This is a genomic window from Bacillus cereus group sp. BfR-BA-01330, assembly GCF_022663885.1.
GTDB classification, from domain to species: Bacteria; Bacillota; Bacilli; order Bacillales; family Bacillaceae_G; genus Bacillus_A; species Bacillus_A cereus.
The window spans coordinates 576,316-633,986 of record NZ_JAKUGK010000001.1 but is presented as its reverse complement, the minus strand read 5'-3'; the positions used below and the strand labels follow the sequence as shown (position 1 = coordinate 633,986).

The window sequence follows — 57,671 nt, the reverse complement described above, 5'->3', positions numbered from 1 at the left end:
GTTGTATTACGTAGCGGTTACGTGGACTTACACGACATTCATGAGAACATGCACGTAAATATTTCGCTTCGTTTTCTTCAGAACATAAAATTTTCTTATTACATTCTGGATTTGAACAGTTTACATAGCGCTCACAAGGTTCACCTGTAAAGTGGTCTTTACCAACGATAACATGTTCTTTTTGGTTTACTGGTACAGCAATACGCTCATCGAACACGTAACATTGTCCATCCCAAAGCTCACCTTGTACCTCTGGGTCTTTTCCGTACGTTACAATTCCGCCGTGAAGCTGACTTACATCTTCATAGCCTTCACGAACTAACCAACCAGAAAACTTCTCACAACGAATTCCGCCTGTACAATAAGTTAAAATCTTTTTACCTTCAAGTACTTCTTTATTTTCACGAATCCAATCTGGTAATTCACGGAATGATTCGATATCAGGTTTAATCGCACCTTTGAAGTGACCTAAATCAAACTCATAATCATTTCGTGCATCAATGATAACTGTATCTTCTTGTTTCATTGCTTCATAAAAATCTTTTGGCTCTAAATACTTCCCAGTTATTTCGTGTGGGTTAATGTCATCTTCTAGACGAAGTGTAACTAACTCTGGACGAGGACGCACGTGCATTTTCTTGAATGCATGACCATCAGCTTCATCTATTTTAAATACGATACCGTCAAAACGTGGATCATTGTTCATTGCTTCCATGTATTTCTCTGTTTGTTCTACAGTTCCAGAACAAGTTCCGTTAATACCTTCTTTCGCTACAAGAATTCTTCCTTTTAATTCAAGTGAATTACAAAATTCTAAATGCTCTGCCGCGAATTCTTCTGGGTTTTCAATTGTTGTGTACATGTAATATAGTAATACTCTGTATGGTTTTGTAGTTGCCAATGTATTTCTACCACCTATCTAATTTTTAAAATCATGTATAAGTTAACGTTCATATCAAAACATATATAATAAGAAAATGAATCCCATTTTCTTTTCTTTATACTATTTTCTATCAGTTAACAAAAATAAAAAACAAGATTACACATCAAAACACTATGGTTATGTTGTAATCCCAATATATTATATATCATACAAATGCAATTCCATCAATTAATATGCTGGATTATCGGCTTTATGTTCACATAAATTTCAAAATTGACCCTTTAATTTATTATGTTTCCCCACGTCATCACACCATAAACTCCCAATTTATTTTACGTTATCACACCATCCATTGCATAAAGGCATATAATTTGCATTAAGGAAACTTTCGTGTTCAAATGAAATTATCATATAACATATCTAAATGTATTGAAATAATGAGTAAGAATAAATACAATAATTTCATCAAGTTAACATTTTAAAGGGGAAAACTACTATGAATAAAGATATAACAAAAGATGAACATCTCCCTTCTGAAAGTACAACCGTACAATCAGCTCACTTAGCTTTAAGTGGAGAAACAAAAGGCTGGAAAAGACTGTTACCATTTTTAGGACCCGCTTTTATAGCGTCCGTTGCTTATATTGATCCTGGCAACTTTGCTACAAATATCGCAGCTGGTTCACAATATGGATATTTACTATTATGGGTTATACTCGCCTCTAACTTAATGGCTGTATTAATCCAAACTTTATCAGCTAAATTAGGAATTGCTACAGGAAACAATTTACCCGAAATAGCTCGTGAAAACTTTCCAAAGCCTGTGTCTATCGGTTTATGGATACAAGGTGAACTAGTTATTATGGCTACAGATTTAGCGGAATTTATTGGAGCTGCATTGGGGCTTTACTTACTATTTGGAATCCCGATGCTACCTGCCGCTTTAATTACAGCAGCCGGATCATTTATTATCCTTGAATTTCAACGTAGAGGATTTCGTCCACTAGAAGCTATTATTACAGGAATGATTTTCATTGTAGTAATTGCTTTTGGGATTCAAGTTTTTTATGCAAAACCAGAATTAAGTCCCCTTCTTTCAGGACTATTTATTCCAAAATTCCAAGGTGTAGACAGTATATTACTTGCAGCAGGGATTTTAGGTGCGACAGTTATGCCGCATGCAATATACTTGCATTCTGCATTAACACAACGCCGTGTGGTCGGAACAACTGACGAACAAAAGAAAAAGATTTTTCGTTTCGAATTTATCGATATTATTATTGCAATGGTTATTGCTGGAGCAATTAATGCAAGTATGTTAATTGTTGCTGCTGCACTATTCTTTAAAAACGGCTTGCACGTTGAAGATTTAGATGTTGCTTACACTCAATTTACCAACTTAGTAGGTCCTGTATCAGCTGCTTTGTTTGGAATTGGGCTCTTATCAGCAGGACTATCTAGCTCTTCTGTCGGTACAATGTCGGGTGATATTATTATGCAAGGTTTCATTCGCATGCATATTCCGTTATACTTACGCCGATTTATTACAATGATTCCACCATTAGTTATTATCGCTTTAGGTGTAAATCCAACTTACGCTCTAGTCATGAGCCAAGTCGTCTTATCATTCGGTATTGCATTTGCACTAGTGCCACTTATTATGTTTACAAGTAACAAAAAGATTATGGGTGCACTCGTTAACCACCGTATAACAACATTTATCGCTTGGATAATTGCAGCACTCGTTATCGTTTTAAATATCTTCTTACTGTATCAAACATTTGTAGGGTAATGAAAAAAGGGTATTCCAATTTTAATTTGGAGTACCCTTTTTGGATGAAATGATTTTCTTCTAGTTACCACTTATGTATGTCCCTCTTTCCGGCATCATGACACCATTTTCAGTTCGAAAGTAAAGTGGCAATCCTTCCGCAAAAAACATACTTACCTTGGACGGATCTTGCCTTTGATGATGAATATGTAAATGCGGCTCACTTGAACTTCCTGAGTTACCGACTTGAGCAAGAAATTCTCCTTCATTTACATGTTGTCCTTCTCTCACATTAATTGATCCTTTCTTTAAATGGGCAAGAATTAAAAATGTGCCCGTTTCATCTAGTCGTAAATAAATATGATTCCCAGCCATTGACTGAAAATTATCCGATCCCGGAACTAAATCTTGTTCATTATTATTAATTGATACAACCGTCCCAGAAGCTGGTGCCATTACTTTCGCTCCATATATTCCGTAATCCTCTAACTTACTACTTTTCACTTCAGCAGGTGGAATGAGAATATCATATGCCCACCTTTCATTTGGTTTTATAACGTGATAGTTCATTTCTAACCGATCACCACCCCAACCTATTAATGCTCGCTCATTCAAAGGAAAACGAACTACTGCTTTAGGACTCATAGATTGTATATCTGCTGGATAAGCAATTCTACCTATATTAGCAAACCAACCGACAGGCCAAGCTCCAATGATAGAAAACAGAATGATTAAAAATAGCGTTCTATCTATCCGCTTTCTAAAAATGCCTTTCCAAAAAAATATTATTACTGATCCTACCAAGAGGAAAACTGAAATAAAACTAAAAGCCTGTATACTCCACCAAACAAAAACTGATGTAACACCATTAGCTACATAAACTAAGATCCAACTTATAATTAAAAAAGAAACTATAATTACTAATAAAAATGCCTTCCACATGTCGCGTCCCTACTCTCATATCCTTTTTCTCAATGATACAAAGTAAAAATTACGACATATAAAAGAAATACTTACGACTTTCTTACTTTTTTATACTGCGGTAATTTCACAGTAAAAACTGTTTCTTTATCGTTACTACGTACAGTGATATCCCCTTGATGGAGATCGGCTATACTTTTTGAAATTGCAAGTCCTATTCCTTTCCCGCCCGTATGAGAACTACGTGATTTTTCACTACGATAAAATTTCTCAAAAACGTAAGGAAGGTCCTCTTTCGGAATGCATTGTCCAAAATTTTTAATTTCTACTTCAACATTCATTGTTTTATTGGAAATTTCAATTGCAATTTCCTTTCCATCTTTTCCATACATAATACTATTACCTATTACATTTTCAAATAGTCTCACTATAAGTGCTACATCAACTTCTACATGCAGCACTTCATCACTTTTAATATAAAAGCTCATATTAGCATCATCTAATTGTGGTACAAAGTCAATCATGATTTGTTCAATTAATGCTTTCATATCTACTTCATCTTTATGTAATTCAATCTCTCTATAATTTATTTGACAGTATTCTAATAAATCATCTATTTGATGTTTTAATTCATAACTTTTTCGCTTTAATATACTTACATACTGTTCACATTCCTCTCCATTCGAATGAAGTTTATTTCCTAACAGGTCCGCATAACCGATTAAAGATGTTACTGGCGTTCGTAAATCATGAGAAATATTACTAATCATTTCATTTTTCATTTCCTGTGATTTTTTTTCATTCTCGATAGACTCTTTTAAGCTTTTCGCCATTCTATTAACATTTGCCGCTAGTTCACCAATCTCGTCATTTTTCAAAATAGGTATATGTATTTCAAAATTACCGTCACTTATTTCCTTCAGGTTCTTGTTAATTTGAGACAACCTTTTCATCAGTGTTTTTGTCATACATGCAAAGTATGTTGTAGTAAAAATCAAAAAAACTATAAAATATAAAAATGAATATTTTTCCTCTAAAACATTAACCTGACTATATATATTTCCAACTAAAATTTGAAACACTATTATACTTACAGTCGCTAACAAGATGCTACATATGAATGCGATAAAAAACTTAGCTCTAATGCCTTGTAATGATTTAATCTTCAATTTTATATCCGACTCCCCAAACATTTTGAATAAACTTCGGTTCTTTTGGATTCTCTTCAATTTTATTTCTCAATCTTGCAATATGAACCATTACTGTATTATTACTTTCATAGGCTCTTTCGTTCCAAACGCTCTCATATATTTCTTCAATTGTGAACACACGATTCCTTGCAGCTGCCATTAAGTGTAAAATATCATATTCAGTTTTCGTAAGATTGATTCTTTCTCCATATAACATTACTGTTCTCGACACTTCATCTATTTCTAAACCTCTAATATTTATTTTCTTTTCCATTACTTGGGGAGCATTTTGATTGAAATATGTATACCTTCTTAATTGAGCTTTCACTCTTGCGATAAATTCAATTGTACTGAACGGCTTCACAATATAATCATCTGCCCCAGTACTAAATCCAATTACCTTATCTACATCCGATGATTTCGCGCTTAAAAACATAATTGGTAAACTATGTTTCTCTCTAATCCTTCTACAAAGTTCTATACCATCCATTTGAGGCATCATAATATCCAAAATAGCAAGTTGAATACTGTTATTATTTATTATTTCTAAAGCCTCTTCTCCGTTATGAGCACTAAAAACTTTAAAACCTTCTTGTTTTAAATTCACATTAATAAATTGAATAATATCTTTATCGTCATCTACAATTAATATCGAATTTTTTTCCATTTCCAAACCTCTTTTTTGAAATATATTCCACATCTAAGTTTATCATAAATCAAATCTACCCTTACACCTTGAATAATCTTTATTTTCAGATTAAATTATATAATAACAAATACATTCTATTTTCATGTGAAAAGGAGCGAAAATATGTTTCCTTTATTAAAAACTGAAAGACTCATTTTAAGAGAACTTACCGAAAAAGATGCACCACGTATACTACAATGCTTTTCTAATACTAATGTACTGCGCTATTATGGCCAAAAACCGTTACAAGATGTTGATCAAGTGAAACAAATCATTCATAATTTTAAGTTGAGCTACAATGCAAGAAGCGGTATAAAATGGGGAATCGAATTAAAAGACAAGAAAGAACTCATCGGTACCATTGGTTTTCACGATTGGTCTTCTGAGCATAAACGAGCCAATATAAGTTATGCCTTTTTGCCTGAACACTGGGGAAAAGGATATGCGACTGAAGCTGTTTCTGAGGTTATATCATACGGTTTCCATACGATTCATTTAAAGCGGATCGGGGCAATTGTATTTCTTGAAAATGAAGCTTCTAATAAAGTACTATTAAAATTAGGCTTTGAAAAAGAAGGTGTTCTAAAAAATTATATGTATCAAGATGATATCCCATATGATACGAATTTTTACGCTTTATTAAAATCAGTTTAATAGAATTTATGTGTAAAAAACCTTACTTTTAAAAAGTAAGGTTTTTTGTATTTATTCATTAGCAATATAAGCATTCTTATAAGTATAAATACCACCAAATTGATGTTTTTCAATTCCTTTTACATAATCCTTTTGTACATATGCTGAGCCAATATGATAAAGCGGTGCCACAGCTGCATCTTCTAATAATACCTGCTCGGCTTCTCGCAACGCTTTCCATCGATTTTCCGTATCTAGTACAAAATCCGTTTTCGCTTTCTTTATTAATTCATCGTAACGAACATTAGAATAATTCATTTTATTATTCGGATTCCCTGTCGTAAATAACTCTAAATAACTAATTGGGTCTTTATAGTCAGGTCCCCAATTTGCCATAGTTATATCGTAATCACCTATTTGTTCTAACTGTAATTTTTGCTTAAATGGCTGTTGTTTAATTTGTATCGTTAACCCTTGCAAATTCTTCTCTAAATCACCTTTTATATATTCTGCCATACGTATTGCATTATCTTGTTCGAACGTTAAGAACTCTAGGTTTACTTGTTCTACCCCAAGCTCTTTTTTCGCTTCTTCCCAAAGTTTTTTTGCATTTTGCAAATCATATGAGGAAATATCTCCATTTTCTTTTCTAAAATCTTTACCAGTCACTTCATTTACATGACCAACTGGTACAAGTCCACTTGCAGGTTTTGCTCCGTTATTAATAAAGTGAGCAACGAAATCATCTTTATTTAACGCTAATGAAATAGATTGACGCACCTTTTTATTTGCTAACGCGGTATTTTTTTCATTAAAACGAAGCATAGCAATTCCAGGATCACTCGACATATGTAATTCCTTATTCCCTTTATACTTGTCTACAACTTGCGAATTAATAGGTACTCGATCTAAATCTCCAGCTTCATATAAATTTACAGCTGTCATTGTATCCTTTACGATATGAAAGTTTATTTCGTCTAATTTCACTTTCTTTCGATCCCAATATGTAGCATTCTTCTTTAATTGAAACTCTTGTTCATGCTTCCATTTTTCTAATACAAATGGACCGTTATATATGAGATTACTAGGTTCCAATGCATAATTGTTTCCTTGTTCTTTCAAAAATGATTCATGCTGTGGTAAGTATATAGGTAGTGCTAACAACTGTAAAAAATACGGAACTGGCTGTTCGAGTTCAACTTCTAACGTATAATTATTTATTGCTTTAACCCCAAGTGCATCAAGAGGCATTGTTCCCTTATTAATCTCTTTCGCATTTTTAACATAAAAGAGCATGTATGCATATTGAGATGCCGTTTCAGGATTAATTGCACGTTTCCATGCAAATATAAAATCATTTGCTGTCACACTGTCTCCATTTGACCATTTTGCATCTTTACGCAAATCAAATGTATATTTCTTACCATCTTCACTTCTTTTAAACGATCTTGCTACTGCTGGAATAGGCTGATCTTGATCATTTAATACATATAACCCCTCAAATATATTCTGCATAACGTGGGCTGATGTACCATCCATTGTTTTCGCAGTGTCCAGAGAAGGAATTTCTTCTGATACTGTTACATTTAACACTTGTTTTTTAACCTCTGTATCACTTTTATTCGCTTTATTATTACAAGCTGTTAATAATAAAGATGTAACAAGTGCCATTACCATTAAATGGCTCTTTTTTCGCTTCATGAGTTGTTCTCCTTAAATATAAAATATTATAAAGCGTAATATATTATAGCAGAAATACTAACAGAAAGATGCGACATTCTTTTGAATATTTATTCGTTCAAGAAAAAAGCTATCCTTTTAAAAGGATAGCTTTTTCAACTGCCACATAATTATCTATCTTTGCAAACCTCGTTTATAACGACTTGCTTCAAATATAATACGCTCTTCATCTAACGTTTTACATTCACCATTCCAAACGACACGTTTTCCGTTAATAATTACATCGCTTATATCTTTACCACTCGCAGCATATACAAGGTGTGATAACACTTCATCCGCTGGTTGTAAATGCGGCTTATTAGACGGGTCAATCGTAATAAAATCAGCACACTTACCAGCTTCTAGTGACCCTGTTTGTTTCATCCCGATTACTTCAGCAGCCCCTTTAGTCGCAAGTGTAAGAGCTGTTTCAACTGGTAATGCTGTTGCATCTTGGTGAATACCTTTTTGTAGTAAAGTCGCTATGCGCATTTCTTCAAACATGTCTAAATTATTGTTAGACGCAACACTATCTGTTGCAATTCCTACTTTTATTCCTGCTTCTAGCATCGCTTTTACATTCGCTATACCAGAACCTAGTTTTAAATTACTATTCGGATTATGAGCTACTCGAACGTCATGTTCTGCTAAAAATGCACGCTCATCGTCATTTAATACTACACCGTGTGCAATAACTGTTGGGCGTTTAAACAATCCGCAGCTCGCTGCATATTCTACTGGACGTTTTCCATATTGTGCTTCAATATCACGTACTTCACGCTCTGTTTCAGAAAGATGGATATGAACCATCGTTTGATTCTCTACTGCAATCCGTGCGCACTCTTCTAACAATTCTGTACTACATGTATATGGACTATGTGGTGCAACCATCGTAGTTAACATGTCACTTTCGTTATAGTAACGCTTCACATATTTCTCAGCTTCTTCAATCGCTTTCTTTTCATCGTCTTTCGTTCCGAAGCTAAATAAAGTCCTTGAAACAGCAGCTCGCATTCCACTCCTTGATACCGTTTCCATAATTGCGTCTTGATCTACTCCAATTGGATTAAACATGTCAGAGAATGATGTTGTACCACTTTTCACCATCTCAAGTAATCCTAATTCCGTACTAGCGACCGCAATTTGGGGAGTAAATTGACTTTCCAGTGGCCAAATTCTCGTCTCAAGCCATGGCTGTAATAACATATCATCTCCAATACCTCTTAGGAGACTCATTACAACGTGTGTATGTGTATTTACAAGCCCTGGTAAAACCCACTTTCCTTTCATGTCAATTACTTCATCTACTTCAAATTCATTAGCGAATTCTCCGCTCTTTACATCTATAATTTGATCATTTTCTACAATGATATATCCATTTTCTATCACTTCGTTTTGTTCATTCATCGTTACAATTGTAGCGTTTACATAAGTTGTTTTCAAAAGTATTTCCCCTTTCAACTCTATGAAGTTCCCTTTAATAAGTTACCACCATTATAGTAACTTATTAAAGATTAAGAGTCAAAAGATAATTTTAATTCTTTCGTTATTTTTCCCTTCAAAATGCTATATTGTTTTTCATTTGTATCTGCAAATGCTTCTTCCCAATTTGACTTTTCATCCATATAATTCAAATTCCCATTGAATTGAGTCTCTGTAAAATCAAATCTCTGCCCATCTATAAAGTTATAAAAATGCCACACGCACCCTATTTTTGTCTTTTTAATTTTCCCTCCACATATATCTTGAACGACTAGAGCCGTTACACCACACTGTCCCTTTGCTGGATTTTCAATTGTCCACTTTGAACTTGTTTCTATTGACCAAGATCTTATTAACGCCTCATATATTTGCTTTTTCTTTACATCATCCATTCTAATCTTCCCCTACTATTAATAGTTTTACACATCATATTTCAAAAGAGGCAGTAAACGACCCTTAAAGACAGTTGATGGTGTCTCTCCTATTAACTGTGCTCCCATTTTCAAGTAATATCCTTTTGCATTCGGATCACTATCAATTGTAAAACTTTTTAATCCTAGTTCATTGGCTTTTTCTATTACATACTCCCAAAGTATTTTCCCGTAACCTTTTCCTTTGTAATGAGGATGAATGTACAAGAAATCGAGAGCTTTATCATTACGTAAAAATGAGAAAAAACCAATCTTCGCATTATCGTTTACTAAAACATATACAAAATTATTTTTTATGTACTCTTCCGTAATTGTTAAATCTTCCTTACAAGCAAGTATGAATTCTTCACTATAATTCCACGTTGCTTTTGAATGTAGTGCGAGTTCACTTAATTCATTTGCTTCACTTAATAATACTTCTCTTATCTTCATGATTCTTTTTCCTCACTTTCAATATGTACACTACTAAATTGATTCGGAAAGCACTTCAAAAAAACCTTTAATTTCCATAAATTAGAAATTAATTTTATAAATCTTTATTATAATCAGTACGATTTTCAACAATTTTTTTAAAGAAAAAGAACGCCATCCCTAAAAGTTGGCGTTCTCTTTTTCTAAAATTTAATCTTCAAGCTCACTCATTCGTTTTACTATTTCGTACGATACAAACCTATACAGTTTCTACTACCGCTTCAAGCATTGTTCCATTTTTAGCATAGTTCGTATGCCAAGAAAAAGCTTTTTCTAAAATATGAGGAGTTTGTCCACCTCTTGTTTTTGCTTCTTCGTAATAAGCACGTAGTTGATCACGATACATTGGATGTGCGCAATTCTCAATAATAAGTTCCACTCTTTCTCTTGGCGCAAGTCCCCTTAAGTCGGCATACCCTTGTTCAGTGACGATAACATCTACATCATGTTCAGTATGGTCTACATGAGAAACGAAAGGAACGATACTTGAAATGTTACCACCTTTCGCAATCGATTTAGTAACAAAGATAGCTAGGCGAGCATTTCTTGCAAAATCGCCAGACCCACCAATACCATTCATCATTTTTGTACCTAAAACGTGAGTAGAGTTAACATTTCCGTATATATCTAATTCTAATGCAGTATTAATTGAGATTAATCCAAGGCGACGAATAATTTCAGGATGATTGGAAATCTCTTGTGGACGCATCATTAATTTGTCACGATATTTTTCAAAGTTAGAAAATACTTGTTGCATTTTCTCTTCAGAAAGCGTGATAGAACAACAAGAAGCAAAATTGACTTTTCCAGCATCCATAAGATCAAAAACTGCATCTTGTAAAACCTCGGAATATACTTCTAAATCTTCAAATTCTGAATCTAACATTCCATGCAATACGGCGTTAGCCACTGAACCAATTCCTGATTGTAACGGCGCTAAACGATTTGTTAATCGGCCTACTTTGACTTCTTCTCGAAGGAATTCTATTAAATGCTGTGCCATAATAACAGTTTCTTCATCCGGAGGAACAATTGTCGATGGCGAATCCAATTGATTCGTAAACACAATTCCCTTTACTTTTTCAGGATCAATTGGAATACCGATTGTTCCAATTCGGTCATCTGTTTTCACAAGCGGAATTGGAAGCCTCTCCCCTTGTTTACCTGGTTCATATAGATCATGTAGCCCCTCTAATTGCGCGGATTGAGCCATATTCATTTCAATAATAATAGACTTAGCATTTAAGGAAAACGCTAAGGAATTTCCAATTGAAGTGGTTGGAATAATCATTCCGTCCTCTGTAATCGCAACCGCTTCCAAAATAGCGAAATCTATATCCAGAACGTCAGCACGGAGTAACTCTGCTGTATGAGACAAGTGTTGATCCACAAATAAAAAGTCTCCGTTATTAATTCCTTTTCGCATAGTAGCGTCAGCTTGGAAAGGTAATCTTTTCCCTAAAATTCCTGCCTCAGCAAATAATTTGTCTACATCGGATCCTAAAGAAGCCCCAGTATAAACATTTACTTTAAAAGATTCATCATTCTTAACTCGGTTTACAAGCGCAAATGGGACTGCTTTTACATCACCTGCACGTGTAAACCCACTTAAGCCTAAAGTCATTCCACTTTGAATCCAGGAAGCTGCTTCTTCAGGTGTAACTACCCGATCTTTTAGACGTTGATCTCTGATTCTATCTAAATTGTTCTCCATATTTAATCCCTCTCTCATTGAATATTCATAATTATTTTACACATTAACACTATCAAAATAGGGATTTTAGTATACAATGCCGAAAATTCAGACAGAACAGCAAATCTAGGTTCTAAAGCAGAAAAATTTAGAATCCTAGAAGTTTACGGAAATAACTAGCGTATGATTGACTAACTGGTACTCTCTCACCATTATCCATCGAAAGTACAAAAGTAGAATGGGTATCAGGATAAATCGCTTTAATATGATTAACATTTACAATAAACGAACGGTGACATCTAATAAATGAATCTTTCGGAAGCAAGTATTCGAATTCTTGCAGAGAGTATTTATGTGTTCCTGATAACTCTTCTGAATTCACATACGTCTTTTTATCTTTAGCCTCTAAATACATAACCTTTGAAAAAGGAACCGGAATCCAGCCGTCTGTTGTTTTTAAAGTAACAACTGACTTTCCATCCGTTAAAGCTGGATAAATTGCCGTCACGCACCCTTCAAGCTTTCCATTGTTTGAAAATGGTACAGCCATTCCATGATAAGGAATACCAAAAACATCCCGATTAATAAACTCAGAGGTTTTTTGATTCATCATCATCGCTTTATGAGCAATCGTTCCTTCCTTTATAGGATCCCCGACACTAATCTTTAAATCAATTCGTTTACTTGGCCGATAGTAAATATATTCTTTCGTATTCGAAACAGCAATTGAAATTTCATCTGAAAATAGTTCCCCAACAACATCTAGTAATAAACCTAACGTTCTATCTTCCATTCTATTAACACCTCATTCACTATTATACTACTATTATGAACGAGCATCTGTTGCTTTATAAAAAGTTTAATTTTAAATTACTTTTAAAATTAGTTTTATTCACTATTACTTCGTTACTACAAAAAACCTCACTTCAGAAAAGTGAGGTTTCCTCTCATACAATATTTTTTTATTTTTTATTAAGTAAAGTGAATTTAAGAATTTATTGCCCCTATTTCTGTATAATAAATAATCCCAAACTACAAACAGTTTGGGATTATCTTTCTCATTTATTATGCGCATCTAACCACGAAATTAAATCTTTAAATACTTCATCCTTATTTACTTCATGAAACATTTCATGTCTACCATTTTCATATAAACGTAGTGTCACGTCTTTCACACCACATTTTTTATAGTTTTCATATACTTCTTTTACACCTTTCCCCATATCGCCAACAGGATCACGATCACCAGAGAATATATGTATTGGAAGATTCTTTGGCGTCTTCTTGTATTCTTCTAGTTTATTTACTTCTAATACACCAGAAAATAATTCTCGGTAAAAACTCGTCGTACAAATGAAACCACATAACGGATCCGCAATATATTTATCAACTTGATTATTATCTGAAGATAACCAATCAAATTTTGTACGATTTGGCTTAAAGTTCGAATTGAAGTTTCCGAAAGATAAAAAGTTTAACATTGGACTTTTCGTTTTTGCCCCACGCAATTTCATTTCGATTGTTGCTACTTTATGACCAATAGCTCCTAAAAGCCCTGGATTTCCACCTGTTCCTGAAATCAGAAATCCATCATATAATTCGCCTCTAAGTTGTACAGCACGTCTTGATAAAAAAGAACCCATACTATGTCCAAGTAAAAACAAAGGACTTGACTGCTCTTCTTTTATCTTTTCTGAAACAAAGATAACATCCGATACAACTTGATTCCACCCTATATTTGGTTCAAAATGACCATAATCTTCTTCTTTTTTTACTGTTTTCCCATGTCCTTTATGATCATGCGCATAAACACCATACCCTGCTTCCAATAAAGCATCTACAAATTCTGTATACACCCCTGCATGCTCTGTCATGCCATGTGCAATTTGAATAATTCCTCTCGGATCTCCTTCTGGTAACCACTTACGCAAATAAATTTCCGATCCATCCAATGCCGTAACGAAACTTTCCTGTACATTCATTTCGTCAGCCCCCAACTCTATTATGTATAGCTTTAAGAAAATGAATATCCATTCACTTTTCTTATTTTATATTATATGTAATTGCTTTCATTATGACAAATGATGTATTTTTCAGACTTGCTTTTAAACTAATTTCTTGACGAATTCAAAATAAAATTATATAGTTACTTACATAAAGTAACTATATAATTTTTAGGAGGTTCCTACTATTATGATGCCATCATTATTTTTAGCACATGGTTCGCCTATGCTCGCTATTCAAGATACAGACTATACACGATTTTTAAAAACACTTGGAGAAACATATAAACCGAAAGCAATTGTTATTTTCACTGCTCATTGGGAAAGTGAAGTATTAACGATTTCCTCATCAGATAACGAGTATGAAACAATTTATGATTTTGGAGGTTTTCCCCCTGAGTTATACGAAATCAAATATCGTGCGAAAGGCTCTTCTCATATTGCATCTATTTTAGAAACAAAATTTAAGAACAAAGGTATTTCAGTCCATCATAATATGACGAGAGGTTTAGATCATGGTTCATGGACACTCCTGCACCGCATGTATCCAGAAGCAAATATTCCTGTCGTGCAAATATCAGTCAATCCATTCCTTTCTGCAAAAGAACAATTTGAAATTGGAGAAGCACTTAAAGGGCTCGGACAAGAAGATATTTTAGTAATCGGGAGTGGCGTTACCGTTCATAATTTACGAGCACTGAAATGGAATCAAACTACACCTGAAAAATGGGCAATTGAATTTGATGATTGGATTATTAAACATATGCAGAATAACGATAAAGATGCATTGTTTAATTGGGAGAAAAATGCTCCTCATGCACAATTAGCAGTACCAAGAGCAGAACATTTTGTTCCTTTATTTATCGCTATGGGAAGTGGTGAAAATAGCGGTGAAGTCATTCACCGTAGTTACGAGCTTGGTACATTAAGTTATCTTTGTCTTCGATTTTAAAGAAAAGGATGAAGCACATGCTGCTTCATCCTTTTTCTTTTTCATTCACTTAGTTAACTAACTTCCAAATGTCGTTTCTCTAATACCTCTTCGTTCTTATTATGAAAATAAACCCAAATACACGCAATAAATAATAGTGAAGATGTAGAGAGGAAAACATATTGGAAACCTGCATGCGCTGCAATTTGTCCCCCGAGCACTGGACCAATCATATTTCCTAAAAACTGAAATGATTGATTATATCCAAATATTCGTCCCGTAACATGGGTTGGTGTATGTTGTTTTAGTAGAGTTTGTACGGAAGGTAATAATCCTGCTTGTGCGATACCTAATAAAAATCGAAGAATTAATAGTTGCCAAGCTGACGTTACAAATGCTTGCGGGATAAAAATAATTCCTGCAGCAAATAACGCTACAACTAACGTTTTTTGAGGACCGATATGATCTGATAATCTTCCTAGTCTTGGTGCTGCCAAAATAACTGCTAATCCTGTCGCTGACATAACTGCACCCGCAATTGTTTCAATATGTGCAGTATGAGGACCTACTAAATTTTTCACGTACAATGTAACAATTGGTTGAACTGACATATTAGCAAGTTGAATAATAAATGTTGTTACAAATAAACTAATAATTAAATGCTTCGCTGGGACCATCGTCCATACTTTTTTCGGCTGTGTTTTTTTTGCTTGAGCAGAGTGATTTTCTTCATGCAGGAAGAAAAAAACGATGAGAAAGGAAAGGAATAAAAAAGCTCCCGTAACAAGAAAGACATGACGCATTCCAATTAACTCAGACAAATAACCGCCAAGTAACGGGCCAAGTAACGAACCGCTCACACCACCAGTTGAAATTGTGGAAATCGCCCAACCTGAATGTTCTTTCGGAGTTTCTGCTGCAATAAATGTCATCGCTGTTGAAAGGAAACCAGATACTGCTCCCATTAAAAATCTTAGTGCGACTAGTTGATACACATCCGTTACAAACCCCATAAGCGTCATAATCATCGCCATACCGAGGCTAGCACGAATAAGCATCAATTTCCGTCCATGTATATCACCAAGCTTTCCCCATATTGGCGATACGATCGCACCCATTAAAAATGTTACACCAAATGCAAGTCCCGACCACTGTGCAATGCTTGAAGTGCCAGTTACTCCTAATTCCTCAATATAAAAAGATAAGAAAGGAATTACTAAACTCATACCGGCTGCAGTGGTAAAACAACCTAGCCAACAAATCATTAAATTCCGTTTCCAGCTGGCCATTTTCACACCTTCTTTCTTTAGATACCCATTCTACACCCTTTCTTGTAAAAAGTTTAGTAATTTGCTTTATATGCAAGATTTACTACAAAACCCGCTATTTTCTAGTGAAAATCACTACAATCCCACATTTTTTTCATAATAAAACCAACTCCCACTAAATGAAGTTGGTTAATAATCCATTAAACCGTAACCATAAATAATTGAAACAATTACACCCACTACCAATATACCTGGAAGTAAATTTGCCACCTTGATTTTAATAATACTAAGCAAGTTCAATCCAATAGCAGATATCATAATGCCGCCCGTAGCCGTCATCTCCACTATAAATTGGTTCATTAATTCTTTCGGGACAAAACTATTAATTTGTGTTGCAAAAACTGCAATACCACCTTCATATAAAACAACTGGAATCGCCGAAAATACTACGCCAATTCCTAGAGTTGTCGTTAATATAATAGAAATAAATCCATCGATAATCGCCTTTGTAAATAAAATATCATGATTTCCGCGAATCCCACTGTCAAGTGCACCAAGTATCCCCATCGCGCCAATTGCAAAAATTAAAGTAGCTGTTACAAAACCTTCTGATATGCTACCTTTCCCTTTCGATCCAACTTTATTTTCTAGCCAATCCCCTAAATGTTTTAACTTTTCTTCTAATTGTAACCATTCTCCAATTACCGTACCAATCACTAAACTCAGTATGACAACAAGAAAGTTTTCACTTTTTAATGCCATTTGAAGCCCAAGCACAGTAACCGCTAAACCGATTGCGTGCATTATCGTCCCTTTCATACTTTCTGGAATCCTACTAAATAATTTACCAAGTAAAGTACCAAATATAATACAAATTCCATTTACAACTGCTCCTAATATAACCATTTCTCATTCTTCACCCTTCGAATTCTTTATTTCTATATTTTGGTTTATACATTGATTTACAGGTTATCTATATGTTAACTTAATATTGAGAATATTAACAAATGTTTTCCACTACATAACCCGCTATTTTTTGTAACTTTAATTACCTTTAATAGATTCAGTGTTAATTTAATTGCGGGATAATATTAAAAGGGAAGGTATATATGAAAACTTTACTAAAACGATTTTTGTTAATAGCCTTTTTCATTACACCGATTGTTTTATTAATCAATTACTCTTTTATTTCAAAAGCAAAAGACAAACCCGATTTGCAAAACAAATCTAGTAAAACCGCTTCAAAAAGCGAAAAGAAAATAGAAGACCAAGAAATCACACTCACCTTCTCTGGTGATACAATGTTTGATTGGCAATTACGTCCTATAATCGAAAAGAATGGGGCTGATTACCCATTCCAACATGTAAAAGAAGAAATAAAAAAAGCTGATATTTCTTTTGTGAATTTAGAGTCGGCATTTACAACGAAAGAAAAGAAAGCACCTGGGCAACTGTTTTGGATTAAAAGTGATCCATCTACACTACAAGCTATTAAAAACACTGGATATGACATCGTAAATATTGGGAATAACCACACACTTGATTATGGGCAAGATGGATTATTAGATACGATTTCTCACGTAGAAAAATTAAAGTTCCCTTACATTGGAGCCGGAAAAAATGCGAAAGATGCATATACAGCACGAGAAATGACCGTAAAAGGGAAAAAGTTTAAATTTCTTTCCTTCGTTCGATTTATGCCTGATTCTAATTGGGTAGCTGGTGAGAATAAACCTGGCGTTGCGAATGGCTATGATTTAAATCTTGTAACAAAAACAATTAAAGAACAAAAGAAAGATGCAGACTATTTAATCGTCTATATGCATTGGGGCGTTGAAAAATCAAATCGTCCGGTAGAATACCAAAAGCAATATGTACCTAAAATGGTTGAAGCAGGAGCTAACGCAATTGTCGGGAGCCATCCACATTGGTTACAAGGGTTTGAGTATTATAATAAAGTTCCTATCGCTTACTCATTAGGTAACTTTTTATTCCCGAGTTATGTGAATGGGAAAAGCGCTGAAACTGGCGTATTAACTTTAACTTTTAAAGGAAAGGATGTCCAAATGTCATTCAATCCTTATATCATTCGCAACAACCAAGTTTCCCCTGTAAATGAAGGAGAAAAGAAAAAAGCTCTTCAATATTTACAAACAATTTCAACTGATGTAGAAATTGATGATACAGGGAAAATAAAAAACAAACGAAACTAGACAGCTCAAGATCTATTTCTCTGTAATATACTTTACAGAATAGGTGATAAACATGCTGAAAGAGTTATTAGAAAATATAAACCTCTTAGAAAACATCTATAAAATGTCTATAGCAATCCTGCTTTTATGTTCCTTTTATTCTGTGAGACTATTTAAAAAAATAAAGCGAGAGAGAAATCTTACTCCTTTTGAATTTACAATGTATGTAATCATTCGTATTGCGATACTCTTTTGGTTAGCTAGCTTTATTCTTCTTGAATTTAATGAGTACCTAGTTTAACTATAAAAAAGATAGAACAAGCACTATATTCCCTCGCTTGTATCTATCTTTTTTATTTACATTCTAACTCTTTCCTTCTATTAAATAAGCAAATCAAACAAAACAGGGTTTTTATTAAGTTCCATAAATTGAATATTATTTTCTTTAAAGCGAGTAATTAATTGCTCATAATCTTCTTTATGTTTTAATTCTACGCCGACTAATGCTGGACCATTTTCTTTATTATGTTTCTTAATATACTCAAAGCGCGTAATGTCATCTTCTGGTCCTAATCCTTTATCAAGAAATTCTCTTAGCGCACCTGAACGCTGCGGAAATTCAATGATAAAGTAATGTTTCAGTCCTTCATAAATGAGCGAACGCTCTTTCATTTCTTGCATTCTATCAATATCATTATTTCCACCACTTAGCGTACATACAACTGTTTTACCTTTTATTTCATCTCTATATAAATCAAGCGCTGCAATAGAGAGTGCACCAGCCGGTTCAGCTACAATCGCATTTTTCTTATACAGTTCTAAAATCGTCGTACAAACTTTCCCCTCTGGTACTAAAATAATATCGTCAATTACATCTTTACAAGTTTCAAATGTTAACTTTCCTACTTTTTTAACAGCTGCCCCATCAACAAAGCTATCTATTTTCTCCAATGCTACATTTTCATTTTGAAGAAAAGCCTCTTTCATAGATGCAGCTCCCATTGGCTCTACACCAATAACCTTTGTAGTAGGACTAACACCTTTTACATATGTACCAACTCCTGATGCTAATCCACCACCACCGATTGCTGTAAAGATATAATCAACCGGTTTCTCCATATCATGCATAATTTCAACTGCCACTGTCCCTTGACCAGCAACTACATACGGATCATCAAACGGATGAACAAATGTCATTCTATTTTCTTCACAATAACACTGTGCTTCTTGGAAAGAACTATCGAATGTATCACCAACTAATACAATCTCTGCGAAATCACCACCGAAAAATTGTACTTGTGATACTTTTTGTTTCGGTGTTGTTGTGGGCATAAATATTTTTGACGGAATCTTCAATAAATTACACGTATAAGCAACTCCTTGCGCATGATTACCAGCACTTGCACAAACAACACCGTTTTGTAACTTTTCTTTCGGTAAACTTTGAATCAAATTGTATGCACCACGAATTTTGAAAGAGCGAATTAATTGTAAGTCTTCTCGTTTTACATAAACGTCACAATCATATTTCTCAGATAAAACTGTATCACGTTGTAACGGTGTTTTAATAACGATATCTTTCAGGCAATTATGAGCCATTAAGATATCTTCAATTTTCACTCTCTCCTTTACCTTTTGCACCATTATATATCATCCTTATCTCTTTTAAATTGGCTCAATCAAAATGTGGGATTTTCAGGACAGCCCCTGTATTCGCCGATGTTACCATTTGTGCATAACGTCCGAGCCAGCCAGTTTTTACTTTCGGTTCTGGTCGTTTCCATTCTTTTTTACGCTTATCTAATTCTTCATCACTCACTCTTACTTCTAGTAAGCGTTCTTCAACATCAATACATACAATATCCCCTTGTTCAAGAAGTGCAATCATCCCGCCCGCTGCTGCTTCTGGTGAAATATGTCCTACTGAAATTCCACGTGAAGCTCCAGAAAAACGTCCATCTGTTAATAATGCAACCTCAGCACCTAATCCCATTCCAGCAATTGCTGATGTTGGGGCTAACATTTCTGGCATACCAGGCCCACCTCTTGGTCCTTCATAACGAATGACAACTACATCTCCTTTTTTCACTTTCCCAAGCATAATGCCCGCAAGTGCCTCATCTTGTGAATTAAAAATAACGCAAGGCCCTTCAAAACGCTTTACCTCTGTTGCACCGCTTTTAATAACCGCTCCATCTTTAGCAAGATTTCCTTTTAATATACGTAAGCCCCCCTCTTCACTATGAGGGTTTTCGAGAGAGTGAATAACCTCCTTATCTTTAATCTCTGCCTCAGCGATATTTTCTCTTAATGTTTGCCCAGTAGCAGTTATTCGATCAAGATGAAGTACTCCTTCTTTCCGGCTCATCTCTTTCAAAATTGCACTAATCCCGCCCGCACGATCAATATCTTCCATATGCCAATTTGAGGCTGGACTTACTTTACATAAATGAGGTACACGTCTTGAAACTGCATCAATACGGTTCATATCATAATCTAGTCCTGCCTCTTGTGCGAGTGCTAGCGTATGTAATACTGTATTCGTTGATCCACCCATCGCCATATCAAGCGCAAAAGCATCGTCAATTGCTTCTTCTGTTACAATATCACGCGGCTTAATATCTCTTTCAATTAAAATTTTCAATTTCTCTGCTGCTTGTTTAATTAACTCTTCACGTCTTGGATCAATTGCTAAAATACTCCCGTTACCAGGAAGAGCTAAACCTAATACTTCACATAAACAATTCATAGAGTTCGCGGTAAACATACCCGAACAAGAGCCACAAGATGGACAGCCATGATCTTCAATATCTTTTAATTCTTCTTCTGAAATTTTCCCAGATTGATAAGCTCCTACCCCTTCAAAAACAGAGCTTAAATCAACAACTTCTCCTTTTGACGTTTTTCCAGCCGCCATCGGGCCGCCTGAAACAAACACAGTCGGAATATTAATACGTAGTGCAGCCATCATCATACCTGGTGTAATTTTGTCACAGTTTGGGATACAAATCATGCCGTCAAACCAGTGTGCATTTACAACCGTTTCTACTGAATCTGCAATAATTTCACGACTCGGAAGAGAATAACGCATACCGATATGTCCCATCGCAATACCATCGTCAACTCCAATTGTATTGAATTCGAATGGTACCATACCTGCCGCGCGAACTGCCTCTTTTACAAGTTTCCCAAACTCGTTCAAGTGTTTATGCCCTGGAATAATTTCAATAAAAGAATTACAAATCGCTATGAAAGGTTTATCAAAATCTTCATCTTTCAAACCAGTTGCTTTTAATAAACTACGGTGCGGTGCTTTATCAAAACCTTTTTTAATCATGTCACTTCTCATCTTGTCAAATCCCCTCTTACATATTTTTCATTTATACTCTCTTACTCTATTTCTTTACTAATTCTTTCGGTGCATGAATCCAGCTCATCATTTCACGAAGCTCTGCTCCCACTTTTTCTAATTGATGATTTTGTTCTGCTTTTTTCATTGCGTTATACGTCGGACGCCCTGCTTGATTTTCTAAAATCCATTTCTTCGCAAATTCACCTTGCTGAATTTCTGTCAGAACACGCTTCATTTCCTTCTTCGTTTCATCTGTAACAATTCTCGATCCTGTTACATAATCTCCAAACTCTGCCGTATCTGAAATAGAATGGCGCATAGTCGTCAATCCACCTTCGTACATTAAGTCAACAATTAGCTTTAATTCATGCAAACATTCAAAATATGCAATTTCAGGACGATATCCACCTTCCGTTAACGTTTCGAACCCGGCCTTCACAAGTGCAGTTACCCCGCCGCAAAGTACAGCTTGCTCACCGAATAAATCCGTTTCGGTTTCTTCTTGGAATGTCGTTTCAATTACCCCCGCACGTGTACACCCTACACCTTTTGCATACGCTAGTGCTACATGTAGCGCTGTTCCCGTCGCATCTTGATGCACTGCGACTAATGCTGGAACACCATTTCCTTCTTGAAATACACGGCGAACGAGATGACCTGGACTTTTTGGCGCGACCATCGCTACATCTACGTAACTTGGCGGATTAATTTGTCCGAAGTGAATGTTAAATCCATGTGAGAAAAGTAACATTTGTCCTTCACGAAGATTCTCTTCTACCTCTGCTTTATACACATGAGCTTGCTGTTCATCTGGCAATAACATTTGTACAACTTGTGCGGTTCGAACCGCTTCTGAAACAGACATTACTTCAAATCCATCCGCTTTCGCTACTTCATACGACTTACCAGGACGAACACCAACTACAACCTCTACACCAGAATCACGTAAATTTTGTGCTTGCGCATGACCTTGTGATCCATAACCAACTACTGCAACAGTTTTTCCTTGTAATAACTCTACATTTGCATCTTTTTCATAATATGTTTTCATATTCCATACACTCCTTATAATTTATTTACTTGCAGAACATCAATTAATTTTTTCAACTGACTAACAAGTAATGTCGCTTCATTTTCAGTACAAACTGCTGTGAGTTTCATTTCAGAAACACCACTAGTATCTCTTTCTTTTAAATGTAAAGAAGAAATATAATAACCACGCCGAGCAAAAATCCCACTTATACGTAATAAGACGCTTGGCTCGTTATGAATAACGAGTGAAAAAGTATGACTCATTCTTCCCACCTCTTCATAATCATTTCGTTATTCCCTTTGTTTGGCGGAACCATCGGAAATACGTTTTCACCTTCTTCTACACAAAAATCAACTACGACAGGACCTTCATAAGCAAATGCTTCTAACATCACTTGTTTTGCCTCGGTTGAATTTGTTGCTCTTAATCCCTTTACTCCATAAGCTTCTGCTACTTTCACAAAATCTGGTGATCCAATTTTTGATTCTGATAAACGATTTTCATAAAACATTTCTTGCCATTGCCTTACCATCCCTAAAAATTTGTTATTTATGATAAATACTTTTACAGGGATGTTATTTTCAGCAATTGTTTGTAGTTCTTGAATGTTCATTTGAAAAGAAGCGTCACCTGCAATACAAATGACAAGTTCTTCTTTTTTAGCTAGCTTAGCACCAATTGCTGCTGGAAAACCAAACCCCATCGTTCCTAATCCTCCAGAGGTAAGGAACGTCCGAGGTTTTCTTGCTTTATAGAAGTGAGCAGCCCACATTTGATGCTGACCTACTTCTGTTGTGACAATCGCTTCACCATTCGTTAATTCACTTACTAAGTTGATCACATGCTGTGGTTTTAACTCAGATTCTTTTTGCTTATAAGAAAGTGGATATTCTTCTTTCCATGTCTTTACTTTCTGAAGCCATTCGTCTGTTTGTGTATAAATAGACATATGTAACAGCATGTGTAACGCTTTTTTTACATCACCAACAATCGGATGTTCTACAGTTACATTTTTATGAAACTCAGAAGAATCAATATCAATATGTACTTTTTTCGAGTTTGGAGAAAAAAGTTCTAATTTTCCTGTTACACGATCATCGAAGCGAACACCTAATGCAAGTAGTAAATCACATTCTGTTACCGCCATATTAGCAGCGTATGTCCCATGCATACCAAGCATCCCTAGAAACAATGGATCATCCGGTGGATATGCACCAAGTCCCATTAAAGTTGAAACGACTGGAATACGGTTCTCCCTTGCGAATTCGAAGAGTTCATCGGATCCACCTGAATGAATGACACCTCCTCCAATATAAAGAAGTGGACGCTTAGATTTTGAAATTGCTTTAGCCACCTCTCTAAGTTTCATGCTGTCTGGTACAAGTTCTGGTTTGTACCCCGGAATATCAACTTCTTCATTAAAGAAACTGGTGACTTTTGCATTTTGAACATCTTTTGGAATATCAATTAATACTGGTCCCGGGCGCCCGCTTTTGGCGATGTAAAAAGCTTCTTGCACAATTCGTGATACATGATTCACATCACGAACCTGGTAATTATGCTTCGTAACAGGTACTGTAATTCCGACAACATCCGCTTCTTGAAATCCATCTTTACCAATTAAAGGCGTTGCAACTTGCCCGGTAATGACAACTAAAGGAATCGAATCCATATAAGCGTCTGCTAAACCCGTAACTAAATTTGTCGCCCCTGGGCCAGAGGTAGCAAAGACTACCCCGACCTTTCCAGAAGCTCTCGCATATCCTTCAGCCGCATGAATGGCAGCTTGCTCATGACGAGTTAAAACATGTTTCAAACCACTTTCGTATAACGCATCGTATACTGGTAAAATCGCTCCGCCTGGATAGCCGAAAACGGTCGTTACACCCAATTTCTTCAAACATTGAATCACGTGCCCAGCGCCTGTCATTTCTTCATACTGTAACTTCTCATACGCTGTATACTGCTGCTTCATTTCCATTAACTCCTCTCCTTATTTATGCTAAGCTTTCCGTCAGCCCAGGAACACGTACTCCTCTTTCTCTCGTTAATTTTTTAAATTCTTCGGTCAATTGTTTCGTTACACTTCCTGGTTTCCCATCTCCAATTTCTCTCGAATCAACTTTTACAACTGGAATTAACTCCGCTGCTGTTCCTGTTAAAAATACTTCATCCGCTACATATACATCATGGCGAGTGAATGGTCTTTCCTCACACGGAATATTCAGTCGTTCACATAGCTCGATAACACTATTTCTCGTAATACCTTCTAATGCTCCTAAATAGGATGGCGGGGTTAGCACTTTTCCATCTTTCACAACGAAAACATTATCGCCAGAACCTTCACAAACATATCCTTGTTGATTTAACATAAGAGCCTCTAACACTCCTGCTTGTGCTGCTTCAATTTTTACAAGTACGTTATTTAAATAATTCATTGACTTAATACGTGGATCTAACGCATCTGGCGTATTACGTCTTGATGCAACAGATACAACGCTTAGCCCATTATCATAAAATTCTTGTGGGAATAACTTTAATTGTTCTGCAATGATAATTACGCTCGGCTTCACACAACTTCTCGGATCGAGCCCTAAGTCACCTTTTCCTCTTGAGACAATTAAGCGAATGTAAGCATCAGTATATTCGTTTTTTTGGAGTGTATGTAAAACTGCTTCTTCCATTTCTTCTACCGTCATTGGAATTGTTAGTAAAATAGATTTCGCTGATTCATACAATCGTTTCACATGTTCTTTTAAACAAAATACATTTCCTCCGTAACTACGAATCCCTTCAAATACACCGTCTCCGTATAAAAAACCGTGATCATATACTGAAACAACTGCCTTTTCTTTTTCTACAAATTCCCCATTCATGTAAATGTACTGGTTTCCCATCTCACATCGCTCCTCTTTTTTTCTCTATTTTTTGCAATCTATTTCTACATCGATTGCTGAGATGAGTATTTTTAACAGAATATTCAGTATATAAACCTTAAAAATATACTCGTCTCAACAATCGATTACTTACATACTTGTAGCAATCCATTGCTGAGACGAGGGAATCGTGGTACCACTCAGCTTCCTTATACTTCTCACGAAATATAAGCTCTGCAAGTCCAATTAGACTTTTGTTTTTCTATCGGGAACAACCCCGCTACTTTTTACTAGTTTTCAAAAGTAGTGCTCCAAGGTGATTTTCAATGAGTGAATTGTTACCACCCTCACAGCCTCGGGGCAGCTCTCTGAAACAATCTTTATCATTTACTCTCCTCTTCTACGCATTCTCTTCTTCTATTTTTAAAAATAAAAACTCTCGCCTCAGCAATCAACTACTACAATTTAGTAGCTTTGATTGCTGAGGCGAGAGTTTCGCGTTACCACTCAGCTTCCTTATACTTCTCACGAAATATAAGCTTTGTAGGTCCAATCAGACCTCCGTCCTTTTACCGGAGACGATGCCGCCGCCCTCTACTCAGTTTCCCTTTCGCAAGCGATGCTCCGAGGTGATCTTCAATGATTCGATTGTTACTACCCTCACAGCCTTGGAGTAGCTCTCTGAAACGATCATAATCATCTACTTTCCTCTTCTTTGCATATACAACATATAAAGTTAGAAAATTCTTAATTAACTTTTATTTGTTACACGTATTATAGGACGTTGTTCTTTTCATTGTCAATATGTTTTTTCAAAAAAATCAAAATTCATTCTATTTATTTTTTCTCAAATCAAAATTGGAATGCATTACTTACATACACTCATATATTACTTAAGTATGTTTGCATTACTACATAAAGAAAAGCTTATAAAGTTTATGAGGAGATGAGGAAACTATGTTAAAAGGGAAAGTAGCGTTAGTTACAGGAGCAAGCCGAGGAATTGGACGAGCGATCGCTAAACGTTTAGCAAATGACGGTGCATTGGTTGCTGTTCATTACGGTAGTCGAAAAGATGACGCTGAAGAAACTGTTCATGAAATTCGATCAGATGGTGGCCAAGCTTTTTCTATCGGCGCAAATCTAGAATCCTTACACGGTGTAGAAAACCTTTATAACGCTTTAGATACTGAATTACAAAAGCGCACTGGTGAAACACAATTTGATATTTTAATAAACAATGCTGGCATTGGTCCTGGTGCTTTTATTGAAGAAACGACTGAACAGTTTTTTGATAGAATGGTTTCAGTAAATGCAAAAGCTCCATTCTTTATCATTCAACTAGCACTACCACGTTTACGTGACAATAGCCGAATTATTAATATTTCATCCGCTGCCACCCGCATTTCTTTACCTGATTTTGTTGCATATAGTATGACGAAAGGCGCTATTAATACAATGACTTTTACGCTAGCAAAACAGCTTGGAGCACGAGGAATAACGGTGAATGCAATACTTCCAGGATTTATTAAAACAGATATGAATGCAGAACTCTTGAGCGACCCGATGATGAAGCAGTACGCTACTACTATTTCCGCTTTCAATCGCTTAGGTGAAGTAGAAGACATTGCCGATACTGCTGCATTCCTTGCTTCTCCAGACAGCCGCTGGGTTACTGGACAATTAATTGATGTGAGCGGAGGATCTTGTTTGTAAAAAACATATATTTTCAAATCTTTTTTATTGCGCAATAAAACAATTTATATAATACTATATAAAACATATACATTTAGGAGGATTACAGCAATGTCCGAAAAAACATACGAACTCGCAACCTTCGCAGGCGGTTGCTTTTGGTGCATGGTAAAACCATTTGATGAACTTCCTGGTATTCATAAAGTACTTTCTGGCTATGCAGGAGGTCATGTAGAAAACCCAACATATGAACAAGTAAAAGCTGGAACATCTGGACATTTAGAAGTTGTTCAAATTACATTCGATCCTTCTATTTTTCCTTATCAGAAATTACTAGACTTATATTGGCCACAAATCGATCCAACTGATGATGGCGGACAATTTTTTGACCGTGGTCCATCTTATCGTACCGCTATTTTTTATCATAACGAAACACAAAAAGGGCTTGCTGAAAAATCAAAACAAGCTCTTGCAGAAAGCGGTATGTTTAAAGATCCAATCGTGACTGAAATTCGTCCTACTGCACCTTTTTACGAAGCAGAGGAATACCACCAACATTTCTATAAAAAGAATCCAGAGAAATATGCTACTGAGCAAAAAGAATCTGGGCGTGAAGACTTTATAAAAGAAAATTGGCAAAAAAAATAATAAAAACGCATCGTGCTTTTTTAGTACGTTGCGTTTTTATTTTTGATAAAAGTACCATACAATTAACAGAACAATTGCTGTTAGTGACCAAAGTACTATCTCGTTTTTCACTCTATTCTTTTTCTTAGTCATTTCATTCCCTCCTAATAACTATTAAACATATTCAATTTTTTCTTTGTTTAATTGTCCATCTTATATACGTGAATACATCCTTACAAATTCTAATAGCAAGACCACCAATAATTCCGATTGCAATGGAAATTACTAGCATCTGTCCAAAACTAAAAGAATTTGTGTACATTATGTAGAGAACGATACATATAAGTAAAACATCCGGTAAAGAAAGTAAAAACCTTTTAAGCATTCCTTTATCTCCTCTATACTTTTTAATTTATATCTTCTACTGTAATTTTGAAATAAAATTTGTTCAAAAATTCCATTTACACCCTCATTTTATGAAAAATAATAAGAATCCCTTTTCAAAAGAGATTCTTATTCAGCAGATTTAAGTTTAATTATTTTCTACATATCCTATTCCATAATTACTCCTAAAATAGAATAATATTACTAATGATTTATTGTAAATTGACTATTTGCCAGGTAACCGAATGTCGCGCCAGCTAACTACATCGCATTGGCCAAATTCATTATTACCTACCGCGATCACCGTGCCGTCTGATTTTAGTCCGACTGTATGTGCACAACCAGCCGCTATCGCTACAATATCTCTCCAATCACTTACGTTACATTGACCATACTCATTCCAACCCACTGCCACCACGGTACCGTTTGATTTAAGTCCGATTGTATGATTCGTACCAGCCGCTATTGCTACAATATCTCGCCAGCCACTTACATCACACTGGTTATGTTTATCATTCCCCACTGCTGTCACCGTACCGTCTCGTTTAAGACCAACAGTATGAAGATACCCAGCCCTGACCGCTACAATACCTCGCCAGCTACTTACATTGCATTGACCATATCGATTATTCCCCACAGTCGTCAATGTGCCGTCCAATTTAAGACCGACTGTATGCCAGTCACCCGCTGTGACTGCCACAATACCTTGCCAACTGCTTACATTGCATTCTCCTTCTTTATTTCGGCCCACCGCTACTACCGTGCCATCCGATTTCAGGCCAATAGTACGACGCCACCCTGCCGCAACCGCTACAATATTATGCCAATCGTTTACATCACATTGTTCATGCTTATTCCAACCCAGTGCTACCGCAGTACTGTCACATGTAAGACCGATTGTATGAGCATTACCCGTGTTCGTTGCCATATGAACATTGCCCACTGCGACTGCTTCAATATCTCGCCAGCCACTTACATTACATTCCCCTTCTTTATTCCGGCCCACCGCTACTACCGTGCCATCCGATTTCAGGCCAACTGTATGAAAACGCCCCGCCGCTATCATATCTTTGGGCCATCGCTTCACTTTTTCTTTCGATAAAAGGTAATCCATGTTTTACCTCCTTGCATATAAGCAACTGTATCATAATAGATATTTTTATCAAATTTCATTATAAATCTACATTTACAAAGAAAGCTTATTTTACTTCTTCAAAAAATAAAAACCTCCAGTTTAAATACTAGAGGTTTTCTCGTTATTTCTTCAATCGCTCAATAAAATCATGTAATTTATCAAGTGACTTCATATTCTGATTGCAAGCTACACCATCTTTGCAAATGTAGTTTCCCTTTTTAACGAAAGTTCCTGGTACATCGCCTTTAATTTCAACTAAAAACATTCCTACTTCTTCATGTCCATGACATAACGAACAAATGCTTTTTTTATTTAAACTTTGGAACGTTCCTTGCAGACCAACAAATTTATTTTTATCATTTTTCGCTATAATAAATTTCCTGCTTGACCCCTTATCAATCCAGCTTAAATAAGATATTTCTTTCATATCCATTTCTTCCATATCAGGAAGTTTTAACTTTTTCGCTTTAGGAAATAATTTTTTTAATGTTTGTGCTGTAACTTCTTGAAACGGAATTACATACGGATTTATTTTCATTAAAAATGATTCTGCATCTTCTCTATTTTGAACTGTTAATACCGTATCAATTAACTCTTTCTGTTCATCCGTTAAATTCTCAAATACATGTATTATCTTTTCAATCGCAAGCGATTTTAACGCTTGAATTACACCTCTATCATTTGCCGTTGCATGCCCGTTTGCTAAAATATAAGCTTGTGATTTTATAAAATTATATTGATCACTTCTAATAAACGCTTCCATCTTTATCACTCCATACAAATTGTTGATCTAGTTTTATTGTATACAATGATTACATTTTTTGATATGTAAAAGATAACTTAGAAACAAACATTACATATATCACTTATTCTCTACCGCTGCATTTCCTGACAAAAGAAGCCATCATCTGTTTTCCATTCCGCATATAATACGTCTTCAAATTTAGTAATTCCTTTTTGCTTTATTTGTTTATAAAGCCATCCTTCATCAAATCCCGCTTCCCTCAAATTATCCTTAACTACTTTTCCATCACTAATTAATGAAATTGGTAAGTATACAGGCTTATGTTTTAAACTTAAATCATTTATAGTAGGCGATTCGTATTTACTTTTTTTCAGAACGCTTATGTTTCCGTTCGGTTCCAATATCATATATTCAACTTCTCGGATTGAAAATATATCTTTTTGTTGCCTAAGCATTTGTTGTAATTGGTTTATATCCAAATGATTTACGCTTAATTGTTCACGATCAATCTTTCCGTTACGAATAATAATTGAAGGATACCCTTCAAAAAACCTTCTTGTTCCTCTTACTTTTTGTGTTATCACTTCTATAGTATAAATTAAAATTACCCAAACAAATACTGAATATAAAATAGACCATACTTTAATTTTAGGATCATATATTGAATTTCCAACGAGCTCACCTAGGACGATTGCAGAAATAAAATCAAATGGCGTTAGCTGAGATATTTGTGTTTTCCCTAATATTTTTGTAGCAATTAATAGAACAAAAAAACCAACTAAAAGCTCTATCGTTATTTGTCCAATATGATTCATATATGTTCACCTTTCTACTTTTCAAGTGCTCTGTATACCATTTAATAAAAAAACGGCACATTTTTTCTATTATCATGCCCGTTCACGCCTCATATATCCAATACACATAAAACAAAAAGAGTCTGATTCAAAGTAATATATGAATCAGACTCTTTTCCTCTTATTTAGAATACACAATCTTTTTAATCGTTTCCCCAGAAAGAAAATATTCTTCTGCAAGTTGATGAATAGCAATCCCACTTTTAAACGCTTCTTTAATTGCTTTATTTCTTTCATCTAGTTGTTTTCTTCCGCCAGATCGTGTACCCCATTTATAATGTTTCGTTTCTTGTTTCGGAATGTAAATTGTTTCACCTTGTATATACTTTTGAATTTCAGTAATTAAACTCTCTGGTAAAACAGCATTAGCTTTTACGTATTTCATTTCTGCTCGCCCCTTATTTTTTATGGTTCATTTCAATAAGGTGCAAAGCCAAATATAAAAAATGATACGAGCTCATATAGGCGATTGTATATTACTTGTCTACCTCACGCAAAGTATCGCCATTTCCATACTTGGCTTTGCATGAGACGTTGCAGTGTCTGGCAATTGAATTATAATCGCCATATAAACACCTCCTAATATACCTTTTGCATTTTATTATATGATAAATTCCTTCTCCTTGCATCCACACCCTTCTTAAAGCACGAAATTACTTAGTTTGATATAATACTTTTTAACTGAATTAAAAATCATTGTGAGGTTACATTATGAAGAAAAAAATTATCATTACAATCGTTACACTATTCTTTATTATCACGGCATTATTCGGAACATACAAATTGATGAACGCAAGAAGCTTTCAATTATTTGGAGATTTAACACAACGCGTAGAAACAAATGAAAAAGTGATTGCTTTAACTTTTGATGATGGCCCTACTAACAATGTAAAACAAATATTACCGCTACTAGATAAATACAACGCTAAAGCTACTTTCTTTTTAATTGGAAATGAATTAGAGCAAAATTTATCGTTAGGAGAAGCTATCGCGCAATCTGGGCACCAACTTGGAAACCATACATATTCTCATAATAGAATGGTTTTCAAAACACCTTCTTTTATTAAAGATGAAATAGAAAAAACGAATTCATTAATCCGCCAAACAGGATTTACAGACGAAATTGATTTTAGGCCCCCTAACGGTAAGAAGTTAATAGGGCTGCCATATTATTTAAATAAAAACAATATCGAAACAATCACATGGGATCTTGAGCCCGATACTTTTTATAAATCTGCGGCTGATAAAATTAAATACGTTAATAAAAATGTAAAACCAGGTTCTATCATTTTACTGCACTCTATGTATGATGAGTCTAATGAAAATTTACAAACGATTGAAGGTATTTTAGATTCTTTATCTAAGAAGGGCTATCAGTTCGTAACAGTAAATGAATTGCAAAAAAGAGCAAAATAAAAAGGTAGCGTATCTTTGTATGATACGCTACCTTTCTTTTTATATAATGCCAAGTACATTTAAGAATACGATAATAATCGCAATTGGTGCGATATAACGAAGTAAGAATAACCATAATACGAATAGTTTATAACCTTTATTTTTACTTACACCTAGCTCTTTCATTAATACATCTTTCTTCATTTTTAAAGGAACAAAGATAGAAACTAATAATACACCAAGTGGCATTAATACGTTACTTACTGCATAGTCCGCTAAATCAAAGACTGTCTTCCCGAAAATCTTCAGATCACTTAATATACCGAATGATAATGCTGATGGTACCCCAACAACGAAGATTAATAACCCTACGATTAAGGCCATTTTTTCACGTTTCCCTTTACCTTTTGATGTTAACGATGCAACACTAATTTCTAACATCGAAATTGCTGATGTAATCGTAGCGAAGAAGAATAGTAATAAGAAAACGATGAAGAATAATTTTCCGAATGCCATTTTACTGAAAATAGCTGGCAATACGATAAATAATAGTCCTGGTCCTTGAGATGGTTCCATCCCAAATGCGAACACAACTGGGAAAATTGCAAGTCCTGCAAGTAATGTAATAACAAGAGTTAAGGCTACGATAGAAAATGCTGAACGTGGTAAGCTTTCTTCTTTCGGTAAGTATGAGCTATACGTTACCATAACGGCTACCCCAACAGATAATGAGAAGAACGATTGCCCCATTGCGTATAAAATGACTTCTGATGTTACATGTGAGAAATCAGGTTGTAAGAAGAAACGAACGCCTTCTCCAGCACCATCTAACGTAAGTGCACGAACGATTAATACAAAGAATAAAACGAATAGTGCTGGCATGAAATATTTATTTACTTTTTCAACACCATTTTGTACACCTTTACTTACGATGAAAATAGTAATAAGGATGAATAATAGCTGTGATCCAACTGCTAAATATGGATTGGAAATGATTTCACCAAACGTAGCTTCGTATGCTCCATTTCCTTCCCATAGTCTACCTGTAATTGCATTCCATAAATATAATAAAATCCAGCCTCCTACAACACTGTAGAAAGAAAGTAATATGAAACATGTTACAATTCCTAATTTACCTAACCAAGGCCATAACGTTTTAGGAGCAATCTCTCTATATGCATCGACAGCCTCTTTTTGTGTACTTCTTCCAATAACAAATTCAGCTAATAATAGCGGTAAACCAATTAATAATGTGAAACCGATGAAAATTAGGAAGAACGCTCCGCCTCCTCCAATGCCGGCCATATATGGGAATTTCCAAATCGCCCCAAGACCAATTGCCGAACCTGCTGCAGCTAATACGAAACCTAATTTCGATGTCCATTGCTGTGAATTCATTTGTTAATCTCCTCTCTATCTCTTTTTCTTTGTTACAATTCGGTATTTATATTGTTCTATCAATACTCTTTTCTAATACGTTCACTTCCTCTCTAATAATAAAAAAACGCCCCTACGTAAATACGTAGGGACGACAAAATTATCGCGGTACCACCCTAGTTGTGAAGAACACTAAGAAACCACCTAAATAAAAACGCCCCTACGCAAAAACGTAGGGACGATAAAATATCGCGGTACCACCCTAGTTATGAAGCCACACCAAAGTTAGGACCTAAATAAAAAACGTCCCTACGTAAATACGTAGGGACGATAAATATCGCGGTACCACCCTAGTTGTGAAAAAATCTTCACCACTTTATTTGATAACGGTATAAACTACCGTCTTTCATTTCCTCAAAATATGAGATTTATGAAAGATGCTCCAGGACGAACTTCATGAATAATCTATATACTGATTCACACCAACCATCAGCTCTCTGAAATAGGGAGATATTCACTACTATACCCTTTCATTGCCCAAATATTATTTTCCGAATTGATTACTATCATTTTTATCACACATTAAAAATAGTGTCAACTTATATTTCGAATTTTTATGTATTACAATCTATTTAAAAATTCGAAATATAAGTTTTAGTTTAGAAAACAAGTAGCTTAGTACATAACGAATTCTAACAGGCAATAGAAAAAGAATTACGTATTATTGATACTTATTCAATAATACAAATCATCTAGAAACATAACCTGTCTCTCTGTATTCATTTTTTAAGAGTTTGATGGATACCAAGAAAATTTCGCATCACTATCCAGTGGTCTATTTTTCGTTTCTTCTTTAATTACACGAAACCATTCATTTAGAATTTGATTTTTGGGCAATTGAGCAGCAAGGCTATCTTCCCAAATTATATGTGAGAACCAGGCTTTCGTTTCCCATTCAAACTGCAATTGTGCGAACGAAATTATAGGGTGATCAGCTCCACGAAATTGCTCATTTACTGCATTTGAAACTTCTGGAGCTTGCGGTAACAACTCGTTCTGAATTCTATTTCTTATCGTCTCATTTTCTAGCTGATCCCAGAAATACAATTGCCCATTTATTTGATAAAAAATATCAAATGAAGCCTCACCTTTCTTCAAATTCAATAACACGAAGGCACGTTCCACATCATTGTCAGCCGCTTTTACAGCATTAACAATTATATTTTGTGCCATTGATACCCAGTAACTAGTCGCTTCCTCTACCGGTGATTCAACATACAATTCTTCACTTAATTCATGAAGAGTAGCTTCTTGCTCATTTACTTTTTCAACTTTTTTAAAAAACCTATTAAAAAACCCCATAACTTCCCCCTTATTACTATTTTCTATTTCACAAAATAAAAAATAGATTTTTCTTGCTCATCCACATTTACTCCTGGCGCGTATGTATGAACTTGTTGCAACACTTCTTCTATTAGCAACTCTAACTCCTGCACACTTTTTTCTGGATTCCCTATTAATGTGTCCGCCATACGTTCATATAATTTTTCAGGTTTAATAGTCATTCGTTCCACATTATTAGGCATCCATTTAAACGCTGGATGATGTACGTACATTTTATTCAAACCAAATAAAACACCGAATATGTTCCTTTGTACTTCGCAAATAACGTCATAAAGCATAAGCCAATCTTTCCGTTTTAAAAGCGCCTTTCGATTGTGCCAACGATTACTTAACCATAGATTTTCTGAAATCATCCGTTTTGCTAGTTCATCTGAATATGCCGCTACTTTTTCTTTTAATTCATTCACTTTCCCTTCTCCATACAAACTAACACCATCATGAATGGATGATACAATACATTGTTTTTCATAACTTATATCATATTGATCCACCACATCCGAAATCACTTTCTCTACTGTCTCTGTTAAAAAGTTACTAATCTCTAATTTAATTCCCTCTTTCGTTAAATACGTTTCCGACCATTCTTCTTCCTCATACGGATGATACGATAATATTGTCCCATCAATATGATGAATAGGGGCCCTACGATCCTCATCTTCTGGCGGTGTTGACCATAAAATATGTAATTCTATATCTGAATGTTCATCTTCAAGCTTTCTAGCTACTGAACCCGCTAAAATAATAGCTTCTACTTTCGGATTTTTCCTATAAATCTCTGACATCTCTATCGCTTTCTCTTTTAATCCCATTTCATTTCCCCCTAAAATTGCAGTAATCCCCTATATTTCATTTATCTATTTCGATATTACAGCTTGCATTACCTTTTCAAATTCCTACTTAATCATATTTGTATCCAATAGCGCTGAATAACTTCACCAGTACGAGAAGAAACTACTTCATTTTCTAACACACCTCCAACCTTTTGAATCGTTTTAGCAGAACCGATATTGGATTTATCGCAAGTTATTAATACTTTCTGCAATCCTAATTTTTGCGCTTCAGCTAATGCAAGTTGTAGTTGTTTCGTAGCGTAACCGTGGCGACGTTTATTCGGATGGACACTATATCCAATATGACCGCTTTCCCGTAATAATTCTGGATTTAATCTATGTCTAATATTCACAAAACCTATAAGTTCCCCTTTTTCAAAACTTAAAAACTGACTAGACGGCACTCGATTAGCTAGTAAATTTTCTCCTAGTTCTTGTTTACTCACTTTTTCAAACCATTCATCAAGAGAATCAAAGTTTTGTAAAGAACTACTTCCATGTGGTTGTTCCCCTGAGTGTAAAAACGCTTGTCTATACGCCGTAATATGCTCACTATATTCATGGATTGGTTTTAATAGTTTCATTGTTCTTCTCCCCCTCTTCATTCCATAAAACAAACACCTTAATAGCAGCTACTCACTATTAAGGTGTTTCTATCCTTTTTATTCAAATAACCCCATGCTTAAATAACGTTCACCTGTATCAGGCGCAATACATAAAACTTTTTTACCAACGCCTAGGCGTTTCGCTATCATGATTGCAGCGTAAACAGATGCTCCAGAAGATGGCCCAACTAATAATCCTTCTTGTCTAGCTAAGTTTCTCATTGTCGTTAAAGCCTCTTCATCTGCAATTTGAATAATTTCGTTATACACTTCTGTATTTAAGTTTTTCGGAATAAATCCTGGGCTTGTTCCTACTAGTTTATGAGGACCTGGTACACCACCGGATAAAACGGGAGATCCTTTCGGTTCCACTACTGCAATATATAAGTTTGGCAATTTCTCTTTTAACGTTTCACCAGTCCCTGTAATCGTTCCGCCTGTTCCTGCCGTTGCAACAAAAGCATCAAGCTCTCCATCCATTTGTTCATAAATTTCAAGTGCAGTCGTATAACGGTGAATATTCGGATTAGCTGGATTTTCAAATTGTTGCGGGATAAAACTATTAGGTATTTGTTTTTGCAGTTCTAACGCCTTCACAATTGCTCCTGGCATTCTTTGTTCTGCTGGTGTTAAAACTACTTCTGCTCCGTATGCTTTCAATAAATTAATACGCTCTTTTGACATATTATCTGGCATAATTAAAATCGCTTTATACCCTTTAGCTGCTGCATTCATCGCTAAACCAATCCCTGTATTCCCGCTTGTCGGTTCAATAATTGTATCTCCTGGTTTGATGAGACCATTTTCTTCTGCAACGTGAAGTAAATTATAAGCAGCACGGTCTTTCACACTGCGCGATGGATTAAACATTTCTAGTTTCACATACACATCTGCTGCGTCTTCCGGAATAAATTTAGATAATCGGACGACAGGTGTATCTCCTATTAATTCCGTAACGTTTTCACACAATTTCATAGCGCATCCCCTATTCTATCGTTTTCTTATCACTTGGCAGTAACCATGAAGTGAGTCCAATTAATGGTAGACAACTACATAATAGCATAATAAATTGCAGGCTATATATATCTGCTAATTTCCCAAGAACTACAGCACCTAATGCTCCAAGTCCAAATGCAAGACCTACGATTAATCCTGACACCATTCCCACTTTTCCAGGCACAAGCTCTTGTGCATATACAACAATTACACTAAAACTACTTGAACTAATAAAACCGATACATAAAAATAACGGTACGACCCACACAAGTGAGACATGTGGTAATAACAGTGCAAGTGGCGCTGAACCTAACATTGAAAATACGATGATATTTTTCTTACCAAATCGATCTGCTAACGGTCCTCCGAAGAAAGTGCCTAACACACCAGCAATCATAAATGCGAATACGAAATACTGGGCATTTTTTATAGATAAACCGTAATGCTCTATTAAGTAAAATTGATAGAAATTCCCGATACCAGCACCGTACCAAGAGCGTACAAAAGTAAGAAAAACAAGAAGTATAATAACGAATTTAATGTGTGTACTTACAATTGCATTTTCCGCCTCAAGTGCAGCCCTCTTCTTCCTTCTTACAGCACCGGTTGCTAATTCATTTTTGTACCAATTCGATACGAAAATTAATAATGCAATTCCTACTGCTGCAAATGCTGTAAAACCTAATGAACCAATTTGACCGAGTGGAACGAAAATTAGCGCTGTAAAAATAGGAGCTAAAGAATTCCCCGTGTTTCCCCCAACTTGATAAATTGCTTGCGCTAACCCTCGTTTTGCACCTGCCGCCATATACGCAACACGAGCGCCTTCTGGATGAAAGACTGCGGAACCTAAACCAATAAATAAAACAGAAATAATAACAATAATAAAGTTTGGTGCAAACGCGAGTCCAATCATTCCAAGCATACTTGAAAACATGCCGAGTGGTAATAAAAATGGTGACGGCTTCTTATCTGAATACATACCAAACACCGGTTGCATAATCGATGACGTCATATTTAACGCAAACGCAATCCACCCTACTTGCATATAGGATAAATTCATCGTTTTTTCCAAAATAGGAAACAACGCCGGCACAACTGCTTGCATCGAATCATTTAAAAAATGCCCAAAGCTAATCGCAAATAAAATTCGATATATTGTCGGTGTTTCTACAGTTTTTTTGTGTGAAACTGCCTGCATATGTGAATCTCCCCTTTCTGTACAAAATATATATTTATTACAGTAGGTGTAATAAATTCTGACTTTTGAAACATTTCTATTCTATACTGCTTTCATTTCTTTTTCCAGAAATATAACTTAACTCCCGTCATTGGCTTGCATCCTTGTAACTTTCAGCGGTAAAACAGTACAAAAAAAAGACAACCCAATCACATACTGGGTTGCCTCTTACATTAAATTGCAAAATGCTTATACTTCTCGTAATCACTCGTCTTACATTCTATTTGTAATTTGGTACCTTCGTTTTCGTAACTCGTAGATAAAACGTGTGCATGATTATTGAAATACGAAACTACCTGTCCTTGATCATATGGAATTAACATTTCACACTTCGTATATTCTTTATAGATGTGTGAGCGAATCATTTCTACAAGTTCTTCAATTCCAACATGTTTCTTCGCTGATAAATAAACGCGATCTTCTTGCACTTTCGGAATTTCAACATCTACCATATCTGATTTATTATAAGCATAGATCGTTGGAATATTTTCTACTCCAATTTTCTTTAACGTTTCATTTGTAATATCAATTAATTGTTCATAATTTGGATTTGCGTAATCTACAACGTGAATAAGTAGGTCTGCTTCCGCTACTTCTTCTAACGTTGAACGGAACGCCTTCACAAGATGATGTGGTAATTTACTTACAAATCCAACTGTATCTGTTAATAAAAATGATTTATTATCTGGCAAATCAATATTTCGTACAGATGTTTCTAACGTCGCGAATAACATATCTTTTTCAAATACTTGTTTTTCTTCTGTACCATTATAAATTTCAAGCATTGCATTCATCGTCGTTGACTTTCCTGCATTCGTATAACCTACTAATGCTACAACAGGTATTTCATTTTTCTTACGCTGCTTTCGCTGCGTTTGACGCTGGGCAACGAGCGCTTCTAAATCTTTATTCAAAACTGAAATTTGTTCTTCAATTTTACGACGGTCTAACTCTAACTTCTTTTCACCGACACCTTTATTTTTCGTACCAACGCCGCCGCTCTGTCTCCCTAACGATTCACGAAGACCGATTAAACGAGGCATCATATACTGAAGGTGTGCTACTTCTACTTGTAGCTGTGCTTCTTTCGTTTTCGCACGTTGCGCAAAAATATCTAAAATTAAAATGGTACGATCAATTACCTTACAATCTAAATCCTCTTCTAAATTTCGAATTTGTGAAGGAGATAATTCATCATTAAAGATAACCATATTCGCATCTATTTCTTGTACATACGCTGCAACTTCTTCAATCTTTCCTTTTCCGATATAATGCGATGGATTTACTCGTTGTAAATTTTGCGTTACTTGCCCAATTACCTCTACATCACAAGCTTCCGCAAGATTTGTTAACTCTTCCATCGAATATGCAAAATCATCTTCATTACCTACATTTACTCCAACTAAAACTGCTCTTTGTAATACTTCTTCCATATATTTATTCCTCCATTTCGATTACGTAAAATAAAAAACACAGGTCGCTGCCTGTGTTTTCGTAAACGGATAAGGGTTCACCAAAGAAATAGAAGAAAGCTATGCTTTCATCCTATTTTATAGTCAAAAAGTCCCAAGATTGTATACGTATCCACAGTAAGTGTTCACTTATACAACCCCATTCTATTTATAAAGGCAAAACAAAAAGAGGGCGTATTCGTCCCTCCCTCTTTTTCACATATAAGCTTAATAAAGGGTTCCTTTAAAATAGGCAGACCAATCCCGTTCACTCTGTACACAGACAGAGCCTTTGAGCGCTATTCAATTATTGGCACAAAGTATTGAGACGTAATCTGATTAAGATCAAAGGAAGCCCCTCCGTTCATTTTAAGTTACATAAAGTGTAGCATAAGTAATTCGCTTTCACAAGGTTTAACAACCTATATCACACGAAAGAAAATCTTTATATTTTTACTTTAATCGTCATTTTTTGCGAGTTTTTCTCACAATAAAAATAACAAAAGCAATTATCAAATTTAGAAACTTCTCGTATATTATTTTTACAGCACTCGCCAAATTCCTTCATAGTAAGTTAAGTATTATCGTTTTAATACAACAAAAATCTTTATTGACATTTTTATAACCTAATATTAGTATCAGGTTATAAAAATAAAAGTTAGGAGATGTTCCTATGCATTCTAAATCTCGTATTACTGCAATTGGTACTTATGTTCCAGATCAAATATTGTCTAATAACGATTTAGAAAAGATGGTCCATACGAATGATGAATGGATTGTACAAAGAACAGGAATGAAGGAAAGAAGAATCGCTAGCGACGAAGAATACTCCTCAAACTTAGCCATTAAAGCAATTGAAAATTTATGTACAACATATAAGAAAAACTTAGAAGATGTCGACTGTATCATTGTCGCTACTACTACTGCTGATTACGTTTTCCCTAGTGTTGCTTGCCAAATACAACAATACTTCAACATACCTCATACACTAGCTTTTGATTTAAATGCAACTTGTGCTGGTTTTACATATGGACTACACGTCGGTAATAGCTTAATCACTTCTGGATCACATGAAAAAGTACTTGTCGTAGCGACAGAGACATTATCTAAAGTTACTGATTATACCGATAGAACGACCTGTATTTTATTCGGTGATGGTGCTGGAGCTATTTTATTAGAAAGAGATGAAAACACCCCAAGCTTTATCGCTGCTCACATGGGAACAAACGGTGATGGCGGCATTCATCTATATAGAACAAACTTATCTACTACTATGAATGGCACACCACTGCAAACAAATGAAAAAATCGTTCAAAATGGAAGAGAAGTATATAAATGGGCAACACGCACGGTACCAAAAGGCATAAAAAATTTATTACATACCGTAAATATGCAAGTAGATGATATAGACTGGTTCATACCCCACAGCGCTAACTTACGAATGATCGAATCTATTTGCGAAAAGTCTCAAATTCCAATACAAAAAACATTAACGAGCGTGGAATATATGGGGAATACCTCTTCAGTCACCATTCCACTCGCTTTAAATTTAGCTATAAAAGAAGGGAAATTAAATAACGGAGACACACTTTTACTATACGGATTTGGTGGCGGACTTACGCATTTAGGGCTTATTGTAGAGTGGAATTTAATTTAAGTGTATAAAAAGAGGCTCTAGCCAGTAACTAGAACCTCTTTTTCATTTAATTTCTTGCCCCTTTTCGAGACCATATCACAACAGGAATAAGTAATAACGCTAACACGCCTCCAGCCAATGACAATGCCGCATAACTTGAATTCGCTACTACCATACCTGACATTGCTCCACCAGAAGCTCCAGCTAGCGCAATAAAAACATCTATTTTCCCTTGTGTTTTAGCACGTGTAGACGGTGTTGTGGAATCAACGATTTGTGCTGTACCACTTATCAATCCGAGGTTCCATCCTAGCCCAAGTAAAGACAGAGCAACGATTAATAATAATAAAGAATCACTTGGCGCTATCGCAGCTATGACACCCGCTGCAAGTAAAATCACTCCACCAGCTATGCTCATTGTAGTTCGGCCAATTTTATCAATTAACATTCCTGTAACGAGAGATGGAAGATACATTGCACCTACATGAAAACCTATCACAAGTCCTACTGCACTTAAACCGTGACCGTGGTGTCCCATATGAACTGGCGTCATCGTCATAATCGCAACCATCACGATTTGCGTAAGTATCATTACGATTGCTCCAACTGTAATACCTCGTTTATTTTCTTTCGCTTCTTCTGTTATTGGTTGTCCTTTATATGTATGTTCCTGTTTATATCTTTCTATTATGTTAGCAATAATCAAAGGATCTGGACGAAGCATAACAAAAAGAACTAGACCCGCCAGTATAAATGCTGCTGCCGATAGTATGAACGGACCTGCAAGTTTAGGAACTCCAATTGAATGAGCAAAACTTCCCATTACCCCTACTAAATTTGGTCCTGCAACTGCACCGAAAGTCGTCATTACCATCGTAATACTAACAGCCGTTGCTCTCTGCTTCTTATCTGCTAAATCTGTACCTGCATAACGAGCTTGTAGATTCGTGGCTGTACCAGCACCATATATAAGTAAAGAAATAAGTAAAAGAATAATACTATTTGTTAAAGCTGCCATTACAACACCAATTGCTCCAAATCCACCTACTATAAACCCTGTTGCAAGACCTATCCGGCGTCCATATCGTTGCGAAAGCTTCCCTACTATGAAAGCTGCTAATGCCGATCCTAATGTAAACATAGCAGTTGGTAATCCTGCAAACGCATCTGTTCCAAGCATTTGCTGCGCAAGAAGTGCGCCCACTGTAATACCAGCAGCTAGTCCTGCACCGCCAAACATTTGTGAAATGCTGACGATTATTAACGTTCGTTTGTATAGTTTTTGTTGCTCTTCTTCTGTGTACACATGATTATCTATTAAAGCCCCTGCCTTATCTAGCAATTCCCCATCCTCCTTTTAAAATTAATCCCTCTTGTTAATGTACTATGTATAACGTTACATATTCAATGGCATTTTCCATTCCTTCCTTTCATTCTAAAAAACTTTCTAATCATACTCGACTTATCCCATGCTATATTAAAAATACTACTATTCACAATAGGCAAGGAGGAAACAATGAAAAAAACAGTAGAATTATGTGAAGCTTGCAAACATGATCCAGTATATAAAATAGAAGAATCCGATCAAGCAAATCAACCTTATAAATTATGTAACCAATGTCATGAGCGTCTTATTTCGTTATCTTTACATCCTAAAGAATGGTACCACCTTGTAATGATTCACTCACCTTATAAATATTATTTGCATGATAGTTTTTATGAAGAAGATGGTAAAGCGAAGCAACCAAAATTAGAGATGAATGAGCACAAACTTACACCCGTGCCCACTTTAGAAGAAGTTCGCTCTAGTTTAGAGGAATTACTTGATTACACCATGACTAGATGGTTTCTTCAAGAAGCAGAAATTGAAGCTCTTAATAGGTACGATCAAAACGAAGTACTAGATGCTGTTATAAACCGCTTTTCAAACACAATGAATGGTGTAATTAAAACTAGATTACTTGAGATTGTTATATGTATACTAGGAGAATTCGCCTCAGATTGGATAAGAAAACTGTGGAAGGCATTTGATGAAGATTTACTTGCACCTCTTTCTCACGCTGCAGCTTATTGTTTACCATTTGAAGAAGCCTTTCCTTTAGTAATAGAAAGGCTAAAAACAGTATTAAAAAGTGAGCTTCCGACCACTTCCTTCATTTGTCTGCATTCTTTTCAATCCTCAGAAACATTAGATTGGATAGAGGAACATGCAGTATCATTTCATAACGATTGGGCGCAATTAGCTGCAGTATCACAACTAACTTGGAGACGAATTAAGTCTTGGCTAACAAAAGGACACCCTTTAAGTTTAATAGCACTTGATGCAATGGTTAGCTGTATACCTGCAAATGAAGATGTACTACATGAAATGGATCCAAAAATTTTATTAGCAGATCCGTCAGAAATAAAGTCAACCTTAATAGCTTACAAACAAAGAGACAATGTTCCAACTGTCAAAAGAAGTGTTGAAACTATTTTAGAAAACAAGACAGAAATATTTCAATACATGAATCCTTTACAAATATCTATCAAAAAGAAACCACAAAACTTTTTAGTTATGGATGGCACAGTACAAATCCATGAAAACAGACTGGATGAATACGTAGACTTCATTAATACAAACAACTTTACTGATGTTTACATTAATGACCTTAGGTATAGTTTGCACCATATTAATTTTCTTGAACACTGCCCGCAAATTGAAAGCTTACACATTAGTAGTATATATATTACTGATTATTCAGCCCTATATAAATTAAAAAACTTAAAATCTTTATCACTAGAAGAACCACAAGTTCCACTAAACTTAACAGAGCTAGAAAGCTTTACAAATTTAGAGGAACTTCACATAAAGTGTAATAAAAACATTAAAGGCTTCGAATCTTGTCCTAACTTAAAAGAACTGTACATTTGGAAATACAAACCGAAACAAAAGAACCTTGAAGAATTAATGTCTTTACAAAAAATTGAAAAACTAAGCATTACACAAGGGAACATTAATTCATTAAAAGGATGTAGGTCATTACCTAAATTAAAGCATTTAGAACTCAATTATTTAAGAAATTTAGAGCATATTGATGAAATTGAAAACAATGCTTCAACTTTAAAACACATCGAATTCGACCATTGCAGTAAGCTTAAAAACCACGAATATTTGCGCTATTTAACGGAATTAGAAACTCTCATCTTATCAAGTTGTGGTAACATACGAAATCTACAATTCATTAAAGAACTACAAAAATTAAAACATTTAAGCTTCGTGGATTCTACGATTGTAGACGGAAATTTAGAATCTTGCGTCGGAATTGATTTTGTTGGTTTTAATAATAAAAGGCATTATAGTCATAAATTTAAAGAATTAAATCCAGATTTTTCATACTAACGTAAGGAAAACAGGCTAATAGCAGCCTGTTTTCCTTTACGCTTCTTCTACTATCCTTCCCTTTCTCTTTTTACTCAAAGCTTTCCCTTCCCAAAACAACAAACTTACGAAAGCACAAATTAAAATAATTGGCACACTTGCTTTATATAAATCTGTAAAACTCATAGCCATCTGATTCTTGGCATAATGATTCACATCATTTGAAAATGTGAGTACCTCTTTCTTTATACTTTCCTCTTGTTTTTCAACTTCTTTTGTCACTTTCCTCATAACTTCTTCTCTTTTTACATCTCTATATTCTACTGGAACTTTTCTTAATATTTCATCCGTCTTGTCGCGAATCAATTCTTCCTTTTTCTCTTTACTTAATCCCATTGTCATTGCATTTTGTTTCTTATTTATATTCGACTCTAAACTTTGATTCTCTATTTTCTCTTTAGTCATTTGTAAAATTTCAGTTTGCTCAGTACTATTCACATGAATAGTACGCACCTTTTCTTCTGCATAACGATATACTTTTTCTTTATTTACAGTTAAATTGTGAGTTAAGTTAGAGACAAATATTGCGACTGCCAATACAATTCCAACTTGTCGTAACATTGATACAACACTTTGAGAAGCAGTTAACAATTCTCCTTCAAACGAAGACGCACTTAAAACTGTAATTGGCCCCACTACTAAACCATATCCAACACCTAATATCATACATGGAATAATAATTTCTATATTTGTTGAATGAACATCAATCATTTGCAACCAATAGTAGGAAAGCCCCATAACAAGAAATCCTGACAAAATAATAGTTACTTTTCCGAGTTTTTTAATTAAAGTTGCTGCAACTGGTGAGACAAAAAATATCATTGCTGAAATAGGTGTCACTAAAAAAGCCGCTTCAATTTCCGTTCGATCCTGTAGTTTCGTCAAGAACGTTGGAAGCAATACAGTAACTCCAATTAAAAATAAATTACTCAATATAACAACGATCGACGCTCCGACAAACATTCGATCTTGAAATAACTTTAAATTCACCATTGGGTTATGAATCTTTCGTTCTACTAAAATAAATAGAATAAGAGAAATAGTGCTAATTGCATAACAAGACAAAGCAATATTACTTTGCCATCCCCATGTATTACCTTTTACTAATATGAGAGTAAATGAAAAAATTGCTGTGCTACTTAATAGTAGTCCTATCCAATCTATTTTTGAGATAATACGTTCTTCATTTTTTATTTGTAGCATGATGCAACATAACACGATTCCTATTATACAAACCGGAACATTAACGAAGAACACCCATCTCCATCCTAAATTTTGCGTAATAATTCCACCTATTACTGGTCCCATAGCAGCTGACAATCCTTGTGTTACTCCTAAAATTGCAAGCGCAACATGCCTCTTAGCTAATGGCATAGCTGATACACCAATTACCATACTTGTTGGAAATAAAATCGCTGCCCCAATACTTTGTATAAAACGAGAAAAAATAAGAAAATCACCTGTATTAGCAAAAGCGCAAAGTACCGATCCACCACCAAAAATCACCAGACCCAGAATATACATCTTTGCTTTTCCAAAGATATCAGCTATCCGCCCTAACGGAATGGCAAGTACTGCAATCGTCATTGTATAAACATTTAATACCCAAGACATCTTTTCTAACGAAGTATTTACACTCGATTGTATTGCCGGTAAAGCTATATTCATAATTGTCGTATCAATCATACAAAGAAAGATACCTAGACACATTAAAAAGACAATCTTAATACCCTTTGATTGCTCCATCTTTATATACCCCTTTATTTATTGTGAACGCGTTTTTCATTCTTCTGTTTTATTGTTTTCTTTCGCCTCTAACTCTTCTAATTTTTTCTTCAAAGTCTCCACTTGTGCACTATAAGATGCAATACCTACATCTAGTGAAATTTCTTCGACGAAAGTAATACCTACTCTCCACTTTTCATATTTCAATCGAAGATCTGCAATGTACGCTTCTTTTCTTTCAATTTCATCTTTAATCCATTTTTTTATTGTTACATCATCACTATAGTTACCAAAATACATTCTCATTAAAAAATCCGAACGTAAAACATCCTTCTCTACAGGCGTCTGCATGTATTGATAAAACTCTTCACGTCCTTCATCTGTAATAAAGTACATCTTCTTATTCGGTTTCCCCTCTTGCATGACAACCTCTTTTTTTATTTTCCCTTCATTCTCCAATTGTCGTAACGTTGGATAAATCATTCCAAAACTTCCATCAAAAAAATGAGTAAATACGTCTTCAAACACAATTTTAATATCGTAACCAGACAATTCCTTTTCCATTAATAAACCTAAAACAACATCTCTTCCCTTCAAAGTAAAACCCCCACACATTATATAATCAATAATCATATTAACAATGTTAATATGATTATTGATTATATACCTTATTCTGTTAATTGTAAAATGTTTCTAAATAAAAAAGCCCCATAATTTGGTTTCACCAATTCACAGGGCCATTTTCTTTTTTACTCTTTCACACCTACATCTTGCAAAACTTCAATATCCTCTTTCATTTCATAATAATAAGAAGGCAATTCTATACCATGTTCTAAGAAATAATCCTCAATGAATGAAATAATAATTTTTAACGTTTTCACACGAGCATACAATTTATCGTTACTTTCAATAATATGCCACTTCGCATTTGGCTTACTTGTTTTTTCAAACATGTCTTCCATCGCTTCAACATATTCATCCCATTTTTCACGATTACGCCAATCTTCGTCTGTAATTTTCCATCTTTTCAAAGGATTTTTCTCTCTATCTTTAAATCTCTTTAACTGTTCCTCTTTACTTATATGGTAGAAGAACTTCCCCATTATGTAATGGTCATCTGTTAGTAGTTTTTCAAAATCATTAATCTCATCATATGCTCTCATCCACTCTTCCTTTGTAGCAAAACCTTCAACACGCTCAACTAACACACGACCGTACCATGAGCGATCAAAAATAGTAATTTGCCCGTACTGTGGAATTTTGCGCCAGAAACGTTGCAAATAATGGTAACGTTTTTCATGAGGTGCAGGCGCTCCAATTGGATCTACTTGGAACCCACGTGGGTCAAGATGTTCCGTCACCCGCTTAATTGCCCCACCTTTACCAGCCGCATCCCATCCTTCCATAACAAGCATAACCGCGATTTTTTCTTCTTTCAAAATTTGTTGTAATGCTAATAAGCGCCTTTGATATTTTTCGAGTTTCTTATTGTACTTAGATTTTGATTCAATTTTTTTCGTTAAGTCTACTTTAGCAAGATGTCCATTTTCCATAAAACAAATCCCCCTTGTTGTATGACAATGTTATTTTAACATATTTTTGGCAATTTTTTCATATCCTAAAAAGCTGTGTAGAAACATCTCTACACAGCTTCCCTCTCTAATTTCACATATACAAGCACATTTAACTACATTAAAATAAATAATTTATACGGAACTCTTAGTATATTCTTTTTATTAAAACATAAAAATAGCCCTTTTAAAAAGGGTAGCAATCTAAGTATAGAAAAAACAAATTTATTCTTTCTTACTACATACGTAATTATGCCAGCTATAAGAGTAGTGAATAATATATTAATTCACTACTCACAATAACCACTTTACATTATATGGTATATTTACTCGTAAAAAGAAGATAATAACAAGTAAATCCATTAAAGAATGGGAGCTCTAAAAAAAATGAAACGAAAAATATTAACTCTCTTTACGCTTATATGTTTAGCACTACCAATGCAAGCTAGTGCTTACACATTTCAGTCACTACCGATTGCGTCAAAGTCTAAACAATGGTATGTCGAAATTGATAAATCTCATAACTCAAACAAGCAAGCAATCCAGCCGAAACAAGGTGTATTTGATACGTATAGTTTACTCGTAAAAAACATCGGTCATGATGTATCAAACGTATCTGTGGAAATACTTGATAACAATCCTACCTCTAAGGCTACCTTTAAACCTACTACACCTAATGAAAATATTTCTAAAAGTCATACAAGCTTTGACTACATGGTATTCCCATTAGACTTTAATAGTCATAATTTTAAAGTTGTAATCACTTGGGAAGAAAAGAATTTCTCTTATAACGGCCATCCGGTAAATGAAGGTAAAAAAATGAAACAAACATTTGTATTTAATGAAGACTAAGTCCTAATTTCTTTAGGGCTTAGTCTTCTTTTTTGAAACCTGCTTGTATCGCTTCCGTCACTTCTTTTGTGATTTCTAATTTTGTTGCTTCCATACTAATTTTTTTGTGCCAAATGTGTATGGAAGGCTTTTCATTACAAAGATGTTTTATTAATACTAGTTGATTATATGCTAAGTTATTTTCTATTTGGGTAGAGATATAGACTGTAAAATTTTTTGCTTCAAAGACCTTTTCTTCCAAAATGTATTGACTCTCTAATTGCCTTGTTACTATATCTTTCAAGTTTTCTATAGTCATGCATATCGCCCTCTTTTCCCATATAATCAATCAAATCGACGAATACTCGGTACAGACAATGCGATTCCAATTGTTAAAATTACTAAACTAGCTAGTGTTATAATAGTTATCTCTCCACCTATGACAGTAGCTAACCAGCCTACAACTACGTACCCTAATGGCAATAAAGCAAAAGAACCCAACATATCAAGGCTTGCCACTCTTCCGAACGCTTCTTCTGGTACAAGCTCCTGTAAACTCGTTTCCCAAATGAGTCCAAATATCATCATGCCGAATCCTTCAATTGCCATTAAGAATATTAAAGCAGGTGCCCAAGAAATGAATGGCATAATTAATAAAGCAATCCCACTAATTAAAACACCTCCATAAGCCAGTAATCCTCTCTTCTGCCACCGCTCTTTCCCACCAAATATTAATGCGGCAATTACAGCTCCACCACCAGAAAAGGCCATGCCAAGTCCATACAAGTAAGCTTCAAAATGATGATGAACATTAAATAACCATGGAATTAATACGACGATAATGCCGGCATAACAAATATTTATAAAAGAAAAGACTAAAATTGTAATCCATAGCCAAGGATGACTTTTTAAAACGAAAACACCTGCCATAAACTCTTGTTTGTAATCAATGTTACTCTTTTCAATAGACTTTACTTTTTTAAACTTAATTTCTTTTAAAAATAATAAACATAAAAATGATAATAAGTACGTTACTGCATCTAGTCCGAAGCCTATCCCTGCAGACGCAACCGATACGATTAACCCACCAAGTGCTGGCCCAATTAATCGTATACCTTGATTACTCATTTGAGTGAGTGCGTTAGCTGCATTACGAATTTCAGGGACGAATACTCTCGCCCTTACAGCAGAATATGCTGGTTGGAATATCCCTTCCATAAGTCCGTATAAGGCAACGAGAATATATAAAATTGTAATTGTTAATAAATCCATAAATATAAGCGATGCAAGTAATAGCATTAATATACAGCGGATTATATCCGTAAATAACATTAATTTAACCCGATCAATTCGGTCTACAACTAAACCCGCAAACGGTAAGGCAAGAATATTAGGTAGCATGTACATTGCCATCGTCATCCCCATTACAACTGTTGAACCAGTTAATGAATACACAACAACTGGGAGTATGACCATAGTTATCGAACTACCTAAGACCGAGAGTAATTGTCCAATCCATAAAAATTTAAAGTGTGGTGATACTTTAACCGGTAATAATAATTTACCAACATAACCTAAACTTTTCTCCTTTTGTATTTCTCCTTGCATGTCTCTCCCCTCTTTTCGAATGACTATAGAATTTATAATATATAACTGAAAATTTATAACATTCCATTTCTAATTATATAAGAAACAATTATGTTATGGTAAAATTATCAAAAAAATATAAAGGAGAATACATCATTATGCCTCCAAATTCACATAACATCGAACATCAGATCTATACAATGTGTATGATCCAACGTAACAATGAAATTTTACTCATAAAACACCCCAGCCATCGAGGTTTCCCTGGCTACATCGCTCCTGGCGGCAAAGTAGATTTCCCCAAAAGTATCGTTCAAGCCGCTATAAGAGAAGTAAAAGAAGAAACTGGATTACTTGTTTCCAATTTAACTTTTAAAGGATTAGATGAATATGTCAATCCGAAAGGTAATGTTCGATATATGGTATTTAACTATTGGACAGACTCATTTGAAGGTGAACTTCTTTTGAATCCTCCTGAGGGTGAATTATTATGGATACCAATCGATACAGCACTAAAGCTACCTATGCAAACTTGGTTTAAAGAAAGATTCCCATTATTTTTTGAAACAGGCACTTTTGAAATTCAACGTGTTTGGGATAATGAGCTAAATAAACAAATTTCTATGACAATTACCCATACATAAAAAAGCTTGGAAACCCATCCAAGCCTTTCTTACTTCTGTGCAATTTTTGCAATCTTATAATGAATATGTAAAAATTCAAGTCCAAATAGCCACATGCTATGATGAGCTGTTAACATTTTATCCTTACCCTCTGTAATGATGAAAGTCTCTGCTAACGGTAAACGGATTGTTAAGAACCGAGTATGTAAATAAATCCCCTCATCTCCCTGGCCATTTTCTCTTAACTTACTAGTAATGATTAAATCATGATTATCATTATATAGTTTCAAAATACCAGTCATATTCGAATAAGGTAAAGGTAAGGCGATATTCATATATGTCTCATTCTTATTTGTATGCTTTGAATAAAGAGCTACAAAAATAGATTCACCTGCTTCATTTTTCCTTATCCAAGCCCTTACATTCGCTCTTCCATCTTTCTCATCTATTACACTAATGATAGAGCCATGCATCGTTTCCCAATTGCCGCCCATCCCTAAATGTATTTGTCCTACATGCTTGCTCATTTTCTCATAACAAAATGCAAATAGGCGGAACCAACGAGCCCATTTAATATTTGATTGCAACTCATACTCTGTTGTATTTTCATAAAAACGAATAATACTTAAAGGTACCTTCGTCACGTCAAATGACTTACTATGAAAGTCATTTACTTTATCGACTAAACCGTTGTATTCCTTACTGTCTACTAAATTGCCGCTATATAAAAAAGCCTCACCAATTGCCACACTTCCTCTTAATTTACTCATTGGTTTCCCATAGTATTTATAATTCGGAACACTCTTTTCGATCATCCAGCCGACAAATGCCGGTAACGCTACTCCAATTCCGTTGACAACACCGTGAATCCAAACCATTTGAGCAATTGTAATCGTCATTACATGCTTCAAATTTCCGTATGAATATATAAGTGAGAACATAATTGTAACCATGAGTGTACTAGACGAAACGATTAGAAGAATCTTTGCACTGATAGCATTAAATTTTACTCTCCAAACGTAAAATCCATACCCATAAATCGCACATAAATATAGGAACACTGCAAAAAATTCAAATACTCTTGAGCATGTAATTCCTATTGCAACTGTCATAGGTGAAATCATGATGATAAACATAATAGCATCATATACTTTACTTCTCTTTTCTCTTTTTCTCCCTATTAAACCAGCTGATAATGGCAATAGAAACGCCGAATAATGAAAATGCGCTGCTGTGAGTAAAACAATGTCAGAGCTAAAATGCATAATTGAAAGTTTTGCTACTGAAGCAAAAAACCAAAAACCACCTAAAAACAAATAAATAAACGCACTATCTATGGCGATCTCTTCTAACGGCTTCCATCCTCTTTCTAGCAATCTACTTACACCAAATAACGCAACAATTCCTGTATATACAAACCAAACTAGCGCAAATACATTGTAATTTGTGACGAAAGCTAGCATTGCACAAATTGCTGCGATTGGATATAAAAACGATACGAATTTATAAAATAATAAATACGATCCATCTCTTTTTCTTTTATCAATAATACAAAGTGACATTGGTATAAATAATAAAACAGATAATAATATAATTGCTTCAACAGGATTTATATTCGACCACTCATATATTAGAAAAACAACATAACAAGCAAGCCCAAATATTATATTTTTCATATCGTTTATTTCCTTTCCACAAATGTTCCCTTATATGAAAAAAGCGAGCCAATTAACGGGTTTCGTACTTGTACATGAATTCGAAAACACTGTAGTGTTGCATCATAACTTTCAACAATTTTTGCTTCACCATACAAAAATTTTGGTAACGGCATTTTTCTTCCAAACATATAAAACCATTGTTTCTTTGAAGAAATATGCATTGCCCCTAACTCATCGATATGAAAATGCAGTGTAGAAACGAGTAAATGTGGTTCGCCAAAATAATCTACAATTTCATTTTCGTTTCCATCCAATTGCATAACTGCATTAAAATATCTTTTCTTATTTCACCTATTGATTCCCCTTCTCCAGCTATTTCAAACCCAAATCCAATCTTTGTTTTATACAAAAACTTCTGTGGTTCTCCTTCTTTTTTCTCTAAATACGAAATTTCAGTAAAGCGAGCATCCCACTCTGTATGTATATCTGGTTCTTGCGTATATTCCCATAATTTTCCCATCGTCGTGTTCATTTTTGTCGCAACATAAATAGGCTGTTTCCTTTTCATTCTCCCACCTCCTATGCACTATAAGTTTAATGTACATGCAATGAATTTATTTTGCTACATTTTTCACAAACTTCCTCAGAAAAAAAGAAAGAATTTTTAAAATATATATAAAACACTTGATTCCCCGAAAAATTTAAATTATTATAAAACAAATGTTACCAACAACTTCATAAATCAAACACTCTCGCCTAAAACGTGAGATAGAGGTTGCGATACTTATAAGTATTCTAATGGAGACACAGAGATGTCTATGAACTTAGATGAAAGGAAGTATTGCCGAAATTGATAAGTTTCTCTGCATTTATCAATTGGGGCTGTTTTCGAATAGAAACAGAACTGTCATATGTACAGACGTGTACGTATGAAGAGCTATCTACAAAAAAGAGATATCATTTTTTATGATATTCCTTTTTTGGCGGTTTTTTTATTAGCTCCGTTTTCTGTTTCCCTTTTCCTGTAACAGCACCATCCTCACTTATTTGAGATGGTGTTTTTTGTTTGTCTTTCTGGTAACTACAGGAGTATTGGGATTTATATATTTCCTAATCTATTCTTAAAAATAGACGAAAGAAGGAATCTGTAATGGAAACAATTGTTCAAAAATTCGGTGGCACTTCTGTCGGAAGCGTCGAACGCATTCAACATGTAGCAAATTTAATTATTGAAGAATATGAACGAGGTCATAGCATTGTCTCTGTCGTTTCAGCAATGGGAAAAAGCACAGATGAACTTGTCGCACTCGCTAACGCTATCACAGAAAATCCAAGTAAACGTGAAATGGATATGCTTCTATCTACAGGAGAACAAGTAACTATTTCATTATTAACAATGGCACTGCAAGCAAAAGGTTATCATGCAATTTCATTAACAGGGTGGCAAGCTGGTATTACGACAGAATCTGTACATAGTAGTGCACGGATTACTGACATTCATACAGATCGTATTCAATCTTATCTTGCTGAAGGTACGATTGTTATTGTAGCTGGTTTCCAAGGAGTCAGTGAAGATTTTGAAATTACAACGCTTGGACGAGGCGGTTCTGATACAACTGCTGTCGCATTAGCTGCTGCACTAAACGCAAAAAAATGTGATATTTACACAGATGTGACCGGCGTATATACGACGGATCCACGAGTTGTAAAAGATGCTTATAAATTAGATGAAATTTCTTATGACGAAATGTTAGAACTTGCAAACCTCGGTGCTGGCGTATTACACCCGCGTGCTGTTGAGTTTGCTAAAAATCATAACGTAGTTTTAGAAGTTCGCTCAAGTATGGAACAAGAAAACGGAACAATTGTAAAAGGAGAATGTAACATGGAACAACAATCAATCGTTAAAGGTATTGCATTTGAAGATAATATTACACGCATCACAGTGAAAGGATTAGAACAAGGTTCACTTTCAACTGTTTTCTCTACATTAGCAGCGGCACATATTAATGTAGATATCATCATTCAAAGTATTACAAATGAAGGAACTGTTCATCTCTCCTTCTCCATTCACTCGAATGATTTAAGAGAAACATTAGAAGTATTGGAACAAAATCAAGAAACTCTTCACTACGAATCTGTAGAACATGAAAATCACTTAGCAAAAGTATCAATCGTAGGATCTGGCATGGTATCTAACCCAGGTGTCGCTGCAAATATGTTCACTACTTTAAAAGAAGAAGATATTCATATTAAAATGGTAAGTACATCAGAAATTAAAGTGTCTGTCGTTATTGACCGCCTTCATTTAGTAACAAGCGTTGAGGCGCTGCATCAATCATTTATGGCGAAAATTGAGCCTTTCGTGCAAATGAGCTAATTTGATATGTTTAGTAACGCTTATAAAAAAACATATTAATCTACTTCCTTCCTATTAAATAAAAAGCTATTCGTTAACAAGATGCTATATGATATATTAAAAAACACCTTGTCACATTTTCCTATACTGTGACAAGGTGTTTTTGACTGAAAGGAATTTGTAACTACTTAGTAGTATAATTATGGGGATAATTAAATAATAAACTTTTATACATAAGGAGATAAGACTATGGCAAAAAACAAATTACTACGAATGGACAATGTCAGCATCGTTGTAGAATCCCTTGATAACGCAATCTCTTTCTTTGAGGAGATTGGCTTGAATCTCGAAGGTCGAGCCAATGTCGAAGGTGAATGGGCTGGTCGCGTAACTGGACTCGGTTCTCAGTGCGTAGAGATTGCTATGATGGTCACTCCAGATGGCCACAGCCGAATTGAACTTTCGCGATTTCTCACCCCTCCTACTATAGCAGATCACCGAACAGCTCCTGTAAACGCCCTCGGTTATCTACGCGTCATGTTCACTGTCGAGGATATTGACGAAATGGTATCGAGACTCACTAAGCATGGTGCAGAGCTCGTTGGCGAAGTAGTTCAGTACGAGAACTCGTATCGTCTCTGCTACATTCGTGGAGTCGAAGGAATTTTAATCGGTTTAGCAGAAGAACTCGGTAATAAATAAGTAATGTTTTATAAAAAAGAGGGAATAGCTCTATATTTAAGCTATTCCCTTACTTCTATTAAAACAGATGAATGTTTTCTTTCTTGCAAGCTTCACGTAAATCGTCAGGCCATACAGAAGATTGAACTTCACCGATATGTGCTTTACGTAAGAAGTACATGCACATTCTTGATTGTCCAATGCCACCGCCGATTGTTAATGGTAGTACGTCTTCTAGTATACCTTTATGGAAATCATACTCACGTTTGAAGTCTTCACCAGTTTTCGTTAACTGCTCATCAAGTGATTTACTATCAACACGAATTCCCATTGATGATAACTCAAATGAAGATTGTAGTACTGGGTGCCAGAATAAAATGTCACCGTTTAATTTCCAATCGTCATAATCAGCTGCGCGTCCGTCATGCTTTTCACCTGAACGAAGTGCATCACCAATTCCGATAATGAAGACTGCACCGTGTTCTTTTGCAATTGCATGTTCACGATCTTTCGGTGTTAATTCTGGATATTTATCTTCTAATTCTTGAGAAGTAACGAAAACAATTTCTTCCGGTAAATACTTTCCAAGGAACGGATATTTTTCAAATAAGTGATCTTCTAAATCTTTGAATATTCCATAAATTGTTTGTACTGTTTTTTGTAAGTATTCAACAGTACGCCATTCTTTTTGAACGATTTTTTCCCAATCCCATTGGTCAACATAAATGGAATGCGTTGCATCAAGTTCTTCATCACGACGAATCGCGTTCATGTTTGTATATAAACCTTCACCAGCTTCATATCCGTATTCATGTAATGCAAATCGTTTCCATTTCGCTAGTGAATGAACAATTTCTAATTCTTCTCCTGAATGTAACATATCAAATTCAATTGGACGTTCTACACCGTTTAGGTGATCGTTTAATCCTGATTTTTTCGTTACGAATAATGGTGCAGATACGCGGAATAGTTCAAGGCGTTTTGCTAATTGGTCCTCGAAAAATGTTTTAACTTCCTTAATTGCAATTTGAGTCTCTCTTACTGTCATTAATGATTGATACATGGTGGTTTCCTCCTAAAATGTTTGGATGTTGTGAAAAGAAGCCAACAAAAAAAGCCCTTCTTTCCCAAAAAACTGGGACGAAAGGCTTTGGTTCCGCGGTACCACCCAAATTAGCAACAGAGGTTGCTCACTTATACAATACGGAGATGAAATATCTCGATACTGTTCTTCTTGTAACGGCGAAGTTCCCGGCTAAGTCTACTTTCCTATAAAGGATTTCGGTTAGCAACTCCAGGAGGTT

Annotated in this window: 53 protein-coding genes, 2 pseudogenes, 1 riboswitch and 3 other annotated features (2 of these 59 only partly in view); of the genes and pseudogenes, 14 read left to right on the top strand and 41 right to left on the bottom strand. The window is 35.1% G+C overall.

Features of this window, described 5'->3' with window-relative positions; genetic code table 11:
* Window positions 1-901, bottom strand: partial view of an oxygen-dependent tRNA uridine(34) hydroxylase TrhO gene (trhO, locus tag MR112_RS03280; protein ID WP_000246231.1) — the 5' portion only. Its footprint begins 59 nt before the window's first position; the window shows 901 of its 960 coding nt (coding positions 1-901); its start codon is at window positions 899-901; its stop codon lies beyond the left edge, outside the window.
* Between the two features lie 478 nt (window positions 902-1,379).
* On the opposite strand from trhO, the gene MR112_RS03275 reads away from it, so the two are divergent.
* Window positions 1,380-2,675, top strand: coding sequence for an Nramp family divalent metal transporter (locus MR112_RS03275; protein ID WP_001030679.1), 1,296 nt, complete (start codon window positions 1,380-1,382; stop codon window positions 2,673-2,675).
* A gap of 60 nt (window positions 2,676-2,735) precedes the next feature.
* Here the strand turns inward: MR112_RS03275 and MR112_RS03270 are convergent, their stop codons facing one another.
* The 3 genes from MR112_RS03270 to MR112_RS03260 form a co-directional block, all read right to left on the bottom strand.
* The gene (locus MR112_RS03270; RefSeq protein ID WP_000265297.1) at window positions 2,736-3,596 is read right to left on the bottom strand and encodes a M23 family metallopeptidase; all 861 of its coding nucleotides are present in this window, start codon (window positions 3,594-3,596) and stop codon (window positions 2,736-2,738) included.
* 71 nt (window positions 3,597-3,667) lie between these two features.
* Window positions 3,668-4,768: a HAMP domain-containing sensor histidine kinase gene (locus tag MR112_RS03265; protein WP_162837403.1), complete on the bottom strand. Its 1,101-nt coding sequence runs from the start codon at window positions 4,766-4,768 to the stop codon at window positions 3,668-3,670.
* On the bottom strand, window positions 4,734-5,432 hold the full coding sequence (locus tag MR112_RS03260; protein WP_000414517.1) for a response regulator transcription factor: 699 nt from the start codon (window positions 5,430-5,432) through the stop codon (window positions 4,734-4,736). The genes MR112_RS03265 and MR112_RS03260 overlap by 35 nt, the downstream gene beginning before the upstream one ends.
* 144 nt (window positions 5,433-5,576) lie before the next feature.
* On the opposite strand from MR112_RS03260, the gene MR112_RS03255 reads away from it, so the two are divergent.
* Window positions 5,577-6,107 carry a GNAT family N-acetyltransferase gene (locus MR112_RS03255; protein ID WP_000484228.1) on the top strand — a complete coding sequence of 177 codons (531 nt, stop codon included), beginning with the start codon at window positions 5,577-5,579 and terminating at the stop codon, window positions 6,105-6,107.
* 51 nt (window positions 6,108-6,158) lie between these two features.
* Here MR112_RS03255 and MR112_RS03250 read toward each other — a convergent pair whose 3' ends face one another.
* The 7 genes from MR112_RS03250 to MR112_RS03220 form a co-directional block, all read right to left on the bottom strand.
* Window positions 6,159-7,787 carry a peptide ABC transporter substrate-binding protein gene (locus MR112_RS03250; RefSeq protein WP_000823514.1) on the bottom strand — a complete coding sequence of 543 codons (1,629 nt, stop codon included), beginning with the start codon at window positions 7,785-7,787 and terminating at the stop codon, window positions 6,159-6,161.
* A 153-nt stretch (window positions 7,788-7,940) separates the two neighbouring features.
* A complete protein-coding gene (locus MR112_RS03245; RefSeq protein WP_025687230.1) occupies window positions 7,941-9,266 on the bottom strand; it encodes a bifunctional S-methyl-5'-thioadenosine deaminase/S-adenosylhomocysteine deaminase in 1,326 nt (441 codons plus the stop codon).
* Window positions 9,267-9,319: 53 nt separating this feature from the next.
* Complete coding sequence (locus MR112_RS03240; protein ID WP_242244778.1) at window positions 9,320-9,679, bottom strand: YunG family protein; 360 nt, start codon at window positions 9,677-9,679, stop codon at window positions 9,320-9,322.
* 27 nt (window positions 9,680-9,706) lie between these two features.
* Complete coding sequence (locus MR112_RS03235; RefSeq protein WP_000701928.1) at window positions 9,707-10,150, bottom strand: GNAT family N-acetyltransferase; 444 nt, start codon at window positions 10,148-10,150, stop codon at window positions 9,707-9,709.
* A gap of 238 nt (window positions 10,151-10,388) precedes the next feature.
* Window positions 10,389-11,903, bottom strand: a complete 1,515-nt coding sequence (locus MR112_RS03230; protein WP_000429811.1) for an acetyl-CoA hydrolase/transferase family protein — start codon at window positions 11,901-11,903, stop codon at window positions 10,389-10,391.
* A gap of 127 nt (window positions 11,904-12,030) precedes the next feature.
* Complete coding sequence (locus tag MR112_RS03225; RefSeq protein WP_242244777.1) at window positions 12,031-12,675, bottom strand: LytTR family DNA-binding domain-containing protein; 645 nt, start codon at window positions 12,673-12,675, stop codon at window positions 12,031-12,033.
* 265 nt (window positions 12,676-12,940) lie between these two features.
* Window positions 12,941-13,864, bottom strand: coding sequence for an alpha/beta hydrolase (locus tag MR112_RS03220; protein WP_001102581.1), 924 nt, complete (start codon window positions 13,862-13,864; stop codon window positions 12,941-12,943).
* A gap of 211 nt (window positions 13,865-14,075) precedes the next feature.
* On the opposite strand from MR112_RS03220, the gene MR112_RS03215 reads away from it, so the two are divergent.
* Window positions 14,076-14,837 carry a DODA-type extradiol aromatic ring-opening family dioxygenase gene (locus MR112_RS03215; RefSeq protein WP_000982899.1) on the top strand — a complete coding sequence of 254 codons (762 nt, stop codon included), beginning with the start codon at window positions 14,076-14,078 and terminating at the stop codon, window positions 14,835-14,837.
* 53 nt (window positions 14,838-14,890) lie between these two features.
* Here MR112_RS03215 and MR112_RS03210 read toward each other — a convergent pair whose 3' ends face one another.
* Together MR112_RS03210 and MR112_RS03205 are read right to left on the bottom strand one after the other, a co-directional pair.
* Window positions 14,891-16,105 carry a multidrug efflux MFS transporter gene (locus tag MR112_RS03210; RefSeq protein WP_242244776.1) on the bottom strand — a complete coding sequence of 405 codons (1,215 nt, stop codon included), beginning with the start codon at window positions 16,103-16,105 and terminating at the stop codon, window positions 14,891-14,893.
* Window positions 16,106-16,273: 168 nt separating this feature from the next.
* Window positions 16,274-16,990: a DUF554 domain-containing protein gene (locus MR112_RS03205; RefSeq protein WP_000236031.1), complete on the bottom strand. Its 717-nt coding sequence runs from the start codon at window positions 16,988-16,990 to the stop codon at window positions 16,274-16,276.
* Window positions 16,991-17,193: 203 nt separating this feature from the next.
* Here MR112_RS03205 and MR112_RS03200 point away from each other — a divergent pair, with 203 nt between their 5' ends.
* On the top strand, window positions 17,194-18,297 hold the full coding sequence (locus MR112_RS03200; RefSeq protein WP_000854536.1) for a CapA family protein: 1,104 nt from the start codon (window positions 17,194-17,196) through the stop codon (window positions 18,295-18,297).
* Between the two features lie 52 nt (window positions 18,298-18,349).
* Window positions 18,350-18,577: a hypothetical protein gene (locus tag MR112_RS03195; protein WP_000910604.1), complete on the top strand. Its 228-nt coding sequence runs from the start codon at window positions 18,350-18,352 to the stop codon at window positions 18,575-18,577.
* A gap of 80 nt (window positions 18,578-18,657) precedes the next feature.
* On the opposite strand, the gene ilvA is transcribed toward MR112_RS03195, so the two are convergent.
* Genes ilvA through ilvE form a run of 6 tightly spaced genes read right to left on the bottom strand, consistent with a single transcriptional unit; the run spans window position 18,658 to window position 25,558 of the window.
* A complete protein-coding gene (gene ilvA / locus MR112_RS03190; RefSeq protein ID WP_000250317.1) occupies window positions 18,658-19,920 on the bottom strand; it encodes a threonine ammonia-lyase IlvA in 1,263 nt (420 codons plus the stop codon).
* A 31-nt stretch (window positions 19,921-19,951) separates the two neighbouring features.
* Window positions 19,952-21,625, bottom strand: a complete 1,674-nt coding sequence (gene ilvD / locus MR112_RS03185) for a dihydroxy-acid dehydratase (protein ID WP_001255813.1) — start codon at window positions 21,623-21,625, stop codon at window positions 19,952-19,954.
* Between the two features lie 46 nt (window positions 21,626-21,671).
* Window positions 21,672-22,679 carry a ketol-acid reductoisomerase gene (gene ilvC / locus MR112_RS03180; protein ID WP_000861143.1) on the bottom strand — a complete coding sequence of 336 codons (1,008 nt, stop codon included), beginning with the start codon at window positions 22,677-22,679 and terminating at the stop codon, window positions 21,672-21,674.
* A 14-nt stretch (window positions 22,680-22,693) separates the two neighbouring features.
* The gene (locus tag MR112_RS03175) at window positions 22,694-22,924 is read right to left on the bottom strand and encodes an ACT domain-containing protein (RefSeq protein WP_000019909.1); all 231 of its coding nucleotides are present in this window, start codon (window positions 22,922-22,924) and stop codon (window positions 22,694-22,696) included.
* Entirely contained in the window at window positions 22,921-24,636 is a 1,716-nt protein-coding gene (ilvB, locus tag MR112_RS03170; protein ID WP_242244775.1) for an acetolactate synthase large subunit, read from the bottom strand. The genes MR112_RS03175 and ilvB overlap by 4 nt, the downstream gene beginning before the upstream one ends.
* 22 nt (window positions 24,637-24,658) lie before the next feature.
* A complete protein-coding gene (ilvE, locus tag MR112_RS03165) occupies window positions 24,659-25,558 on the bottom strand; it encodes a branched-chain-amino-acid transaminase (RefSeq protein WP_016122282.1) in 900 nt (299 codons plus the stop codon).
* Between the two features lie 151 nt (window positions 25,559-25,709).
* Window positions 25,710-25,949, bottom strand: a binding site (T-box leader).
* 545 nt (window positions 25,950-26,494) lie between these two features.
* Between ilvE and MR112_RS03160 the strand changes: the two genes are divergently transcribed.
* Both MR112_RS03160 and msrA read left to right on the top strand, forming a co-directional pair.
* Window positions 26,495-27,253: an SDR family oxidoreductase gene (locus tag MR112_RS03160; RefSeq protein ID WP_000911822.1), complete on the top strand. Its 759-nt coding sequence runs from the start codon at window positions 26,495-26,497 to the stop codon at window positions 27,251-27,253.
* A 90-nt stretch (window positions 27,254-27,343) separates the two neighbouring features.
* Entirely contained in the window at window positions 27,344-27,880 is a 537-nt protein-coding gene (gene msrA, locus MR112_RS03155) for a peptide-methionine (S)-S-oxide reductase MsrA (RefSeq protein WP_017657927.1), read from the top strand.
* Window positions 27,881-28,043: 163 nt separating this feature from the next.
* Here the strand turns inward: msrA and MR112_RS03150 are convergent, their stop codons facing one another.
* The 5 genes from MR112_RS03150 to MR112_RS03130 form a co-directional block, all read right to left on the bottom strand.
* Window positions 28,044-28,244, bottom strand: coding sequence for a hypothetical protein (locus MR112_RS03150; protein WP_000919314.1), 201 nt, complete (start codon window positions 28,242-28,244; stop codon window positions 28,044-28,046).
* 225 nt (window positions 28,245-28,469) lie between these two features.
* Complete coding sequence (locus MR112_RS03145) at window positions 28,470-29,357, bottom strand: RCC1 domain-containing protein (RefSeq protein WP_074047767.1); 888 nt, start codon at window positions 29,355-29,357, stop codon at window positions 28,470-28,472.
* Between the two features lie 142 nt (window positions 29,358-29,499).
* Window positions 29,500-30,141 (bottom strand): FusB/FusC family EF-G-binding protein, encoded by a 642-nt coding sequence (locus MR112_RS03140; protein ID WP_000387072.1) that lies wholly within the window; start codon window positions 30,139-30,141, stop codon window positions 29,500-29,502.
* 110 nt (window positions 30,142-30,251) lie between these two features.
* Entirely contained in the window at window positions 30,252-30,938 is a 687-nt protein-coding gene (locus tag MR112_RS03135; RefSeq protein ID WP_001015543.1) for a DUF421 domain-containing protein, read from the bottom strand.
* 160 nt (window positions 30,939-31,098) lie between these two features.
* Entirely contained in the window at window positions 31,099-31,362 is a 264-nt protein-coding gene (locus tag MR112_RS03130; RefSeq protein ID WP_000878325.1) for a CD3324 family protein, read from the bottom strand.
* A 326-nt stretch (window positions 31,363-31,688) separates the two neighbouring features.
* Here MR112_RS03130 and MR112_RS03125 point away from each other — a divergent pair, with 326 nt between their 5' ends.
* The gene (locus MR112_RS03125; protein ID WP_000726858.1) at window positions 31,689-32,393 is read left to right on the top strand and encodes a polysaccharide deacetylase family protein; all 705 of its coding nucleotides are present in this window, start codon (window positions 31,689-31,691) and stop codon (window positions 32,391-32,393) included.
* 39 nt (window positions 32,394-32,432) lie between these two features.
* On the opposite strand, the gene MR112_RS03120 is transcribed toward MR112_RS03125, so the two are convergent.
* From MR112_RS03120 to hflX, 7 genes are all read right to left on the bottom strand, one after another.
* On the bottom strand, window positions 32,433-33,770 hold the full coding sequence (locus MR112_RS03120) for a sodium-dependent transporter (RefSeq protein WP_001088187.1): 1,338 nt from the start codon (window positions 33,768-33,770) through the stop codon (window positions 32,433-32,435).
* A gap of 299 nt (window positions 33,771-34,069) precedes the next feature.
* Window positions 34,070-34,292: a binding site (T-box leader), on the bottom strand.
* 243 nt (window positions 34,293-34,535) lie between these two features.
* Window positions 34,536-35,111 carry a hypothetical protein gene (locus tag MR112_RS03115; protein WP_000505543.1) on the bottom strand — a complete coding sequence of 192 codons (576 nt, stop codon included), beginning with the start codon at window positions 35,109-35,111 and terminating at the stop codon, window positions 34,536-34,538.
* 23 nt (window positions 35,112-35,134) lie between these two features.
* Window positions 35,135-35,962, bottom strand: coding sequence for a DUF4037 domain-containing protein (locus MR112_RS03110; RefSeq protein WP_000523174.1), 828 nt, complete (start codon window positions 35,960-35,962; stop codon window positions 35,135-35,137).
* 92 nt (window positions 35,963-36,054) lie between these two features.
* A complete protein-coding gene (locus tag MR112_RS03105) occupies window positions 36,055-36,567 on the bottom strand; it encodes a GNAT family N-acetyltransferase (RefSeq protein WP_000771271.1) in 513 nt (170 codons plus the stop codon).
* A gap of 78 nt (window positions 36,568-36,645) precedes the next feature.
* On the bottom strand, window positions 36,646-37,563 hold the full coding sequence (gene cysK, locus MR112_RS03100; protein WP_000762283.1) for a cysteine synthase A: 918 nt from the start codon (window positions 37,561-37,563) through the stop codon (window positions 36,646-36,648).
* Between the two features lie 10 nt (window positions 37,564-37,573).
* Window positions 37,574-38,785 carry an MFS transporter gene (locus MR112_RS03095; RefSeq protein WP_001149398.1) on the bottom strand — a complete coding sequence of 404 codons (1,212 nt, stop codon included), beginning with the start codon at window positions 38,783-38,785 and terminating at the stop codon, window positions 37,574-37,576.
* A 212-nt stretch (window positions 38,786-38,997) separates the two neighbouring features.
* Complete coding sequence (gene hflX / locus MR112_RS03090) at window positions 38,998-40,257, bottom strand: GTPase HflX (protein ID WP_000393283.1); 1,260 nt, start codon at window positions 40,255-40,257, stop codon at window positions 38,998-39,000.
* A 691-nt stretch (window positions 40,258-40,948) separates the two neighbouring features.
* On the opposite strand from hflX, the gene MR112_RS03085 reads away from it, so the two are divergent.
* Complete coding sequence (locus tag MR112_RS03085) at window positions 40,949-41,932, top strand: ketoacyl-ACP synthase III (protein WP_000555752.1); 984 nt, start codon at window positions 40,949-40,951, stop codon at window positions 41,930-41,932.
* Between the two features lie 46 nt (window positions 41,933-41,978).
* Here MR112_RS03085 and MR112_RS03080 read toward each other — a convergent pair whose 3' ends face one another.
* A complete protein-coding gene (locus MR112_RS03080) occupies window positions 41,979-43,253 on the bottom strand; it encodes an MFS transporter (protein ID WP_000884513.1) in 1,275 nt (424 codons plus the stop codon).
* Between the two features lie 174 nt (window positions 43,254-43,427).
* Between MR112_RS03080 and MR112_RS03075 the strand changes: the two genes are divergently transcribed.
* The gene (locus MR112_RS03075; protein ID WP_242244774.1) at window positions 43,428-45,293 is read left to right on the top strand and encodes a leucine-rich repeat domain-containing protein; all 1,866 of its coding nucleotides are present in this window, start codon (window positions 43,428-43,430) and stop codon (window positions 45,291-45,293) included.
* Between the two features lie 36 nt (window positions 45,294-45,329).
* On the opposite strand, the gene MR112_RS03070 is transcribed toward MR112_RS03075, so the two are convergent.
* From MR112_RS03070 to MR112_RS03060, 3 genes are all read right to left on the bottom strand, one after another.
* Complete coding sequence (locus MR112_RS03070) at window positions 45,330-47,078, bottom strand: MFS transporter (RefSeq protein WP_000438110.1); 1,749 nt, start codon at window positions 47,076-47,078, stop codon at window positions 45,330-45,332.
* 36 nt (window positions 47,079-47,114) lie between these two features.
* A complete protein-coding gene (locus MR112_RS03065) occupies window positions 47,115-47,654 on the bottom strand; it encodes a PadR family transcriptional regulator (RefSeq protein WP_000678333.1) in 540 nt (179 codons plus the stop codon).
* Window positions 47,655-47,806: 152 nt separating this feature from the next.
* Window positions 47,807-48,610 carry a polyphosphate kinase 2 family protein gene (locus MR112_RS03060; RefSeq protein WP_000427315.1) on the bottom strand — a complete coding sequence of 268 codons (804 nt, stop codon included), beginning with the start codon at window positions 48,608-48,610 and terminating at the stop codon, window positions 47,807-47,809.
* 405 nt (window positions 48,611-49,015) lie between these two features.
* Here MR112_RS03060 and MR112_RS03055 point away from each other — a divergent pair, with 405 nt between their 5' ends.
* Window positions 49,016-49,480: a hypothetical protein gene (locus tag MR112_RS03055; RefSeq protein ID WP_000823336.1), complete on the top strand. Its 465-nt coding sequence runs from the start codon at window positions 49,016-49,018 to the stop codon at window positions 49,478-49,480.
* Between the two features lie 19 nt (window positions 49,481-49,499).
* On the opposite strand, the gene MR112_RS03050 is transcribed toward MR112_RS03055, so the two are convergent.
* Both MR112_RS03050 and MR112_RS03045 read right to left on the bottom strand, forming a co-directional pair.
* A complete protein-coding gene (locus tag MR112_RS03050; RefSeq protein ID WP_000151374.1) occupies window positions 49,500-49,778 on the bottom strand; it encodes a hypothetical protein in 279 nt (92 codons plus the stop codon).
* A gap of 26 nt (window positions 49,779-49,804) precedes the next feature.
* Window positions 49,805-51,067 (bottom strand): MFS transporter, encoded by a 1,263-nt coding sequence (locus tag MR112_RS03045; protein ID WP_001161169.1) that lies wholly within the window; start codon window positions 51,065-51,067, stop codon window positions 49,805-49,807.
* Between the two features lie 137 nt (window positions 51,068-51,204).
* Between MR112_RS03045 and MR112_RS03040 the strand changes: the two genes are divergently transcribed.
* A complete protein-coding gene (locus MR112_RS03040; protein WP_001134941.1) occupies window positions 51,205-51,690 on the top strand; it encodes an 8-oxo-dGTP diphosphatase in 486 nt (161 codons plus the stop codon).
* A 29-nt stretch (window positions 51,691-51,719) separates the two neighbouring features.
* On the opposite strand, the gene MR112_RS03035 is transcribed toward MR112_RS03040, so the two are convergent.
* From MR112_RS03035 to MR112_RS03025, 3 genes and pseudogenes are all read right to left on the bottom strand, one after another.
* The gene (locus MR112_RS03035; protein ID WP_242244773.1) at window positions 51,720-53,345 is read right to left on the bottom strand and encodes a YndJ family protein; all 1,626 of its coding nucleotides are present in this window, start codon (window positions 53,343-53,345) and stop codon (window positions 51,720-51,722) included.
* 5 nt (window positions 53,346-53,350) lie between these two features.
* Window positions 53,351-53,674: pseudogene (locus tag MR112_RS03030) on the bottom strand (DUF4166 domain-containing protein); the annotation flags it as partial.
* Window positions 53,617-53,895 (bottom strand): annotated as a pseudogene (locus MR112_RS03025) (hypothetical protein); the annotation flags it as partial. The pseudogenes MR112_RS03025 and MR112_RS03030, both read right to left, overlap by 58 nt.
* A 193-nt stretch (window positions 53,896-54,088) precedes the next feature.
* A riboswitch (Lysine riboswitch) is annotated at window positions 54,089-54,275 on the top strand.
* A gap of 202 nt (window positions 54,276-54,477) precedes the next feature.
* On the opposite strand from MR112_RS03025, the gene MR112_RS03020 reads away from it, so the two are divergent.
* Window positions 54,478-55,707 carry an aspartate kinase gene (locus tag MR112_RS03020; protein WP_000448040.1) on the top strand — a complete coding sequence of 410 codons (1,230 nt, stop codon included), beginning with the start codon at window positions 54,478-54,480 and terminating at the stop codon, window positions 55,705-55,707.
* 228 nt (window positions 55,708-55,935) lie between these two features.
* Entirely contained in the window at window positions 55,936-56,388 is a 453-nt protein-coding gene (locus tag MR112_RS03015; RefSeq protein ID WP_001107259.1) for a VOC family protein, read from the top strand.
* Between the two features lie 58 nt (window positions 56,389-56,446).
* On the opposite strand, the gene asnA is transcribed toward MR112_RS03015, so the two are convergent.
* Entirely contained in the window at window positions 56,447-57,430 is a 984-nt protein-coding gene (asnA, locus tag MR112_RS03010; RefSeq protein WP_000284917.1) for an aspartate--ammonia ligase, read from the bottom strand.
* A gap of 70 nt (window positions 57,431-57,500) precedes the next feature.
* Window positions 57,501-57,671: a binding site (T-box leader), on the bottom strand (it continues 88 nt past the right edge of the window).

Coding starts and splice junctions, on each gene's coding strand:
- MR112_RS03255 (WP_000484228.1), top strand. CDS start 5,577: ATGTTTCCTTTATTAAAAACTGAAAGACTCATTTTAAGAGAACTTACC.
- MR112_RS03085 (WP_000555752.1), top strand. CDS start 40,949: ATGCATTCTAAATCTCGTATTACTGCAATTGGTACTTATGTTCCAGAT.
- msrA (WP_017657927.1), top strand. CDS start 27,344: ATGTCCGAAAAAACATACGAACTCGCAACCTTCGCAGGCGGTTGCTTT.
- MR112_RS03060 (WP_000427315.1), bottom strand. CDS start 48,610: ATGGAAAATGGACATCTTGCTAAAGTAGACTTAACGAAAAAAATTGAA.
- MR112_RS03215 (WP_000982899.1), top strand. CDS start 14,076: ATGATGCCATCATTATTTTTAGCACATGGTTCGCCTATGCTCGCTATT.
- MR112_RS03040 (WP_001134941.1), top strand. CDS start 51,205: ATGCCTCCAAATTCACATAACATCGAACATCAGATCTATACAATGTGT.
- MR112_RS03095 (WP_001149398.1), bottom strand. CDS start 38,785: ATGCAGGCAGTTTCACACAAAAAAACTGTAGAAACACCGACAATATAT.
- MR112_RS03265 (WP_162837403.1), bottom strand. CDS start 4,768: ATGTTTGGGGAGTCGGATATAAAATTGAAGATTAAATCATTACAAGGC.
- MR112_RS03250 (WP_000823514.1), bottom strand. CDS start 7,787: ATGAAGCGAAAAAAGAGCCATTTAATGGTAATGGCACTTGTTACATCT.
- MR112_RS03015 (WP_001107259.1), top strand. CDS start 55,936: ATGGCAAAAAACAAATTACTACGAATGGACAATGTCAGCATCGTTGTA.
- ilvE (WP_016122282.1), bottom strand. CDS start 25,558: ATGGGAAACCAGTACATTTACATGAATGGGGAATTTGTAGAAAAAGAA.
- MR112_RS03135 (WP_001015543.1), bottom strand. CDS start 30,938: ATGAATCATATTGGACAAATAACGATAGAGCTTTTAGTTGGTTTTTTT.
- MR112_RS03020 (WP_000448040.1), top strand. CDS start 54,478: ATGGAAACAATTGTTCAAAAATTCGGTGGCACTTCTGTCGGAAGCGTC.
- hflX (WP_000393283.1), bottom strand. CDS start 40,257: ATGGAAGAAGTATTACAAAGAGCAGTTTTAGTTGGAGTAAATGTAGGT.
- MR112_RS03195 (WP_000910604.1), top strand. CDS start 18,350: ATGCTGAAAGAGTTATTAGAAAATATAAACCTCTTAGAAAACATCTAT.
- MR112_RS03235 (WP_000701928.1), bottom strand. CDS start 10,150: ATGAAGATAAGAGAAGTATTATTAAGTGAAGCAAATGAATTAAGTGAA.
- cysK (WP_000762283.1), bottom strand. CDS start 37,563: ATGAAATTGTGTGAAAACGTTACGGAATTAATAGGAGATACACCTGTC.
- MR112_RS03220 (WP_001102581.1), bottom strand. CDS start 13,864: ATGAATGTACAGGAAAGTTTCGTTACGGCATTGGATGGATCGGAAATT.
- MR112_RS03270 (WP_000265297.1), bottom strand. CDS start 3,596: ATGTGGAAGGCATTTTTATTAGTAATTATAGTTTCTTTTTTAATTATA.
- MR112_RS03050 (WP_000151374.1), bottom strand. CDS start 49,778: ATGACTATAGAAAACTTGAAAGATATAGTAACAAGGCAATTAGAGAGT.
- asnA (WP_000284917.1), bottom strand. CDS start 57,430: ATGTATCAATCATTAATGACAGTAAGAGAGACTCAAATTGCAATTAAG.
- MR112_RS03275 (WP_001030679.1), top strand. CDS start 1,380: ATGAATAAAGATATAACAAAAGATGAACATCTCCCTTCTGAAAGTACA.
- ilvA (WP_000250317.1), bottom strand. CDS start 19,920: ATGGTGCAAAAGGTAAAGGAGAGAGTGAAAATTGAAGATATCTTAATG.
- MR112_RS03035 (WP_242244773.1), bottom strand. CDS start 53,345: ATGAAAAATATAATATTTGGGCTTGCTTGTTATGTTGTTTTTCTAATA.
- MR112_RS03115 (WP_000505543.1), bottom strand. CDS start 35,111: ATGGGGTTTTTTAATAGGTTTTTTAAAAAAGTTGAAAAAGTAAATGAG.
- MR112_RS03070 (WP_000438110.1), bottom strand. CDS start 47,078: ATGGAGCAATCAAAGGGTATTAAGATTGTCTTTTTAATGTGTCTAGGT.
- MR112_RS03225 (WP_242244777.1), bottom strand. CDS start 12,675: ATGGAAGATAGAACGTTAGGTTTATTACTAGATGTTGTTGGGGAACTA.
- MR112_RS03140 (WP_000387072.1), bottom strand. CDS start 30,141: ATGGAAGCGTTTATTAGAAGTGATCAATATAATTTTATAAAATCACAA.
- ilvB (WP_242244775.1), bottom strand. CDS start 24,636: ATGAAGCAGCAGTATACAGCGTATGAGAAGTTACAGTATGAAGAAATG.
- MR112_RS03205 (WP_000236031.1), bottom strand. CDS start 16,990: ATGGTTATATTAGGAGCAGTTGTAAATGGAATTTGTATTATATTTGGT.
- MR112_RS03130 (WP_000878325.1), bottom strand. CDS start 31,362: ATGAAATACGTAAAAGCTAATGCTGTTTTACCAGAGAGTTTAATTACT.
- MR112_RS03125 (WP_000726858.1), top strand. CDS start 31,689: ATGAAGAAAAAAATTATCATTACAATCGTTACACTATTCTTTATTATC.
- MR112_RS03045 (WP_001161169.1), bottom strand. CDS start 51,067: ATGCAAGGAGAAATACAAAAGGAGAAAAGTTTAGGTTATGTTGGTAAA.
- MR112_RS03210 (WP_242244776.1), bottom strand. CDS start 16,105: ATGGCCAGCTGGAAACGGAATTTAATGATTTGTTGGCTAGGTTGTTTT.
- MR112_RS03240 (WP_242244778.1), bottom strand. CDS start 9,679: ATGGATGATGTAAAGAAAAAGCAAATATATGAGGCGTTAATAAGATCT.
- MR112_RS03055 (WP_000823336.1), top strand. CDS start 49,016: ATGAAACGAAAAATATTAACTCTCTTTACGCTTATATGTTTAGCACTA.
- MR112_RS03150 (WP_000919314.1), bottom strand. CDS start 28,244: ATGCTTAAAAGGTTTTTACTTTCTTTACCGGATGTTTTACTTATATGT.
- ilvC (WP_000861143.1), bottom strand. CDS start 22,679: ATGAAAACATATTATGAAAAAGATGCAAATGTAGAGTTATTACAAGGA.
- MR112_RS03230 (WP_000429811.1), bottom strand. CDS start 11,903: ATGGAGAACAATTTAGATAGAATCAGAGATCAACGTCTAAAAGATCGG.
- MR112_RS03200 (WP_000854536.1), top strand. CDS start 17,194: ATGAAAACTTTACTAAAACGATTTTTGTTAATAGCCTTTTTCATTACA.
- MR112_RS03175 (WP_000019909.1), bottom strand. CDS start 22,924: ATGAGTCATACTTTTTCACTCGTTATTCATAACGAGCCAAGCGTCTTA.
- MR112_RS03075 (WP_242244774.1), top strand. CDS start 43,428: ATGAAAAAAACAGTAGAATTATGTGAAGCTTGCAAACATGATCCAGTA.
- ilvD (WP_001255813.1), bottom strand. CDS start 21,625: ATGAGAAGTGACATGATTAAAAAAGGTTTTGATAAAGCACCGCACCGT.
- MR112_RS03145 (WP_074047767.1), bottom strand. CDS start 29,357: ATGGATTACCTTTTATCGAAAGAAAAAGTGAAGCGATGGCCCAAAGAT.
- MR112_RS03120 (WP_001088187.1), bottom strand. CDS start 33,770: ATGAATTCACAGCAATGGACATCGAAATTAGGTTTCGTATTAGCTGCA.
- MR112_RS03110 (WP_000523174.1), bottom strand. CDS start 35,962: ATGGGATTAAAAGAGAAAGCGATAGAGATGTCAGAGATTTATAGGAAA.
- MR112_RS03105 (WP_000771271.1), bottom strand. CDS start 36,567: ATGAAACTATTAAAACCAATCCATGAATATAGTGAGCATATTACGGCG.
- MR112_RS03160 (WP_000911822.1), top strand. CDS start 26,495: ATGTTAAAAGGGAAAGTAGCGTTAGTTACAGGAGCAAGCCGAGGAATT.
- MR112_RS03260 (WP_000414517.1), bottom strand. CDS start 5,432: ATGGAAAAAAATTCGATATTAATTGTAGATGACGATAAAGATATTATT.